Here is a 47,579-nt window from a genome sequence, read left to right on the forward strand (position 1 = left end):
GATACTTTTCATTTTTTAATCAGTTCGATTGTTTTTACTTGACAAAGGGCTTTACATATCAGTCATTTGAATTAACTTTGATACATCGTCACTTTCGGCTTGCCGTACTCAACGAAAGTGACTTACATCGCAAGTCTTATTTCCAACCTAGAACAGCCTATAGGCTGTTCTAGCAACCTGCACCTCAGTTCCCTGTCTGAAAGCTAATTCATTCGACTATAATATGAGATATAAAGACCGAGTAGGTCTCAGATTGAAGAAAAAGTCCATTTTGGACAATTTTCTTCAATCTTTTTTCTGTATGTTGAAAATAAAAAAACTCTCAGAAATACAAAAATATAAATGTTTCTAAGAGTTTAATGACTTGCTATCTTTCGCAAACTTCTTCAATTTTTTATATTGTTAGGAGTTTGTCTACGTTCTGAGACCGAGATCATCTATTTTGATGAGCCAACCTCGGCCTTGGTTCCTGAGTTAATCGGTGAGGTCTTGGCTGTCATGATGCAGTTGGCAAAAGAAGGTATGACCATGGTGGTTGTGACGCACGAGATGGGTTTCGCGCGTGCAGTGGCAGACCGAGTGATTTTTATGGGTGGCGGCCAGATTATTGAAGAAGGCCGACCAGAAGACATTTTTGACCGTCCACAAGAAGAACGTACTAAGCAATTCTTAGCTCGCATTCAAAAGGTAGATGTTGAGTAAGCTAAGCAAATTAATTTATCTCATTCATTTCCATAATCGTACAGAAAATGGACAGAATTTGACAAAGATACTTCAATTGTTAGACATTGATTGGTCTAGCGGTTGGAGTATTTTTTGTTTAGAGAGAATGGATATTCTTAGATAGTACTTTTAGCACGAGGCGATAGCCGCAGGCATAGATGAAGTTAGGCAAGGGAGCTAAGGAAGTAATAGGAGGAAAACTAAATGACGATAAATGTATTCGAAAGGTCTTTACTTTTTAGTAATAAATAGTATATAATAACCTAAAGAAAACGTTTGCACAATTTTGACTGTTTGCTTGCTAAAAGATAAGCAACAGAAATAGAATTAGGGAGGAGTTCTATGACGACATTAGCCGATGTGGCTAGGTTAGCCAATGTATCAAAGATGACTGTTTCGCGAGTCATCAACCATCCAGAACAAGTTACACAAGAGCTGCGGACGCTCGTAACAGCTGCGATGGAAGAATTAAACTATAAGCCAAATGTGGCGGCCAAGGCCTTGGCCCAGCAACGGACACTGATTGTTCAGGCTGTCATTCTCGAAAAGATGGATGTGGTAGAACCGTACTATATCGACCTTCTTGCAGGAATCGCTGATGAGCTCAATCATCGAAATTATACCTTGCAGTTGGTGACCAATCCAAGTCAGATCACTGATCAATGTGATGGTTACATCGTGACTGGCGCTCGCAAGGATGACTACCCTTGGTTGAAAGGGCTGCGGAAGCCATTAATTTTATTTGGGGAGAATCAAGAAGGTCTTCCTTTTGTAGATTCAGACAATCATTTGGCGACTAGGTCCGCAACCCAGTTTGCTTTATCAAAAGGTTATGAGAGGATTGTTTTTGTAGGGATTGACTTGCCAGAAGCCTTTGAAAAAGGGAGAGAAGAAGGCTACAAAGATGCTATGCAGGGCCGAGAAACTCATCTCTATCGATTGGAAAATCGTTCTCGTGTTGCGGAAGAATTTGTGAAAAATCTTGATTATTTACCAGAAAATACCTGCTTTATCTGCGCATCGGATCGTCTCGCTCTTGGGGTTACAAGAGGTTTACAAGCTCTAGGAAAGTCTATTCCGAATGACGTTGGGGTGATTGGTTTTGACGGCTTCTTTTTAGATCGGATGTCCAGACCAGCCTTGACGACGATGAAGCAGCCGATTCGTCAAATGGGGGCTCTTAGCGTCAAATATTTAATGACGATATTGGATGGCAAGCCTCTGGCTAGACAGGGGCATTACTGTCAGGCGACGTTAATTGAAAGGGAGACTACACCTCAGTAGTCTCTTTTTTGGGGTCAGTGGGCGGTCTAGGAGCAAAAGAAGGGGGAGCTATTTATTCTATTTTTGTTAGATAGTAGATTAAAACTTGTTACCGCTAACATTCAAGAAAACGTTTGCAAAAACTCCTTGGAATTGTATATACTGGTAGTGTACAATTCAAACTTATTTATACTCTTCGAAAATCAAAATCAGACGTTGTTGACTTGATTTGATGAACTTCAGTTCTATCTGCATCTGCGTCGCCTAGTCTGTTTTTGATTTTCATTGAGTATTATATGGAGGAGTCTATGAAAAAGAAATCCGTTCAGAATATGAAACGAACAGGGATGCTAGAGAAGAAACAGATTTTTGGCATTCGTAAACTAAATGTAGGTGTAGCCTCTGTTGGGATTGCGGCTGCTCTGTTTTTAAGTGGAGCAGGTCAACTAGTGCAGGCAGAGGAAGTTGTCCTCCCTGCGTCAACTAGTTCAACGATTCTTTCGGAACAGGATGGCGGCGCGGTAGAAGCGACCACAACTGCGATAGAAGCTACAGATTCTATGGTAGCTGAAGCGACAGCGGTAACAGAAACAGCCGATGCAGTTGCTCCAGAGGAAGCTCCTATCGAAGAAGGCAGTATTCGTCTGCACTTTGAAAATGTAGATGAAACAGTACCAGAAAGTCAAGGACTTTGGACTTGGGGAGGAGTGGCAGAGCCGTCCGATGGTAATCAATGGCCAACGGATACAGCGAATTTTTCAAGCAGTCAGGTAGATGACTACGGCCATTACGTTGATATTAAAAAATCTGAGACACCAGGAACGATTGGCTATCTGGTTCTCAAGAATGGGGAAAAAATAACAGAATCGGACCAAAAAGTGGAGCTTCTTGTTCCGGAACAAAATGAGGCTTGGATTGCTAGCGATTATACTGTTTCTAGCTATGAGCCACTCAAAGATGAAAATGTCCTCCGTATCAACTACACACGTGAAGACAACAATTATGAAGGTTGGGGCGTTTGGACTTGGGGCGATACGACTGAAGCGAGTGATGGCTGGCCAACAGGTGCCGTTGATTTTAAACTTGGCAAATACGGAGCTTATGTTGACATTCCCCTCTCGAATGGTTTAGATTCTAAGCTTGGATTTCTACTAATCAATCAGAATAATCCAGACTTAGCAGGCAATAAAACCATTGATTTAGCCTTTGCTGACCGTAAACGGCATAGCCAAATTTTCCTTCGAAACGGTGACGACAAAGTTTACACAAATCCATACTTTATCGAAGAGAAAGTAGAACTTGATACAAGCAAAGCTACTCCGGGAACAAAAAATGTAACCATTGAAGCAAGTATAAAAGCACCATTCAACTACAATGAAAGTGGCTTGGTATCTGTAACTGTCACCAACCCTGAAAATGCTGAGATTGTTAAAATGGAAGTCGATACAAGTGCCATCGGTGGAGGCCTTGTGCCAATCTCTACTGAGCTCAATCGTGTGACCATTAAAGCGACGTCTAGCACAGCGCCAGGTACATATAGTCTTCCTGTAAAGGTCTATGACAAGGACAACGGCTACTATGAAACTAGCCTAGATGTAACCATTACAGAGCGTATCAAGGCAGAAGGTGAAAAAGACTGGGACGAGCAAGTTATCTACTTCATGATGACAGACCGTTTCTATAATGGAGACACTAGCAATGACAAGCTAGTGGAAGGAACAGCCTCCAACCCACGCGGTCTTTACCAGGGCGGTGACTTCAAAGGAGTGACAGCCAAGCTGGACTACTTGAAAGAACTGGGTGTGGACTCTATCTGGTTGACTCCGATTGTGGAAAATATTCCACAGAATGTCGGTAGCGCAACAGATGGAGAGTACTATGCTTACCATGGTTATTGGGCATCCAATTTTGAGAAACTTAATCCGCATTTGGGAAGTTTAGCTGATTTCCATGAATTGATTGATGCCGCGGCGGAAAAAGGTATAAACATTGTTGTTGACGTGGTACTTAACCATGCTGGCTATGGTACAGAAGAAACCTTTGCAGGTATGGTACGGACTAAGGAAGAAGACAAGCAGGGAGATGACCAGCTCGGTTCGCTTGCAGGATTGCCTGACTTCAAGACAGAAGAAGCAGCTGTTCGAAATCAGTTGGTTGCTTGGCAGGCATCTTGGTTGGAACGTTCAACAACTGCCAAGGGCAATTCTATCTATGCTTTCCGTGTCGATACAGTCAAACACGTTGATGATACAACCTGGCAGCATTTCAGAAATGAATTGGTGGATAGAGATCCTGACTTCCACTTGATTGGGGAAACATGGGGAGCGAATTATAAGGATACCAAGGGTGACTTGGGTATCGGTACTATGGATAGCTTGTTGGACTTTGGCTTCAAGGATATTGCCAAATATCTAGTCAATGGTCAACTAAAAGCAGCTGGAAAAGAGCTGGAAGAACGTAGCAAGGTTCTGACTAGTGCAGCTTCTCTAGGTCAATTCTTGGGCAGTCATGACGAAGATGGTTTCCTCTACAGTCTCGGTGGTGCAGAAAAAGAAGGAAATCTGGATAAACTGAAATTGGCTGCCAGTCTCTTGATTACTGCAAAAGGCCAGCCAGTCATCTACTACGGTGAAGAATTGGGGCAATCTGGACAAAACAACTGGCCAGTTTATGACAACCGGTACGATTTCGATTGGAGCAAGGTAGAGACAAGTGACATAGAGGACCATTACCAAAAATTGTTGGCTTTCCGTAATGCCAATTCAACATTGCTCTCACGTGGTGATACAAGCACCCTTGCTGGAAATGATAGCCAAGGTTGGCTTATCAGCAAACGCAGTTACCAAGATCAAGCTGCCTATCTTGTCTTCTCAACCAATACCGAGAGCAAGGAAATGGCGCTTGAAGTATCTGGTAAGGATGTAGTGGTCACAGATGCCTACACAGGAAAATCTTACCAAGCTATCGAGAAAGATGGTAAATGGGTCGTTCAAGTAGAACTTCCAACTATCGGTCAAGGTGGCACCATGATCCTTCAGACAGAAGCAGGTGACATCGTCAATGCAAGTGTGCAAGGAGCAACTGAAGAACCAATTGAAGCAGGCTACTTCCGTGTTCACTTCAAAACCTTACCATCTGACAATCTATCTAGCCTAGGGTTATGGACATGGGATGATGTGGAAAAACCATCGTCAGATGTTGGTGCTTGGCCAACGGGTGCAACCAATTTCAGTACTGCTAAGCAGGATGACTATGGCTATTATCTGGACATCAAGATGAAAGATGAAACAGCTAGCAAGATTAGTCTGTTGATTAATAACACTTCTGGTGATAACATCACAGGTGACAAGACTATTGAGCGAATTAGCACCAAGATGAATGAAGCTTGGTTTGATGAGAATTATCAACTCAGCCTCTATCAACCACTTAAAGAAGGATATATTCGGATTAATTACTTCCGTACCGATGGCAATTATGACCAAAAAGGTCTCTGGATCTGGGGTGATGTGACTGACCTTACCTTGGGTGACTGGCCAAATGGTATTGATTTTGAAAACCAAGGCAAGTACGGTGCCTATATTGATGTCAAATTGACAGATTTACCAAGTTCCATTGGATTCTTGCTATTGGATGAAAGCAAGTCAGGAGATGATGTGAAGATTCAGCAGAAAGATTATAGCTTTAAAGATTTGAAAAATCAGACACAAATATTCCTCAAAGATGATGATGCGACTATTTACACCAACCCTTATTTTGTCAATAATGTCCGTGTGACAGGTGTTTCTCACGTTAGTTTAACAGCTTTAGAAGCAGCCTTTACAACATTGGAAGGTGCGGATAAGGATAGCATCTTGGAGAAATTGTCTGTAACAGATAAGAATGGTCAGACAGTTGCAGTGACGGACCTTGTCTTGGATGCCACCAGCAACAAGGTGCGAGTCCTCGGGGATTTCAACCAAGAAAATGCGGGCTATACCCTCAAATATGGCAATGATAGCTTCACAACAACTATGAGCTGGCAGTTGAAGGATGAGCTTTATGCTTATGATGGAGAACTTGGTGCGCGTGTGAGTCAAGCAGGCAGTGTCGTTGATATGACCCTTTGGTCTCCAAGTGCAGACAGTGTGGCAGTCGTTCTTTACGATAAGGATGACCAATCTAAGGTGGTCGGTAAATTGGCCATGACCAAGGGCGATAAGGGACAATGGGACCTCGAATTGAACAGTCAATCAGGTCTCGGTATTTCGGACTATCGTGGTTACTACTACCATTATGAAATCACTCGTGGGGATCAATCTGTTCTTGTTTTAGACCCATATGCTAAATCTTTAGCGGAGTGGAATAGTGATTTGGCAGATACAGATCCATCTTATCGGATTGCAAAAGCTGCGATTGTGGATCCATCAGAAGTTGGTCCAAGTGGCTTGGACTATGCCACAATTCCTAACTTCAATCAGCGTGAAGATGCCATTATCTATGAAGCACATGTTCGTGACTTCACATCAGATCCTGCTATTTCTGATGAATTGACAGCTCAGTTCGGTACCTTTGCGGCCTTTGCAGAGCGACTCAGCTACCTTAAAGACTTGGGTGTGACCCATATTCAGCTGCTCCCAGTTATGAGTTACTATTATGTCAATGAATTGAAAAATGCAGAGCGGATGAGCGAGTACGCTTCTAGCAACAGCAACTACAACTGGGGCTATGATCCACAGAGCTACTTTGCCTTTACAGGTATGTATTCTACAGACCCAACAGATCCGTTGAAACGCATCGAGGAATTCAAAAACCTGGTCAATGAAATTCACAAACAAGGCATGGGTGTGATTTTGGATGTGGTCTACAACCACACTTCTAAGACCTTCTTATTTGAAGACTTAGAGCCAAACTATTATCACTTCATGGAGGCAGATGGTACGGCTAAATCAAGCTTTGGTGGTGGTCGTCTGGGAACCACTCACTACATGAGCCGTCGTGTCTTAGTTGATTCCATCACCTATCTTGTGGATGAATTTAAGGTAGATGGTTTCCGCTTCGATATGATGGGGGACCATGATGCTGCAGCAATTGAGCTGGCCTTTACTGAGGCTCAAAAACTCAATCCAAACATCATTATGCTTGGTGAAGGATGGAGAACCTTTACAGGTGATGCCAATCAGCCTGTTCAGCCAGCGGACCAAGACTGGATGAGTTCAACAGATACGGTTGCAGTATTCTCAGATGACATTCGCAACACACTTAAATCTGGTTACCCAAACGAAGGTCAGCCAGCCTTTATCACAGGTGGTGCTAAGAGTGTAGAATCTGTCTTCAATAACATCAAGGCACAACCAGGCAACTTCTTGGCAGATGATCCAGGTGATGTGATCCAGTATATTGCTGCGCATGATAACTTGACCCTCTTTGATATTATCGCTCAGTCCATCAAGAAGGATCCATCAATCGCTGAAAACTATACTGAAATTCACCAACGTCAACGCTTGGGTAATTTGCTAGTCTTGACTGCTCAAGGGACACCGTTTATCCATTCTGGTCAGGAGTATGGACGGACCAAACAGTTCCGCCATCCTGATTACAAGGAGCCAGTTATAGAGGACAAGGTACCAAACAAGGCGCATTTGTTGACCAATGCAGATGGAACGCCATTTGACTATCCATACTACATTCATGATTCTTACGATTCATCGGATGCGGTCAACAAGTTTGACTGGACCAAAGCGACAGATGAGGCGCTCTATCCAGAGAATACCCGTACTCAGGCCTTTACAAAAGGATTGATTGCCTTGCGCAAATCTACAGATGCCTTCCGTTTGGGAACAAAAGACCAAGTCAATCAAATGGTTAGCTTGATTTCAGTTCCAGGTCAAAATGGTATTGCTACAAACGATGTGGTTATTGCCTATCAAACCATTGCAAGCAATGGTGATCGCTATGCAGTATTTGTCAATGCTGACAGTAAGGAACGTAGTTTTGTTCTTTCAGATATTTACAAAGACTTACTGCAGGGTCAAGTACTGGTTGATGGTGAGCGTGCAGGTGTAGAAGCATTGTCTGATTTAGTGGGTGTCGAATTGACTGATAGCGCAGTTGTTCTTGCACCTTTGACTGCAACGGTGATTCGCTTGCCTTACATCACTACGGCAGTTCCAGATATAGCGCCTACTGCTGAAGAAAAACCAAGTCTAGACTTTACTACCAAGGAACGTACAGAGGAAAAAATTCTTCCTATCGTAGAGGAAATTCGCTATGATACAACTCTTGCAAAAGGTCAATCTTATGTGCTTCAAGAAGGTAAGGCAGGCAAGAAAGTTGTGAATTATCAAGATGTCTTGGTTGATGGTAAGGTGGTCGCTACTAACTTGTTATCAGAAACAGTAGTAGATGGTGAAGCACGTATTCTGGTAAAAGGTAGCAAGGAAGTGATAAAAGAAGTAGCGAAATCAGACGCAGTTGAGAAGCAAGAGGTATTGAAACCAAGTCTTTCTACTCCAACGGCTCAAGTGTCTGAACAGGTTACCAGCACATCAACCAAAGAAAGTCTACCAGCTACAGGTGACCGACAAAGCGATTTGGCACTTCTAGGTCTCGGACTTGCTGGACTTGGTTTGACAGTTGCTGCACAAGGAAGAACTAAAAAATCAGAAGAATAGTATGCTTTCCTCCCAAGAGGTTAGGGACCCTATGGTTCTTGACCTCTTTTTTATTTTGTGGGCAGAAACCAAATCGTCTTTTAAATTTTACGATTTAGAAGTAGTCAATAGAAACTTTGGTAAATAGTCCAAGAGTGAACACAAGCCTGTGCTTTATTTGGTCTTTTTGTTTCCGCTTACATAACTTATAATAAAACCATAAAAATCATTTCAAAAAAGGAGAATGAAAAATGGATTTCCTTCAAACCCCATTAAACTGGTTCTCACAGAATATCCTGCAGAATCCAGCCTTCTTCGTAGGTCTTTTGGTATTGGTGGGCTATGCCCTCTTAAAGAAAAAGCCTCATGATGTTTTTGCAGGGTTTATCAAAGCGACGGTTGGCTACATGATTTTGAACGTAGCTGCTGGAGGCTTGGTAACAACCTTCCGTCCAATCTTGGCAGCCTTGAACCACAAATTCCAAATCGATGCGGCAGTTATTGACCCTTACTTCGGTCTTGCAGCAGCAAACGGAAAAATTGCTGAAGAGTTTCCTGATTTCGTATCGGCAGCTACAACAGCTCTCTTGATTGGTTTCGGTGTCAACATCCTCTTGGTGGCACTACGTAAGGTTACCAAAGTACGTACTCTGTTCATCACTGGACACATCATGGTACAACAAGCGGCAACAGTCTCATTGATGGTGCTCTTCCTTATCCCGGCTCTTCGCAATCAATTTGGTACAGCAGCGATTGGTATCATCTGTGGTATTTACTGGGCTGTCAGCTCAAACATGACAGTTGAGCCAACCCAACGATTGACAGGTGGCGGTGGATTTGCCATCGGTCACCAACAACAATTCGCAATCTGGTTTGTCGATAAGATTGCACCAAAACTTGGTAAAAAAGAAGAAAACTTGGATAACTTGAAGCTACCTAGCTTCCTCAACATCTTCCACGATACAGTTGTTGCTTCAGCGACATTGATGCTTGTGTTCTTCGGTGTGATTTTGTTCATCTTGGGTCCAGAAATCATGGCAAACCCAGAAGTGATCACTTCAGGTGCTCCATACAACCCAGCCAAACAAGATTTCTTCATGTATGTTTTACAAACAGCCTTCACCTTCTCAGTATATCTTTTCATTTTGATGCAAGGTGTCCGCATGTTCGTAGCAGAATTGACAAATGCCTTCCAAGGTATCTCAAGCAAATTGCTTCCTGGTTCATTCCCAGCGGTGGACGTTGCAGCTTCTTACGGCTTTGGTTCATCTAACGCAGTTCTTTCAGGTTTTGCTTTCGGTTTAATCGGTCAGTTGATTACAATCGTTCTCTTGATTGTCTTCAAGAGCCCAATCCTCATCATCACTGGTTTTGTACCTGTATTCTTCGATAACGCAGCTATCGCAGTTTACGCTGACAAACGTGGTGGTTGGAAAGCAGCAGCCATCCTTTCTTTCATCTCAGGTGTCCTTCAAGTTGCCCTTGGTGCAGTCTGCGTCGGCTTGCTTGAATTGAGCGGTGGTTACCACGGAAACATTGACTTTGAAGTGCCATGGTTACCATTTGGATTTGCATTTAAGTACCTAGGTATTGCTGGTTATGTTCTTGTCTGCCTCTTCTTATTGGCTATTCCGCAACTTCAATTTGCGAAAGCAAAAGATAAGGAAGCTTACTATCGCGGTGAGGCGCAAGCGGACTAACATCGTCATCCAGTTTATCTTTTATTACTTGGTTCATTAAGAAAAACAACAAAATATATTTTATAAAAAACAAGGAGAAAATAAGATGGTTAAAGTTTTAACAGCCTGTGGAAACGGCATGGGTTCATCTATGGTCATCAAGATGAAGGTAGAAAACGCCCTTCGTCAACTTGGCGTAACAGATTTTCAATCAGCTTCTTGCTCAGTCGGTGAAGCAAAAGGTTTAGCGGCAGGATATGATATCGTAGTTGCTTCAAATCACTTGATTTCTGAGTTGGAAGGTCGCACGAAAGGTCATTTGGTTGGTCTTGATAACCTCATGGACGACAACGAAATCAAAACAAAATTACAAGCAGTGCTATAAATAGTCGTTAGGGGTAGGGAGTCTCCCTCCCCCTTTCATATAGCGTGTAGAAGGGAAAAACTATGAATTTACAAAAATCATTTACGGAAAATAATTCCATTCGCTTGGGATTGACAGCGGAAACCTGGCAGGAAGCTGTTCACAAGGCTGTTGAGCCCTTGATTGAAAGTGGTGCTGCGACAGAAGAATACTATGATGCCATCATTGCATCGACAGAAGAATATGGTCCCTATTATGTGCTCATGCCAGGTATGGCTATGCCACATGCCCAGGCTGGTGTCGGTGTTTTGAAAGATTCCTTTGCCTTGATTACCTTGACAAAACCAGTAGCCTTTTCAGACGGTAAGGAAGTTTCCGTCCTCTTGACCTTGGCTGCGACAGATCCAAAAATCCATACTTCAGTAGCTATTCCGCAGATTATCGCCCTCTTCGAATTGGAAAATTCAATCGAGCGTTTGATTGCCTGCAAAACTCCAGAAGAAGTATTGGCAATGGTGGAAGAATCAAAAAATAGCCCATATTTAGAAGGTTTAGACTTGGATAGCTAGGAGGAAGAAAAGATGACAAAACATATCCCAAATTTACAGGTTGCATTGGATCACTCAGATTTGCAGGGAGCGATTAAGGCAGCTGTGTCTGTTGGTCATGAAGTTGACGTGATTGAAGCAGGTACGGTTTGCTTGCTCCAAGTTGGTAGCGAATTGGTGGAAGTTCTTCGCAGCCTTTTCCCAGACAAGATTATCGTTGCAGATACCAAGTGTGCGGATGCTGGTGGTACGGTGGCTAAAAACAATGCCGTTCGTGGTGCGGACTGGATGACTTGTATCTGCTCTGCGACCATTCCAACCATGGAAGCTGCTTTGAAGGCTATCAAGGAAGTGCGTGGCGACAAGGGTGAAATCCAAATCGAACTCTACGGTGATTGGACTTATGAACAGGCTCAACTCTGGTTGGACGCAGGTATTTCCCAAGCGATTTACCACCAATCTCGTGATGCCCTTCTTGCTGGCGAAACCTGGGGTGAAAAAGACCTCAATAAAGTGAAAAAATTGGTTGACATGGGCTTCCGTGTTTCTGTAACAGGTGGTTTGGATGTGGATACCCTCAAACTCTTCGAGGGTGTAGATGTCTTTACCTTTATCGCAGGTCGCGGTATTACAGAAGCAGCAGATCCAGCAGCTGCAGCGCGTGAATTCAAAGACGAAATCCGTCGTATCTGGGGGTAAGGCCTATGGCACGACCAATCGGAATATATGAAAAGGCAACGCCCAAGCACTTCACATGGAAGGAGCGTTTGGAGTTTGCTAAAGAATTAGGTTTCGACTTTGTGGAGATGTCGGTGGATGAGAGCGACGCTCGTTTGGCTCGTTTGGAATGGACCAAGGAAGAGCGTTTGGATTTGGTCAAGGCCATCTATGAAACAGGTGTCCGCATTCCGACCATTTGCTTCTCTGGTCACCGTCGTTATCCGCTTGGCTCTAATGACCCTGCTCTTGAAGCTAAGTCTTTAGAAACCATGAAACAGTGTATCGAACTGGCTCAGGACTTGGGTGTCCGTGTCATCCAGTTGGCTGGTTACGATGTTTACTATGAGGAAAAATCACCTGAAACTAGAGAGCGTTTCATCAAGAATCTCCGCAAGGCTTGCGACTGGGCAGAACAGGCTCAGGTCATGTTGGCTATCGAGATTATGGATGATCCATTTATCAACTCTATTGAAAAATACCTAGCCGTTGAAAAAGAAATCGACTCACCATATCTTTTTGTTTATCCAGATACTGGAAACGTGTCTGCTTGGCACAATGACATTTATAGCGAATTTTACCTGGGACACCGTTCCATCGCAGCCCTTCACCTCAAAGATACCTATGCGGTAACTGAAAGCTCCAAAGGTCAATTCCGCGATGTACCATTTGGTCAGGGCTGTGTGGACTGGGAAAATATGTTTGCAGTCTTGAAAAAGACCAACTACCAAGGTCCATTCTTGATTGAAATGTGGTCAGAGAATTGTGAAACGGTTGAGGAAACACGTGCAGCTATCAAGGAGGCACAGGATTTCCTCTATCCATTGATTGAGAAAGCGGGGTTGAACTAATGCCAAAAGATTTACAGGAAATGCGTCAACGGGTCTATGAAGCCAATATCGCTCTACCTGCCCACGGTCTTGTCAAATTCACCTGGGGTAACGTATCAGAAGTCTGCCGTGAACTTGGTCGCATCGTTATCAAGCCTTCTGGTGTGGATTATGAAAAATTGTCACCAGAAAACATGGTGGTGACGGACTTGGATGGAAATGTGGTAGAAGGTGACCTCAATCCTTCTTCTGACTTGGCGACTCACGTTGCCCTCTACAAGGCTTGGCCAAATGTACACGCCGTTGTCCATACACATTCGACAGAAGCAGTGGGCTGGGCTCAGGCTGGTCGCGACATTCCATTTTATGGAACAACGCACGCAGACTATTTCTACGGTCCGGTACCATGTGCCCGTTCTTTGACGGCTGAGGAAGTGAATTCTGCCTATGAAAAAGAAACAGGCTCAGTCATCATCGAGGAATTTAAACGTCGAGGCATTGACCCAGTTGCTGTTCCGGGTATTGTTGTCCGAAACCATGGGCCATTTACTTGGGGCAAGGATCCTGCTCAGGCAGTTTACCATAGCGTTGTCTTAGAGGAGGTGGCTAGGATGAACCGCTACACAGAGCAAATCAATCCACGGGTGGAACCAGCACCAAGCTACATCATGGATAAGCACTATCTCCGTAAGCACGGTCCAAATGCTTACTACGGACAAAAAGGTGATGAACACTAAGCTTTGTTTCTAGCCAAGAACGATTAGAAGAATGAGAAAAGAGCTCTCCTCATTCTTCTTTTTTTGAAAGGAGAGGACATGAGAAAGTTTTTACAAGATAGTCTGACAGAGGTTGCCTACTATCTAGAATTGATTTTATCAGCCATTTTAGGATTAGCCCTCCTAGCACTGTCAGGTTTGTTGTTGGCGGATTTAGTTGGTTCACTGACGGGTGGTATTCAAGCGGATAACTTTATCCAGAGTTTTTTAAGCAAGGCCATGACCTTGGCAGTCGGGGTCGAATTCATCAAAATGCTCTGCAAACAATCCCCTAGTACTGTCATCGAGGTGCTCTTGGTTGCTATTGCTCGTCAACTGATTGTGGAACATGGTTCCAGCATGGATTACCTGATTGGTATTGCGTCGGTTGCTATCTTATTTGCTGTGAGAAAGTACCTTTTTACCCAGTTTGATGACTCTAATAATATCATCATGCGGGCCAGTCAGAAGGTTAAGGTTGCCAACATCATTGCACGGGTAAAAATTCCTAGTGAAGGCAGTGAAACCCTGCGTGAATTTGTGACCCGCAAACTCAATGAAGAAGAAAAAACCATTGCCATCGGTGCCTGCGTCTATCTGAAAAATGTAGCACTACGGATTGACAATATGCATGGAGATTTGATTACACGGGTGGAGATTATCAAGAGCATCTATTGACAGATAAAAAACGCTACATATTTATATAATTGTTAGAATCTATATTATAAATATGTTAAGATAGAAAGAGAGGAGGGAAAAACGGTGTTACTAGATAAAAGCAGTTGTGCCTTATTGCGTCATTTGATTGGTATCCAAGAGCCAGAAACCATTATGGCTATTTCCAAGGAATTGCAACAATCGCGTAGAAAAATCTATTATCATTTAGAAAAAATCAATGCTGCCTTTCCAGACCATGTTGAGCCAATCGAAAGTCTACCTCGGATCGGAATCCGTTTGTCCGAAGAGCAAAAGCAAGCCTGTCGTCAACTCTTAGATTCCATTGATTCCTATAGCTATATTATGAATATGGATGAGCGGATGCAGTTGATGCTCCTTTATATATGTATTGCACACGAACGAATTACCTTGGAAAAATTGATGGATCTGACAGAGGTTTCACGAAATACCGTTCTCAATGATCTAAATGAAATCCGTAGTCGATTGAGTAAGGAACAGTATCAGATGACCCTCTATGTTTCTAAGTCACAAGGGTACGATCTGGCCTGTCATCCCTTGACAAAAATCCAGTATATCCACTCTCTACTCTATAGTTTGTTCACAGAAGCGAGCAAGAGTTTTGTCAGCATTTTGGAAGACAAGGTTAGTCTTTTCAGTGGTTGCCAGTCCCTTTTTTCAAAAGATTTGGCCCAGTTTTTGTCCCACCAGGTATATGGTATTGAAAAAGATCTTGGTAAGAAAATCAATCGTTCTGAAATTGAACTGATGCTCAAGATTCTACCCTATATGTTGCTAACTTATCGCAATATGAGTTTGGAGCAAGAGGAAAAGGATGCGATTGTCCGTGAATTCGCCTTGGTCTATGAACGGATTGAGTACGGTGTTGCTCAAAAAATTAGCCAGTCCCTAGAAGAGCAGTTTGGTCTTGATTTAGACGAGATAGAGGTGTCGCTAATCGCCGTCTTGCTCTTATCTTATCGAAAGGATCGGGATGCCCATGTTACTAGCCAGGATTTTGCGGATTTGAAGAAGGTGGTCGATGCCTTTATCCGTCATTTTGAGTTGCATTCAGATTTTGAATTGGAGAAAAAAGAGGAGCTAGCCCATGATTTGCTGGCTCACTGCAAGGCCATGCTATTTCGAAAAACCTATGGGATCTTATCGCGCAATCCTTTGGTTGATCAAATTCGCTACAAGTATGATACTCTTTTTCGATTGACAAAATCTTCTAGCCATATCTTGGAAGAGGCTTGGCAAATCCAGTTGACAGATGAGGATATTGCTTATCTCACGGTGCATTTGGGTGGAGCCCTTCGTCGAAGCAGTAGTCGAAAGCTGACCAGTCCGACTGTCTTTCTTATCTGTGATGAGGGAGTTTCTGTGCAGAAATTGTTGATGAAACAATGCCAGCACCACCTACCTGAAAAAACCATCTCTGCCGTCTTTACAACAGAGCAATTTAAGAGCGTGGAAGACCTGTTGGAGGTGGACTTCTTGATTTCGACCAATGAAGTGACGGATACGGATTTGCCTGTGATTCAGGTGCATCCGATTCTGGATTTTGATGATGTCCTGCGTTTGATTCATTTTGCCAAATACCGCAGTCTGACAGACAGTCAAAAAGGTTTTGCTATGGAATTGGACAAACTCCTAGCGTCATATGTTGAAAATGGCCAGGAAGCCTTGGAATTGAAGCAGCGTTTGCAAAATCTGATTGCCAATGAATTATTGGCAAGCTTAGCTAGTTCCGATCTGGAAACAGATTTGTATTAGCCATCTACGTGCAAAAGTCCAAATGTGAACACAAGCCTGTGTTTTATTTGGTCTTTTTTTTGTGACCTTTTGCGCATATACTAGAAGCATAGAAACACAATCAGCCTTATAGGAGGAATGAAAAATGGCTAAAGTTCAAGATATTACAAGAGAATCCTGGATTCTTTCAACCTTCCCAGAATGGGGAACTTGGCTCAATGAAGAAATTGAAGAAGAAGTAGTGCCAGAAGGCAACTTTGCTATGTGGTGGCTTGGAAACTGTGGTGTTTGGATTAAGACACCAGGTGGTGCGAACGTGGTCATGGACCTTTGGTCATCACGTGGGAAATCCACTAAAAAAGTGAAAGATATGGTTTGGGGACACCAAATGGCTAACATGGCCGGTGTGCGCAAATTGCAACCAAACTTGCGTGTGCAGCCAATGGTTATCGACCCATTTGCCATCAATGAATTGGACTACTACCTAGTATCGCACGTCCACAGTGACCACATGGATATCAGCACAGCCGCTGCCATCATCAACAATCCAAAGTTGGACCACGTCAAATTTGTCGGTCCAGTTGAAAGTGGCGACATCTGGGAAAAATGGGGCGTTCCAGCTGACCGTATCATCCGTATCGCACCAGGCGATAGCTTTGAGTTCAAAGACATCAAGGTCCACGCTGTAGAATCCTTCGACCGTACTTGTTTGGTAACTCTTCCAATCGAAGGCTACGAAGAAAACGGTGGCAAACTAGCAGGACTTCCTGTGACAGATGAACTCATGGCTCGCAAGGCAGTCAACTATGTCTTTGAAACACCAGGTGGAACCATCTACCACGGTGCAGACTCCCACTTCTCAAACTACTTTGCAAAACACGGTCGTGACTTCAACATCGACGTTGCTATCAACAACTACGGTGACAACCCAATCGGTATCCAAGACAAGATGACATCGATTGACCTTCTTCGTATGGCAGAAAACTTGCGTGCTAAGGTGATTATCCCTGTTCACTATGACATCTGGTCTAACTTCATGGCGTCAACAGATGAAATCTTGCAGCTCTGGAAAATGCGTAAGGAACGCTTGCAATACGATTTCCATCCATTCATCTGGGAAGTTGGTGGCAAGTACACTTATCCACTTGACAAAGACCGCATTGAGTACCATCATCCACGTGGCTTTGACGATTGCTTCTTAGAAGACTCAAATATTCAATTTAAGGCTTTGCTATAATAGATTACTCCGAGGGCGGGACGCAAGTCCTGCCTTTTCAAACAGACATAGAAAACGCTTTATGGTATAATAAATTCATGACTTTAAAAAAGGAGAAAAACATGTCAAATCTTTCAGTCAATGCGATTCGTTTCCTTGGTATTGATGCCATCGAAAAATCAAAATCAGGTCACCCGGGTGTCGTCATGGGTGCGGCTCCAATGGCCTACAGCCTTTTTACTAAAGAACTTCGTATCAACCCAGCTCAGCCAAACTGGATTAACCGCGACCGCTTTATCTTGTCAGCAGGACACGGCTCAATGTTGCTTTACGGACTTCTTCACCTTTCAGGTTTTGAAGAAGTGACTATGGACGAGATTAAAAACTTCCGTCAGTGGGGTTCAAAAACACCAGGTCACCCAGAATTTGGTCACACAGCAGGTGTAGATGCAACAACAGGTCCTCTTGGACAAGGTATCTCAACTGCGACAGGTTTTGCGCAAGCAGAGCGTTTCCTTGCAGCTAAGTACAACCGCGATGGTTTCCCAATCTTCGACCACTATACATATGTAATCTGTGGTGATGGCGACTTGATGGAGGGTGTTTCAGCAGAAGCGGCTTCTTACGCAGGTCTTCAAAAATTAGACAAACTGATTGTATTGTACGATTCAAATGACATCAACTTGGACGGTGAAACAAAAGATTCCTTCACAGAAGATGTGCGTGCTCGCTACAACGCTTATGGCTGGCATACAGATCTCGTAACAGACGGTACAGATGTGGATGCAATCTTTGCTGCTATTGAAAAAGCTAAGGCAGCCGGTAAGCCATCTCTTATCGAAATCAAGACGGTTATCGGTCACGGTTCACCAAACAAACAAGGTACAAATGCCGTTCACGGTGCTCCACTTGGTGCAGAAGAAACAGAAGCAACTCGTAAGGCGCTTGATTGGAACTATGGTCCATTTGAAATTCCAGCTGAAGTCTATGCGGACTTCAAAGCTAATGTAGCTGATCGCGGTGCCGCAGCCTACGATGCTTGGGTGAAATTAGTTGAAGACTACAAAGTAGCTCATCCAGAATTAGCAGCTGAAGTAACAGCTATCTTGGAAGGTCGTGACGTAGTTGAAATCAAGCCAGAAGATTTCCCGGTTTATGAAAATGGCTTCTCACAAGCAACTCGTAACTCATCACAAGATGCCCTCAACGCAGCGGCTAAAGTATTGCCAACTTTCTTAGGTGGTTCAGCTGACTTGGCTCACTCAAACATGACCTACATCAAGGAAGATGGTTTGCAAGATTCAGTAAATCCACTCAACCGCAATATTCAGTTCGGTGTGCGTGAATTTGCAATGGGTACAATCTTGAACGGTATGGCAGCCCACGGTGGACTCCGTGTCTATGGTGGTACCTTCTTCGTCTTCTCAGATTATGTGAAGGCAGCTGTTCGTTTGTCAGCCCTTCAAGGTCTTCCTGTGACTTATGTCTTCACACATGACTCAATTGCAGTCGGTGAAGATGGTCCAACTCACGAGCCAATTGAGCACTTGGCAGGACTTCGTGCTATGCCAAACCTCAATGTTTTCCGCCCAGCAGATGCGCGTGAAACACAGGCAGCTTGGTACTTGTCATTGACTAGCAAGTCTACACCATCAGCCCTTGTTCTCACTCGTCAAAACTTGACAGTTGAAGAAGGAACCGACTTTGACAAGGTTGCTAAAGGTGCTTATGTAGTTTATGAAGTAGCAGGTTTTGACACAATCCTTCTTGCATCAGGTTCAGAAGTGAACTTGGCTGTTAAAGCTGCCAAAGAACTAGAAGTAGCAGGCACTAAGGTTCGTGTGGTTTCTGTGCCATCAACTGAACTCTTCGATGCACAAGATGCTGCCTACAAGGAAGAAATCCTTCCAAATGCTATCCGTCGTCGCTTGGCAATTGAAATGGGTGCAACTCAAGGTTGGTACAAGTATGTCGGCCTTGACGGTAAAGTTCTCGGTATCGATACATTTGGTGCCTCAGCTCCAGCTCAAACAGTTATTGACAACTACGGCTTCACAGTAGAAAATGTTGTGAAATTAGTTGGCGAATTGTAATAGAAACTGTACAGACAGCCCCTCGGGGCTGTTTTGACATTTTTTTAAAAATTTTCTTGACAATATCGACAATATATGATATATTAATATCTGTAAATATCAATATTGCTCCCCCTACCTTCTCGACTGAGGAGGTATTTTTATATTTTTAAGTTAATAGAGGGGCAGAATTTTGAAAGAAATGTGTGGTAAGGAAGAAGCAGTGTTAGATTGATTTTGATAGCAGAGAATAAAGAAGTGATTTTGAACTGTTATCAGGGCTGTGCTATAATAGATTTATGAACTATACACATGAAGAAAAAGAGTATTTTATGAATCAAGCATTGCAGGAAGCTAGAAAGTCGCTAGAAAAGGATGAAATTCCAATTGGTTGTGTGATTGTCAAGGATGGCCAGATTATTGGCAGAGGGCATAATGCCCGCGAAGAGCTCAATCAGGCAATCATGCACGCCGAAGTCATGGCCATCCAAGAAGCCAATCGAGTGGAAGGGAATTGGCGCTTGCTTGATTCGACCCTTTTTGTGACGATTGAACCTTGTGTGATGTGTAGTGGGGCCATTGGACTTGCTCGTATTCCCCAGGTGGTGTACGGTGCTGCCAATCAGAAGTTTGGTGCTGCAGGTAGCCTCTATGATATTTTGACAGATCAGCGGCTCAATCACCGTGTGGAAGTTGAGACGGGCATTCTGGAAGAGGCTTGTGCTAAGATTATGCAAGACTTTTTCAGACAAAGAAGAGAGAAGCAAAAGGCTGAGAAAGAGGCCTTGAAAGCTCAGCAAGGGACAGTTTCGGATAGCTAGTTAATATTCCAAACTTGCACTTTAGTCAATTTGTGTTATAATAATAAACGGAGCAACATTCGTGCGTGAAGCGGGTCAGGGGAGGAATCCAGCAGCCCTAAGCGAAGTCGGGTGTGTGCTCTTTTTGCGTACAGTCTAAAAACCCTTTGAAATCAAGCTTTCAGAGGGTTTTCATTGGCATATTTTTAGAAATAGGGGCAACTGCCTTAGCAAGTACATTTCTCTCCGTCTAAGGACTGATTTTTGGGATTTTTTATTGATTTATAGGGAAAAAGGAGTAAAATAGATTTCCTCTTAAGAAAACTTTTTGTTAGCTCTGCTATTCTACAGGGGAAAAGGAGGAAAGCCTATGTTTGTATTTGCTTTTCCAGGTATGGGTAAAACGACACTTGCCAAGCAATCTTCACAAATTGTAGATTTAGAAATGTCGGATATCAAATATGATAATTCTAGTGTTCGTCATTTGAATAAAGAAGAAAGAAAATCAACTCCACGCCCGATTAAAGATAAGAATTATAAAAAGATCTATGTAGATAAAGCTTATGCCTTGCACGAGGAGGGGAAGACGGTCCTTGTCGCGATGAATTTTCTAGTAAGGATGCTGTTGGTTATGCTTGTACGTGGTGCTGTCCCGTTTCACATTTACATTCCTCATCCATCTTTAAAAGAAGAGTACAGACAACGCTATATTCAGAGAGGGAATAATAGCAAATTTATTTTTGAAGTGATGACAATCTGGTATGTGAGCCTGGTCCCGCTATATATTTTGTCAAAAATATTGCCAAATATGATAACAGTGACACAGTCGGGTCAAGTCTTAGCAGACTATAAAACTCCTCATTACGACACTATGTTTGTGAAAAATAAACAAGTTACGCAAACCATTTCATGAAAATAAATGAAAATTCACAAATCCCTTGAAAAAAAACTGATAAAGCGTTATCATATTATGGTACATAAATGGAGGAATGACATGACACATATTACATTTGATTATTCAAAAGTCTTGGGCCAATTTGTTGGTGCTCAAGAAGTAGACTATATGCAACCACAAGTTACCCTTGCAGACCAAATGCTCCGTCAAGGAACAGGTCCTGGTAGCGACTTTATCGGCTGGTTGGATTTGCCAGAAAACTATGACAAAGCAGAATTTGCTCGTATCAAGGAAGCGGCTGCTAAAATCCAAAATGAAAGTGAAGTTTTGGTAGTTATCGGTATCGGTGGTTCTTACCTTGGTGCTAAAGCAGCTATTGATTTCTTGAGCAATGCCTTTGTAAACTTGCAAACACGTGAAGAGCGCAAAGCTCCACAAATCCTTTACGCTGGAAACTCTATCTCATCAAGCTACCTTGCTGACTTGGTGGATTACGTTGCTGACAAGGACTTCTCAGTAAACGTGATTTCTAAATCAGGTACAACAACTGAGCCTGCGATTGCTTTCCGTGTCTTTAAAGAATTGCTTGTCAAGAAATACGGTCAAGAAGAAGCTAACAAGCGTATCTATGCAACAACTGATAAAGCAAAAGGTGCTGTTAAGGTTGAAGCGGATGCAAATGGTTGGGAAACCTTTGTTGTTCCAGATGATGTCGGCGGTCGTTTCTCTGTCTTGACTGCAGTTGGTCTTTTGCCAATCGCGGCAGCTGGTGCAGACATTGATGCCCTTATGGAAGGTGCAAACGCAGCTCGTAAGACTTATACTTCAGATAAGATTGCTGAGAATGAAGCATACCAATATGCAGCTGTTCGTAACATCCTTTACAGAAAAGGCTATGTAACAGAAATCTTGGCAAACTACGAGCCATCACTTCAATACTTCAGCGAGTGGTGGAAACAGTTGGCGGGTGAGTCAGAAGGTAAGGACCAAAAAGGTATCAACCCAACATCTGCTAACTTCTCAACAGACTTGCACTCACTTGGACAATTTATCCAAGAAGGAAACCGCAACATCTTTGAGACAGTAGTTCGTGTTGACAAACCAAGAAAAAATATCTTGATTCCTGAAATGGCAGAAGACCTTGACGGTCTTGGCTACTTGCAAGGTAAGGACGTTGACTTTGTAAACAAAAAAGCAACGGACGGCGTACTTCTTGCCCACACAGATGGTGGCGTACCAAACTTGTTTGTGACCCTTCCACAACAAGATGAGTTCACACTTGGTTACACCTTCTACTTCTTCGAGTTGGCGATTGCTATCTCTGGTTACCTCAATGCGATTAACCCATTTGACCAACCAGGTGTAGAAGCCTACAAGAAAAATATGTTCGCTCTTCTTGGTAAGCCAGGATTTGAAGAACTCGGTGCAGAATTGAACGCACGTTTGTAAGAAAATCTTTCCACTAGAGATAGTGGTGCGTCTAAAGAAAACGAGACGATTTGAACGATACTAGGGTATCGTTCTTTTTTTATCGTTCTAAATCGCTATTTGGAACTATTGGTAAAAAAATTGTTGGTATATTTTGCAGCTGTTTTATATAAGTAGCGTGTCTTGTACTAATTTGTTGAGGTATTTGTTGTAAGAATTCTATTGAAAATCTATGTTTTTTTAGTTTTTCTATTGACGAGACTACCTTGGACTAGATATAATAGTTACTAATATAGATTTAAAAAGAGGTATTTATGGTAAAGTATGCATTGTTCAGTTATTCGACAGAAAACATCGGCGATGAAATCCAATCTATTGCGGCGAGTCGTTTCTTGCCACAGATTGATTATTATATAAACAGGGATTATATGAATGATTTTAAACCAGACACCGATGAACAAATTAAACTGATCATGAACGGTTGGTACTCTCATAGACCTCAAAATTTTCCACTAAAAAATGAACAGATTACTCCGCTATTAATTTCAATGTTTGTTACTGGACGCGCTAAAGTACCATTTTCATCAGAGGAAAATGTTGCGTTCTTTAAAAAATATGGTCCAGTTGGTGCCAGAAGTGCGGACACAAAGGAATATATGGAATCTTTGGGAGTTGAGTCTTACTGGTCTGGCTGTATGACTCTTACCCTCCAACCAGAGAAATATATTAAGAAACAAGACTTTGTGCTGGCTATTGATCTTCCTGAGGAAGCTTGTCAAAAGTTAGAGAAAGAATCGAAATTACCAGTTATCCGACTAAGTGTTTATACAAATCATAAATATATGTCTGATACACGTAGAATGAAGTTAGCAAAATATTATCTTTATTTGTACCAATCAGCTCGTTTAGTTGTTACTACACGACTTCATGCGACTCTTCCGTGCCTTGCTCTAGGAACTTCTGTTTTAAATATCGAATTACCAAATTTTGAACCAGAACGTTTTGGTAGTTTACGGGAACTTGCTAATCATATGACCTTAGATGAATTCATGTCGGGTACAGGTGATTACGATATTAATAATCCTAAAGAAAATCCAACAGAATTTCTAGAAGCTAGAAAAAATCTTGAAGATAGATGTCAAGCTTTTACAGGATTTAAGAATAAAAAAGGTTTCTTAAATGGACAGCCTGTCGCAGAATTATTACGAGATCCAGAGTTAATCCAAACTTTTGCAACAGGAGTAGCGTCTGCCTACAGAGAGTATGGCACCGGTTTTTAGTCAATCGTTTTAGAAGAGGCTGGGAAAAGTCCAAAGTCACTTCTCAGAGTTCGTGTCAACATCTCAGCGTAGTGGTTAATTGGTTTAAACGATCCAGTGGAGTGAAACAGTTCGGGTAACTGTTTCAGCTGGTCACCTTAAAACTAGAAAGTGACCACAGAAGAACCTACATGTTTGGAAGTGAGGGGGACTCTTTTTGACTAGTCGAATTCTTTTCCGCTCCCTTATTTCGGTTCAATAAGGTGAAGGAGATAGAAAGTAAGCGGAGATGATATGAAAAAAGATTTTTTTGTAATCGGTGATGTCCATGGAAAGTTTGAACTTCTACTCGATATTTTAAAGAAATGGGATGAAAAGCGACAACAGCTGATTTTTCTTGGGGATTTGATTGACCGTGGAGAAAATTCAAAGGCTTGCCTAGAGTTGGTTTGGCAATTAGTCCGAGAAAAAGGTGCGATCTGTCTGACTGGGAATCATGAACGAATGTTTTTGGCTTGGCTACGTGACCCCTTGGACCGCTACGATCACTATCGGAGAAATGGTGGAGATACGACTATCAATTCCTTACTGGGGCGTCCCTTGGATGCACCGGTAGATGGTTTGGTGGATGCCAATGCAGTGATGGAACAATATGAGGACCTGATTGATTTTGTCAAATCCTGCCCCTATCATATAGAGACTGAGCGCTATATCTTCGTCCATGCAGGGGTTGATTTGACCTTACCAGATTGGCGTGAAACCAATAATCACGATAAGGTTTGGTTACGCACCCCTTTCCATGAGGCTGACAATACCACAGGGAAAATGATTGTCTTTGGACACACCCCTGTTTACAATCTCTATCAGACCAAGCTCCGCATCAGCCAAATCTGGACTAGTCCAGATGGGAAAATGGGAATTGACGGAGGAGCTGTTTACGGCGGAGTTCTACACGGGATTGTGCTAGATGATACAGGTCTGGTGCAGGACTACATCGTCGGAGCTGTCAATCCGAGAAAAGAAATTGAAGATTAAATAATGCTTGAAAATTAGGAGGTCAAACTTCTAATTTTTTTTAATTTTATACTTGACAACGCAGATATATATATATAATGGTTGTGTAAAACATTTTTTGGAGGTTTATATGAAAAAACTTACTTTCCTAACTTTGACTGCACTGTCAGTGTTTGCACTTGCTGCGTGTTCTACTACTGAACCAAGTAAAAAAGAAGCTACGGATACTTCTGGCAGTGTTGCGCAATCTAGTTCTGAACAAGCAACTAGTACAAGCTACAAGGTAGGAGATACAATTGTATTTAAAGATGTAGCAGAAATTACAATTACGAATATTGCATGGACTGACGAACGAAATGAAGTGAGCGATATTGTTGCGAATAAAGTGCTTTTGGTAACCTATAATGTCACTAACTTGACTGATAAAGATTATGTTGTCGGTGAAGATATGGATTTGTATGTAAACAATAAAGTGACTGAAAGCTACCCAGTTGGAACAATACTCGAAACAATCGCACCTGGTAGAAGTATAGAAGGCGCAACAACCGCCTTTGCAGTAAATGAAGAGGGAACTTCTGAGTTAGAGGTTAAACCAGGGTTCCAGTTTAGTACAGATATAAAACCAGCAATTGTAAAATTTGATTTACCACAATAACTTTAGGAGGCTAACTTAGCCTCTTTTTCATTTTTTTGCATTTCTTCCCAAATTTTCAGAAAATTTTGATATAATAGAAAAAATATTATTTTTAGATTGGAATCATTATGACTGCACAAAAAATGACTGCACAAGAAATCATTGCCTTTATTGGTAATGCTGTGAAGAAGACAACTGTTAAAGTAACTTTTGAAGGTGAATTGGCTGGGCCTGTTCCTGCTGAAGTGACAAAGCTTGGCAATGTCCTATTCGGTGACTGGAAGGATGTCGAGCCACTTTTGGCAAACTTGACTGAAAATGTAGACTACGTGGTTGAGCAAGACGGCCGAAATTCAGCTGTGCCATTGCTTGACAAGCGGAATGTCAATGCCCGTATCGAGCCAGGTGCGATTATCCGTGACCAAGTGACCATTGGCGATAATGCCGTTATCATGATGGGGGCGGTGATTAACATCGGTGCGGAAATCGGTTCAGGTACTATGATTGACATGGGTGCTATCCTTGGTGGTCGTGCGACGGTTGGTAAAAATAGCCACATCGGTGCAGGTGCGGTTCTTGCAGGTGTTATCGAGCCAGCTTCGGCTGAGCCAGTGCGTGTTGGCGACAATGTTTTGGTCGGTGCCAATGCCGTTGTCATCGAGGGAGTACAAATCGGTAGCGGCTCTGTTGTCGCGGCGGGTGCTATTGTGACTCAAGACGTCCCTGAAAATGTTGTGGTGGCAGGTGTGCCAGCCCGCATCATCAAGGAAATCGACGCTCAAACCCAACAAAAAACAGCCTTGGAAGAGGCTTTGCGGACACTCTAAGAGGTAGCTATGCTAGATTTAATCGCGACACGCCGAGCCCTCCACCAGATTCCAGAGCTGGGCATGGAGGAGTTCAAGACCCACGCCTTTCTCATGGAAACTATTGAGAACTTGCTGGAAGATTGCTCTTTTGCCCAAGTCCGTACATGGAAGACAGGTATCCTGGTCTATCTGACAGGTTCTGCTCCTGAAAAGACCATTGGCTGGCGGGCAGATATTGACGGCCTGCCTATCGTGGAAGAAACGGACCTGGACTTCAAGTCCCTCCACCCAGACCGGATGCACGCTTGCGGACATGATTTCCACATGACCATTGCCCTGGGGCTTTTGGAGAAAATGGCAGAGCAGCAACCGAGAAATAATCTTCTCTTCTTGTTTCAGCCTGCGGAGGAAAATCTAGCAGGTGGTATGCTTATGTATGAAGCGGGGGCTTTCGGGGATTGGTTGCCAGATGAATTTTATGGGCTCCATGTCCGACCTGACCTCAAAGTCGGTCAAATGGCCACCAACCGTGCGACCCTCTTTGCTGGAACCTGTGAAGTCAAGATACGGTTTACAGGAAAGGGTGGCCACGCAGCATTTCCCCATACCGCCAATGACGCCTTGGTGGCAGCCAGCTACTTTGTGACTCAGGTGCAGTCGGTGGTCAGCCGTAACGTTGACCCGATCGAGGGAGCGGTGGTGACCTTCGGCTCCATGCATGCTGGCACGACCAACAATGTCATTGCTGAAACGGCCTTTTTGCACGGGACCATTCGGGCCTTGACTCAGAACATGAGCCTCTTGGTGCAAAAACGGGTGCGGGAAGTGGCAGAAGGGATTGCCCTGTCCTTTGGAGTGGACTTGGAGATCGAGCTCAATCCAAGTGGTTATCTGCCTGTGGAGAACAATCCACAGTTGGCGGATGAACTGATGACTTATTTTGAACAGGTTGACGGTGTAGAGATGATTGACTGCCCACCTGCCATGACGGGAGAGGACTTCGGCTACCTGCTTAACAAGGTTCCGGGTGTTATGTTCTGGTTGGGTGTGGATACGCCTTATCCCCTTCACAATCCACGTCTCAGTCCCAAAGAGGAAGTGCTTCCCTTTGCTGTGGATAAGTTGAGCGATTTTTTGAAAATGAAAGCAAACTAGACTGGAATTTCCAGTCTTTTTCTGAAAGAAAAGGAGTTTCTGTGGATAAAAAAGAAATTCGGCAAGAGGTCTTGCAGAGTTTGAAAGACCTGACTAGTAGTCAGCGAGCAAGATGGAGTCAGCAACTAACAGAAAGGCTCCTTTCATCTGACACCTATAAGTGCTCAAAGTCGCTTGGGACCTACCTTTCCATGCCCCATGAGTTTGACACTTCTTATTTGATTGAACAGGCTCAAAAGGATGGAAAATGCATTTTCATCCCTAAGACCTATTCACAAGGGCGCATGGATTTTGTAGAATATAATCCTGATGATTTGGTAAAATCTAGGTTTGGGGTTTGGGAACCTGGGACTTATTCACAACCTGTGGATAAGTCTGTGGTTAAGTTGATCCATGTGCCTGGTTTAGCTTGGAATCAAGCGGGTTTTCGAGTGGGATATGGTGGTGGTTTTTATGATCGCTACCTAGCAGATTATCAGGGAGAGACGGTATCGACCTTGGCAGGCTTTCAAGTCTATGATTTCGAACCAGATATTTTTGATATTCCAGTAAAGGAGTTGTTGATTTTTGAAGAACTTTTTTGATAAGCGCTACCCTGTAACCAATGGCTTGTTGGCAGTCACGGCTCTTGTTTTTCTTTTGATACAAGTATTTCGATTTGGGCAGACCACTACAGCCTATACGATTTTTGAATTCGGTGGTATGTTTGGTGAGGTAGTGAGGTATGATCCGACTCAGTTGTGGCGCTTGATTTCCCCCATCTTTGTCCACATTGGTTGGGAACATTTTATCTTTAACAGCATTACCTTGCTTGGTTTGGGTTATCAATTAGAAGGCCTGTTTGGCTCAAGGCGCTTCTTTCTCCTCTATCTCTTGTCTGGGATCATGGGCAACCTTTTTGTTCTCTTTTTTACGCCAGACGTAGTTGGGGCAGGAGCATCGACCTCGCTCTTTGGTCTTTTTGCGGCTATGGCACTCTTGAGGAAATTTAGTCGCAGCCCTTATCTACAGGTTCTTGGTCAACGCTACATGGTCCTTTTGGGATTGAACTTGGTCTTAGGACTTTTTAATCCAACCATCAGCATGGCAGGGCATATTGGAGGAGCTGTTGGAGGTTGCTTGGTCGTGATGTTCCTTCCGCCTCTTGTTGAAAAGGATCTCTTTACAGGAAAACAGATTTTTTTCAGTTTCATTGGCTATTTGGGCTTGTTCGTTTTTCTACTAGGGATATTCTATTTGATGTAATAAAAAAACTAGCGCTTGCTAGTTTTTCTTTGTATCTAATTTTTTACCAAGATCGATCAAGTATTGTTTCAAATCATCTTTTACTTGAGGGTGTTGGAGAGCGTAGTCGATAGAAGTTTTCATGAAACCGAACTTATCCCCAACATCGTAACGGTTGCCTTTGAATTCACGAGCAAACACGCGTTGCGTTTTGTTCAGAGTATCAATGGCATCTGTCAATTGAATCTCGTTCCCGGCACCTGGTTTTTGATTTTCTAAAATCCCAAAGATTTCAGGAGTGAGTAAGTAGCGTCCGATAATAGCAAGGTCTGAAGGAGCATCTTCTGGTTTTGGTTTTTCCACAAAGGTTTCCACACTATAGAGACCGTTGACACCTTCACCTTGTGGAGCGATAACACCGTATGCAGAAACTTCTTCATGAGGAACTGGCATAACAGCAATGGTTGAAGCATGTGTTTTTTCATAGTCGTTCATGAGTTGCTTGGTCAATGGGACAGCTTTTGTATCTGTGATGTCCATGAGGTCATCGCCGAGCATGACAACAAATGGCTCGTTCCCGACAAAGGCTTTAGCTTGAAGAACGGCATCACCAAGTCCACGTGGGTGGCTTTGACGGATGAAGTGTAGTCGAATGCCTGTTGTCTCATCAACAAGTTTCAACAAATCATTTTTTCCTTTTTCTTTGAGGTTGTATTCCAATTCAAAATTTGAATCAAAGTGGTCTTCGATAGAACGTTTGGATTTACCAGTGACCACCAAAATATCTTCGATACCAGAGCGAAGAGCTTCTTCAACGATAAATTGGATGGTTGGCTTGTCAACGATTGGCAACATTTCTTTGGCAAGAGCCTTAGTAGCAGGTAGGAAACGAGTTCCTAATCCAGCAGCTGGGATAACGGCTTTTCTAACTTTTTTTGTCATGGTACAATCTCCTTGTTATTTTGTTAATGACTATTTTTTAAACCCACTCGTTTTCATGGCGGAATTCACCAGACATGATTTCCTTAATCGCGTCTTGGATGCTTGCGCCTTGATAAATCACGCTATAGATGGCTTGAGTGATTGGCATATAGACATTCAATTCTTGTGCCAACTCGTAAGCTGCTTTGGTAGTAGAAATTCCTTCGATGACCATGCCCATATTGGCTTCGATGTCCTCCAATTTTTCACCCTTGCCAAGCAAATCACCAGCCCGCCAGTTCCGTGAGTGAACGGATGTACCTGTAACAATCAAGTCGCCGACGCCAGATAGACCGCTGTAAGTCAAGGGATTGGCACCCATGGCTACACCGAGTCGGGTAATTTCTGTCAATCCACGGGCGATAATAGCTGCCTTGGCATTATCACCAAATCCAAGACCGTGAAGAGCACCTGCACCAACGGCGATGATGTTCTTAAGAGCACCAGCAGTTTCTACCCCAATGACATCGTTGTTGGTGTAAAGGCGGAAGTAATGGTTGCTGAAGAGGTTTTGGACGTAGCTAGCTGTTTCCAAGTCTTTCGATGCGGCAGAAATCAAGGTCAAATCGCGGACAATGGTTTCTTCTGCGTGGCTTGGTCCTGAAACTACAACGATTTCCGAGCGAAGTTCAGCAGGAATCTCTTCTTCCAAGACCTCTGACAGGCGTTTGTGGCTATCTGGTTCCAAGCCTTTGGAAGCATGCATGACAACAACCTTGTGCTTGAGAGCTTGGGCCACTTGCTTGGCAACCAGACGGGTTACCTTGGTCGGCACAACGAATAGAACTGCATCCACACCGTTTAAGGTTTCTGCTAAATCCTTGTAGCCTGTGATTTTATCATCTAGGACAATATCCTTGAAGTAGCGAGTATTGGTATGGTGTTCATTGATTTCGTCAATTTGTTCAGGGATATTTCCCCAAATACGGACAGTATGACCGTTATCGTTGAGAACTTGGGCAAGGGCAGTTCCCCATGAGCCTGGTCCCAAGACAGCAATGGTTTGTTTGGTCATAGAAAATCCTTTCTAGGTTGAGTTGATTTGTCTATATTATATCATAATCCATAGATAAAATCTTGCAAGTCATGTCAAATATTGCTGTTTAGGAAGAAAAATGTTAGCAGGGTGAGCTTTGAAAATAGAAGTTAAAATGATTGACAATAGTTCCTAAGAGAACTATAATAGTTCTCATGCTAATTAATTGATTGGAAAGGAGTCATTGTGGGACATACCATTGCAGATTTTCGGAACCTGCTCAATCAGATTGAACAAATCAGTGAAACCATTGCTAAAGAATACGATGTGGAGCACTTGGCTGGTCCACAGGGCTGGGCCTTGCGTTTCATTGCGGAACGGTCAGACCTTGAAACCTTTGTCAAAGATATAGAAGCAGAATTGAAGATTTCCAAATCTGTTGCTAGCAATCTGGTCAAGCGAATGGAGAAAAATGGCTTTATCCAAGTCCTGCCTTCTCAGGTTGACAAACGCTACAAACGGTTGGTTTTGACGGAAAAAGGACAGAGTAAGATCTGTCACCTGAAAGCCTTCCATGAAGAAATGCACCATTCTCTATTTTGGGGTATTCAAAAAGAAGACTTTGATTTGGTTAGGCAAGTAGCCGATCAATTAAAAGAAAATATTCAACACTATAAGGAGAAGAAACATGTTTAAAGAAGCCATTTTACGCTATAAATGGTACGCCTTAGCATCGGTCTTGCTGACGTCAATTGTCGTAGCAACGACCTTGATGCAGCCTAGCTATTTGCAGGATGTCTTGACAGCAGTCTTGGTCAATGACAAGGATGAAATTGTTCGTGTAGGCAAATTACTGCTGATTATTGCTGGAATTGGTCTTTTGGCAGGGCTTGTCAATACCATTTCAGCAGCTAAGATTTCTCAGGGAGTATCTGCGGATATTCGCGAGAAGACCTTTCGGAAGATCCAAAGTTTCTCTTATGCTAATATTGAAGAGTTTAACGCGGGGAACCTGGTTGTTCGGATGACTAACGATGTCAATCAAATCCAGAACCTTGTCATGATGCTCTTTACAGTGTTGATGCGGGTTCCATTGCTGTTTGTTGGAGCCTTCATTATGGCAGTGCGGACCATGCCAGAACTCTGGTGGATGATTATTCTCATGGTGGTCTTGATTATGGCCATTATGGCGGTTGTCATGGGGCAGATGGGACCACGTTTTGGGAAATTCCAGAACCTCATGGACAGGATGAACAGTATTGCTAAGGAAAACCTACGTGGAATCCGTGTGGTCAAGTCTTTTGTACAAGAAAAAAATCAGTATGCGAAGTTCAAGAAAGTATCTAATGAACTCTTGGACCTCAATCTTTTTATCGGCTATGGTTTTGCTATCTTGCAACCCTTGATGATGTTTATCTCTTACATGGCGATTTTTGCATCGCTCTACTTGGTGTCTGGGATGTTGGAAACCAATATGGAAGCAGTTGGTGGCTTTACTTCCTTTATGAGCTACCTCATGCAAATCATGTTTGCCATTATCATGACTAGTTTCATGGGGATGCAGGCTTCACGTGCTGCCATTTCTATTAAGCGGATCAGCGAGGTCTTGGATACAGAACCTGCTATGACCTTCAAGGATGTGGCGGATGAAGAATTGACTGGTAAGATTGTCTTTGACAATGTTAGCTTTACCTATCCACACGATACAGAGCCGACGTTGAAAAATATCTCATTTGAGATTGAGCCAGGTCAAATGGTCGGTGTGGTTGGTGCAACAGGTGCGGGTAAATCCACTCTTGCTCAACTGATTCCGCGTTTGTTTGACCCGCAAGAAGGAACGGTATCCATCGGTGGTCGGGACTTGAAAGAAGTCAGCCAGAACACCCTGCGTGATACGGTATCGATTGTCTTGCAAAAGGCTATTCTCTTCTCGGGAACCATTGCGGACAACCTGCGTCAAGGCTCTCCTGGTGCTGATTTGCAACGCTTGGAGCGGGCCGCAGGTATTGCCCAAGCCAAAGAATTTATCGACCGTTTGGATGACACTTACGAAAGTCAGGTGGAGGAGCGTGGAAATAACTTCTCTGGTGGTCAGAAACAGCGGATGTCCATTGCACGTGGTGTGATTGGCGAGCCTAAGGTTTTGGTCTTGGATGACTCAACTTCTGCCTTGGATGCCAAGTCTGAGAAACTAGTCCAAGAGGCTCTCAACCATGATTTGAAGGGGACAACCACTGTCATCGTTGCCCAGAAGATTTCTTCTGTTGTCAAAGCTGATAAGATTTTGGTTCTTGACGAAGGTCGTCTGATCGGCCAAGGTACCCACGCTGAGTTGGTAGCTACGAACGATGTCTACCGTGAAATCTACGAAACACAGAAAGGGAGGGAAGAATAGATGAAAACACTTAGATTTTTCTGGTTTTATTTTAAACGCTATAAACTGTCCTTTGCTGTGATTTTTCTAGCCATTGTGACGGCGACTTATTTGCAGGTTAAGACACCTGTTTTCCTTGGAGATGCGATTGCAGAGATGGGGAAAATTGGTCAGGCTTATTTTGCTTCGGTGCAAATGGGTCAGTCAGATTTCAAGCCTGACCTAGCTGATTTTAATGGGGTTATGCTCAATCTCTTGTTGGCCTATGTGGCGACGGTGGTGTCGACCCTGATTTATACCCTGCTCTTTACACGCATCGTTGCTCATTCAACCAACCGGATGCGAAAAGGTTTGTTTGGCAAGTTGGAACGCTTGACAGTTGCCTTCTTTGACAGCCACAAGGATGGGGATATTCTTTCTCGTTTTACCAGTGATTTGGATAATATCCAAAATGCTTTTAACCAGTCCTTGACTCAGGTAGTGACCAATATCGCTCTTTACATCGGTATGGTTATCATGATGTTCCGTCAGGATACTCGCTTGGCTTTGGTAACTATCGCATCTACGCCAGTTGCCTTGATTGCCCTAGTGATTATCATTCGCCTGTCACGGAAATATACTGACAAGCAACAGGCTGCGGTGTCTAAACTCAATGCCTACATGGATGAGAAGATTTCAGGGCAAAAAGCGATTATTGTACAGGGTGTGCAGGAAGAGACGATTGATGGTTTCTTGGAGCTCAATGAAGAAGTTCGTCGTACAACTTTCAAGGGACGTTTGTTTGGTGGGATTCTCTTTCCATTTATGAACGGAATGAGCTTGGTTAATACTGCCATTGTTATCTTTGCAGGATCCAGCATTGTCCTAAATGATAACTCGCTGGAAACAGCAGCCGCACTTGGTCTGGTCGTGACCTTTGTTCAATATTCGCAACAGTATTACCAGCCAATCATGCAGATTGCATCTAGCTGGGCAGAATTGCAGTTGGCTTTCACTGGTGCTCATCGTATTCAGGAAATGTTTGATGAGCCTGAGGAAGTCCGCCCTCAAAACGCTCCGCTATTTACCGAATTAAAAGAAGGTGTTGAAATCAAGGACATCGACTTTGGCTACCTGCCAGGTCAGAAGGTCTTGGACAAGGTATCCATTTCAGCTCCTAAGGGCAAAATGGTGGCGGTCGTTGGGCCGACGGGGTCTGGTAAGACTACCATTATGAACTTGATCAACCGCTTCTACGATGTCAATGGTGGTAGTGTAGCCTTTGACGGTCGCGATATTCGGGAATATGATTTGGATAGTTTGCGGGATAAGGTCGGTATTGTCTTGCAGGAGTCGGTGCTTTTCTCTGGTACCATTGCGGACAATATCCGATTTGGTGATGAGAGTATTTCGCAGGAAATGGTGGAAACCGCAGCCCGTGCTACTCATATCCACGACTTTATCATGAGCTTGCCAGAGGGCTATGAAACCTTTGTGACCGATGATGAGAATGTCTTCTCGACAGGTCAGAAACAGCTGATTTCCATTGCCCGTACGCTCTTGACAGATCCGCAGGTCTTGATTTTGGACGAAGCAACGTCTAACGTTGATACCGTGACGGAAGCCAAAATCCAAAAGGCCATGGAGGCTATTATCGCAGGACGGACCAGCTTCGTCATTGCCCACCGCCTCAAAACCATTCTCAATGCGGATGAAATCATCGTCCTCAAAGACGGAAAAGTCATCGAGCAGGGCAACCACAGCCAACTCCTAAAACTCAATGGCTTCTACGCCGAACTCTACCACAACCAGTTTGTGTTTGAATAGTAAAAAATAACAGCCAAGCAGGCCACAATCCTTAAACTTTTAGGATGTGGTTTATCTTGGCTGTTTTTGTAGTATCGTTACTGTTCAAGATGGTTGGTTTTGGTCTGATTGAGCCAAGCATAAGCAATTCCAATAAAGAGGCCGGCTCCAAGCCAATTTCCAAAGAAAACAACAATCCACTGACGAAGAATATTCACGATGGTAAAGGTATCTACATTAGTACGAGCAGCATTAAAGGCTAGGAGCATGAATGATGCGAAATTAGCAACTAAGTGTTCGTTGATAAGGAAAACAAACATAAAAATAGCAGATACAATAACAAAGAATTTGGCGGATTGTTCCTTGAGTAGCATATACCCAAGGATAGCCATATTCACAAACATATTGGCAGTAATTCCCTCAAAGAAGTTACTCCAGTCGGATTTTCCTAGTTTGATGGTGACAGCGTTGACAACAAAACTTTCGTCAGATAAGTTAAGGTAGGAGAAGGACTGATTGAAAAGCCAAGCCAGAATGGTAGCACCTACAAAGTTGAAGAAGGTGCAGTAAAGTAACATCAGCGTTACTTTTTTCCAAGTAATTTGCTTATAATAGGCACCAGTCGTTAGATACATCATATTAGATGTAGCCAATTCGCCACCAAAAATAAGAACAAAAATCAGTCCGATAGCAAAGATAAAGGTAAAAACAAAACGCGATAGACTTGGGAATTGACTGGAGATGACATCAGCTCCAATAATACCAACAGCTGTTGACATGGTCAAATAAGCTCCTGCATACATGGAGCGTAAGGCGTAACGGCTTAGACTTTCATCAAAAAGGGATTCTTTTTTTGAAACTGCAACCGAAATTTTTTCTTGAAATGGGGACATGGGGCCTCCTTGTGACATAATCATCAAAAATTTATTGAAAAAATATAGTGGAAAGGGAGCCCCTTCCCACTAGTTTTTATTTGTTAGTGAGCAGATGCACCAGAATTGGCATCTGTCGGTGTGGAAGATGTATGGGTACTACCTGTATCTGAAGCGCCAGAGGTTGCATCAACATGGGCAGGAGATGCGGTGTTTCCTGCACCCCCCACCAAGCGTTGTCCAGTGGTTTCAAGATACCAATCTAACCATGGCTTAAAATTAAAGATAATTTCATTGATACCAGCGTAGGACCCGTCAGGATAGTACATAGCTTGGTAGTTATGAGTATTGATAATTTCAGGTGGTGTGCCTGGGACGATTGTTCGAACGTACTCTTGGTTACCATTACGTAAGGTTCCAACAACCCATTCGACATTCTTCATACGAGCAGGTGGTAAAGTGCCGTGAACGGTTGACAAGCGGTTTCCTACTTGTTCTAGGACCCGCTTACCTAACATAGTATCAGGCTCTTGGTGACTATTGTTGTAGTAGAGGAACTGGTTATTATCATCGGCATAGGTCAATTCAAATGGCATCGCATTGAGGAACATATTGAGTTGGTTAACGGTCAACAGACCATTGTCCAGTTTAACATAGGTGTCTCCCTCAACTGCGTTGACCAATTTAGAAGCCTTATCCAGCCAGTCTGGGTCATCTGGGTCCACACCGGTGATGGTCGTTGCGATTGGATGGGTACAGTCTAAATCTTCGGGTGCAATTGGCTTGGGTTGTTTCAATTTAGATACAACGCCGACATACTTGATAAAGTTGTCTAGACAGCTTTCCAAGAATTTCACAGTCCCTTCATTGATAATGTTCCCTTTATCATCAAAAGCTTCTTTCGCTTTACCAAGGAGGAATTCATTACCTGGTAACGTGTAGGCATTGACACCTGGAGCGTCCAAAATTTTTCTCAAGTGGACTTGAGCACGAGACGTTCCTTGGTCGTAGTAAGAAGCCCCGATAATCATAACTGGTTTATTTTCAAATGGATGTAAATTGAAACTGAGCCACTCTAGAGTACTCTTAAGAGCAGGTGTGATGGTGTGGTTGTGCTCAGGGGTAGCAATAATGACCCCGTCAGCACGGGTGATTTTGTTGTAAAGGTATTGAATTGCAAAACAATCAGACTGGTCTTCGTCCTGATTGAACATTGGAACATCTTTGATTTCCAAAAGTTCTAGTTCAAACTTCACTTTAAAGTGGCGTTGAATGAATTGCAATAGCATGCGGTTATAAGATTGATCTGCATTTGATCCAACAATTCCGACAAATTTCATAGTATATTCCTCTCTTACAGGTTTTCCCAATCGAAGTTTTCAGCTTCTTTTTGGAGTAATTTTTTTGCGTTAGACAGCTTGCCAGTCATGGTGACAAAGAGGCGGAAGTCATCAAAGATGGCATCCAGTTTTTGACTAGTTTCTAAATCAATGAGCTCTCCATTGGTATCAAAGGCTTGCAAGGAATGTGACAATAAAAATTCATCTGGCAAGACAGTGGCCTTGAGTTCAGGAGCGTTGAGAATTTGACGTAGCTGTAGTTGGGCACGAGAGGAACCAAGTGTTCCATAAGAAGCACCAGTAATCATAACTGGTTTGTTTAATAGTGGATAGACACCGTATGATACCCAAGCAAGGGCATTCATAAGGACAGCTGGAATAGAGTGGTCATATTCGGGAGTTCCGATGATGACTCCGTCAGCAGCCTCAATTTTTGCGACCAATTCTTTGACAATTTCTGGTAATTCTCGATTGGCTGGTTTATTGAAGATTGGGAGTTCCTTGATTTCAACCAGTTCGATATCTGCCTTATCAGCGAAGTGCTGTTCAATGTACTGCAAGAGTTTGCGGTTGGTTGAGCGAGCGGAGTTTGTTCCGATCAGTCCTAGAAGTTTCATAGCGTCTTCTCTCTTTCCTAAATTTGCTACCTTTATCATACCCGTTTATCCGATAAAATGCAAGCGTTTTCTGAAAATGTGATAAAATTGTTCAAAAATTCACGAGTTTTTTGGTATAATACTAGTATGCAAAGAATATTCTATCTAGTATTTGGTTTTGTTAGTTTGATGGTTGGTGTCATCGGGATTGTTTTGCCGATAGTTCCGACAACTCCTTTGTTACTTTTAGCTGGTTTTTGCTTTGCGAGAAGTTCAAAAAGGTTTGAAAAATGGCTACGCAATACAAAAATTTATCAATTTTACGTAGCTGATTACGTTGAGACCAAATCCATTTCCCGTAAACGAAAAAAGCAAATTATCTGGCAAATTTACTTACTCATGGCCATTTCTATCTGGCTGGCTCCTATTTTATTGGTCAAAATAGGACTGGGACTATTAACAATCTTCATCACTTACTATTTGTTTTGGGTCATACCGGAGAAATAAAGTCAGATTTAAGGGTTGATCATCGTCCTCAAAGACGGAAAGGTGATCGAGCAAGGCAACCACAGCCAGCTCCTCAAACTCAATGGCTTCTACGCCGAACTCTACCACAACCAGTTTGTGTTTGAATTGCACACTTCAAAAATCACAGCCTATTTCATTGAATAATAGGAGGGACAGAGTTCCATCTGTATCGTTTAGTCTGATTTTGAATGTTATTTGGTATAAGAATGTGAACAGCAAAAACCAGTCAATCTCTATTTCTGTGATTGACTGGTTTTTAATACTCTTCGAAAATCAAAATCAGACGTTGTTGGCTTGATTTGATGAACTTCAGTTCTATCTGCATCTGCGTCGCCTAGTCTGTTTTTGATTTTCATTGAGTATAAGTATTTGTTCTATACGACTTCAAGATTAAGCTAGATAACTTGATACATTCAGTCTTGTATAGATTTTCTCGGAATGTTTTCATATTCATCTGATGTAGTTTATTAGCAATTTTCTAGTTAGTGAGTCGTTGATGGCTAGGGGTCATTTTTTGTTACTAAGAGATAAGCAACTGAAAAACCGACACTAATCCCTAGGGTAATCCACCATTTGAAGGGTTGGTGCAATATCCAAGAGCGAAGTCCACTAAGTAGGAAAATAACTAGGTGGAGGCCAATCAGAGTGAAAACGGTCGATGTTTTATGAAAAAGATTGGTTGGTTTCATAACCGTCCTCCCTTCCAAAATACTCTATGTGGGATTAAAATAGAAAAGAAAGTGAACTTGCCAGAGCAATAAGTAGGAAAATCCCTTTCCAAATTGGGAAATCTTTCTGAATGAACTTGTCCCCGTACAATGCAAGGCCTAGAGAAATCCAGAGAATGATTATTTTCAAGTAAACTATGGTGAAAACCACCTAAGAAAATGGTTGGATTTATCCCTGAGATTAGTAGATTATCAAGATGTTTATGTTGGTTATGTCCTGCCCATTTATTTGATTTTTGGAACAAGAAAATTCCAAATCGCGGCAGCTCGTGTTGCTGGATGCTGTCTGTTTATTTCAAGAAATAACTCTGAAACTTCTGGAGTCAATGAGTTGCTTATTGCAAGAGGCGAAAGTTCTTGTTTTAAGTAAGCGATGACCTTTAAAAGGTATTCGTCATGTTGAAGGGCAGTTTGTGCATGTTTTAATATCGCAAGTTCTTGGACCGATAAGAGCTGTGTGTTAAGGATAGTCTCAATTTGCCCTAATAAGGTTTTGTTCGTTTTGATATCTATTATTGTCTCTCCTTACATATATATCACAAAATTCGAAGCCTAAGTATTGATTCCCAGTACGACAACAAATGTTGCAAGATAGGCTACGAAAAGCAGAAACAGGCTATAGAGACCAATGATTCCCCATTTTTTTGCAGGAGATACTTGCTTTTTATTTAATGTTTTAACTAGTTTATAACCTAGAAATAAACAAGCAAGGAATAGAATGAGTGCTAATAGTTTTATGATTAAAAAAATGATGAATGCAGCAGTCATGGTTGCACCTCCTAGCTATGTTTTATGAAAGAGGGAGGAATAAGGCATAGGCAGCACGAGCATAAACTCCTTTATAAGTAGAAGTGTTAGTGCTTGCAATAATTGGTTTTAAACGATTAATGAATTCGCGATTACATTGTCTGTTATCTGCTCCAAAGCCTTTAAAACAAGCGTCGTGCCATAAGCAGGCAGAGTCTAAGTTATCAATTGGTTTAGTAAGCCAGCCATTATTTCCCATTCCACAGAAGTTACCGTAGGAACCGATTGGAAAAATAGCTCTATCCATATTTTTTATAGCTATCTTTTCTCCGTTCTGTTCTACCTCAGCAACAATGTCATTGATTGCTGTACCAACAGAGACTGCTTCATCACTAAGTTCTAATGAATAAGCTTTATCAATATCAATGACAGGTAGACCATTTTGATTGTAAGTTGTTACTTGTTGTAATTCATTAATAAAGCGGTAATCACTAACCTCTTCAGCAGAAACTGGTATAGTAAAAGCGATGATACCGATAATGAGAGCTATTATTCTTGTGAGATATATGATACATATTTTTGATAATTTACTTTTAAGCATGATTTTTCTCCTCGTAAAACGTGACAAGTAATGATATTAATAAAGAAGTATTGTAATTTGTCATCTACTCCCATCCTCTCCACCCAACATATAGTTTCCAGTTATTATCCTCCTTTCCAGAGTGGTGAGATGGTAGTAGCTTATTTATTTGTTGATAATTGGTAACGGCCAGTCCCACCAGCCACCGCCTAGGAGGTGTGGAACCATGAGGATTGCTAGGTAAGTTAAAAGCAAGAGATAGTTTTTCCAAGTTTTCATAAGAGTGCCTCCTATTATTTTGTTTGTTTTTCTTTACTATTATGATATCATAGAATACATGCAAAAGATGAAAACGTAAACATTTCTCACATTTTTTGGAGGTCTTGCATGAAATGGGATTTTGGAACAGTCTTAAAAGAAATTCGTAAGTCCAAAGGGCTTAGCCAGCAGGATGTTTGTGGAGATGCCTTGTCACGGACAACCCTATCAAAAATTGAAAACAACAAAGAATACCCTACCATTGCTCACTTTTCCCATATTCTTCGTCAGTTGGATATGACCTTTGCAGAGTTTGACTATATCTGCCATGCCTATCAGCCTTCGGAGCGATCTTCTATCATCCATCGCTTTGAAAATCTGAGAGGACAATTTTTTTCTGAATCAAACTGTCAAGATTTTTTATATCAAGTAGAGCAGTATTTGAAGAGGCAGGAAGATATACGGGTTCAACGAATTGAGCAACAATTACGCTTAATCTTATCCATTTATCAAACAGGAGATGGGGAGCGGACCAGACAGTTGGGGCAAGCACTTTGGAAGGAATTGGAGAAGTCAGATACTTGGTATTTAGCTGATTTTCGTAAGTTAGGCCTGGTGCTTCCTATCATTCCTATATCCCATTTGAAAGGCTTTGTAGATAAAATCTTGCTTTCCTTGGACAAGTATAAGGACTTCAGAGATGTACAGGTTAGCCAGTTTGCTTTTCTCTATAATCTATCGACCGTTTTACTGAAAAATGGGGAGTATCAACTTTGTGTTTCAGTAACGGAGAGAGTTTCTTCCATAGCTCAGGAAAGTATGCGGATTGATTGCATAGGAAGAGCCAATGTTCGTATGGGTATCTTTCAGCAGGATAGAGAGATGGTAGATAAGGGGCTTGCCATTCTCCGAGCTGCAGACTTGCTAGAGATGGTTGAACATTTGGAGAAAGAAGTTGAGGAGTATTGGGAGATTTTTGGAACGGAAAAGGATTGAATCACTTGAGCTAGTTTATAGTAGTAACACCTGTCCGTCAGGTGTTTTTTGTTGAAAATCGCAGGCTTTGATGAATTAGTGTATAATAGACCTATGAAAAGACAGAGTGTTCGAATTAAATTATTTCCCCTGAAAAAAGAAGAAATCCTTGTCTACCTAGCTGATAAAGGAATTTTAGTAAATGACTATTTCAAGACCTACCTAGCTCATCCTGCTTATCAAGAAGTGGGGGAGAGACAGAGGTGTTTAGCTGAGATTGTCAGCCTAGCTGATATGGGATTTGATCGGGAAGCAACTGCTCCTCAGATAGAGGAGAGAGCCGTGGAGATGGGGTATCAATTACCACCAGCTCATCTGGGAGTTTATCTTCGATTGGCCTTGTTGGAACAGGCAGTTAGTCAAGATGCCATACTCTCCCAAGGGAAATCACCAGACGGAGCTATTTGCCTGCTGTCGCCTCAGTTGGAAGACGAATTCACTTTCCCTCGCAGTGTCTATCTTCGTAAGGTTAACCAAGACTTGTGGCTACGTGCAGCTCGCTTTGATGACGAGTATGCCTTTCCCTTAACAACACTTTTTGCATTTGTGACGAAAAATGCGAATGAATTTGTAGAGGGGAGTGAGCCCTAAATAACCAAAGAGGCAAATATGAAGGAATTACAATTTTTAATTTACCGAGCAGAAAATGATCAAGAAAAGGCTAGTGTCATTGTCAGCGATGAGACGATTTGGGCCAGTCAAAAAGAAATGGCAAGATTGTTTGATGTTGGTGTACCAGCTATCAGCAAACATTTGAAAAATATTTTTGAAGAAGGCGAGTTGGATGAGGGAGCAACTATTTCCAAAATGGAAACAGTTCAAACAGAGGGGACTCGCGAGGTCATCAGGCAGGTTGATTATTACAATCTCGATGCCATCATTTCCGTCGGTTACCGTGTCAATTCTCAAAAGGCTACTAAGTTTAGGCAGTGGGCAACGACTGTACTTCGAGAATACATGATTAAAGGTTTTGCCATGGATGATGAGCGTTTGAAGCAAGGCGAAAACTTGTTGGAAAAAGACTATTTCCGTGAGCTTTTAGAACGAGTTCGTTCTATCCGTGCTAGTGAACGACGAATCTGGTTACAAATCACAGATATTTTTGCGGAGATTGCGATTGATTACGATGTTAATAGCTTGGTGACCAAACAATTCTATGATCATGTGCAAAATAAATTTCATTATGCGATTACAGGTAAAACAGCTGCAGAAATTATTTATGAAAAGGCGGACCACACCAAAGTAAACATGGGGTTGGTAACCTGGAAGCACTCTCCTGATGGACGTATTTTGCAATCGGATGCTCTTGTGGCTAAAAATTATCTGAACGAAAAGGAAATTCGTTCGCTGGAACGTAGTATTTCGGGCTACTTTGACTATCTGGAGCGACAAATTGAGCAAGGAAAGACCCAGACCATGCAAGATTTGGCAGATAGCATTGACCGATTTTTAGCCTTTCAAGACTATGAGCTTTTAGAGGGGCAGGGTCAGATTACTAGTCAGACTGCCAAAGACAAAGCTAAATCAGAATATGCAATTTTTAATAAGACCCAAAAGATAAATTCTGATTTTGAAAAATTACTAGAAGATTTATCTTCAAAATAAGCACTCGAAAGGAAAAATATGAAAATCCGTGGATTCGAACTGGTCAGCCAGTTTACAGATGAAAACTTATTGCCAAGACGTGAGACAGCCCACGCAGCAGGTTACGACCTGAAAGCTGCGGAGACCGTCAGCTTGGAGCCAGGCGAGATTAAGCTAGTGCCGACAGGAGTTAAGGCCTATATGCAGGCCAACGAGGTCCTCTATCTCTACGACCGTTCGTCCAACCCTCGCAAGAAAGGCTTGGTTCTGATTAACTCGGTTGGAGTTATCGATGGCGACTATTACGGCAATCCAGCCAACGAAGGTCATATCTTTGCCCAGATGCGAAATATCACCGAGGAAACCGTCGTGGTGGAAGCTGGCGAGCGAATTGTGCAGGCTGTTTTTGCCCCGTTCCTCTTGGCTGACGGTGATCAGGCCGACGGCGTTCGGACAGGTGGATTTGGCTCGACGGGGAAATAGGCTACTATGCAGATTCTCTTTGTACGACATTCCGAGCCTGACTACAGTATGTTTGACCAGCATGATAATCCTCGGCTGTATGCAGGTTTTGGACGGGATCTGGCTCCTTTAACTGAAAAGGGGCGGACTTTAGCTCAGGAAATTGCTAGTGATCCTATCTTTTCCCAAGCTCAAGTAGTCATCGCTTCAAGCGTCACACGGGCCTTGGAAACTGCGACCTACATTGCTCATACCCAGCAACTACCTCTTCTGGTCGAACCCTTTTTTCATGAGTGGCGACCAGACCTGACGGGGCAAAATGCCAGTCAAGATGAGGCTGTCTTAGCTCATCGATTATTTTTGGAAAATGGCGGAGCGGTGCCTGAGTCTTTTCCTGTTCGTTATGAGACTGCTGCGGAGATGAAAGAGCGATTTTTACAGGCCCTTGAAAAATACCAAGCCTATGACCGAATCGTTATCGTCTGTCATGGTATGCTGATACGCCAGTTTGTTCCCAAAGAAACCATAGCCTACTGCGAAATCCTAGAATATAATCTATAGGAGGAAATGACCATCGCTAAGAAAAAAACAACTTTTGTCTGTCAATCCTGCGAATACCACTCGCCCAAGTATCTGGGCCGTTGCCCCAACTGTGGCTCCTGGTCTAGCTTTGTCGAGGAAGTGGAAGTCGCTGAAGTCAAGAACGAGAGGGTCAGCCTGACAGGTGAGAAGACCCGTCCCATGAAGCTCAATGAAGTGTCGTCCATTCAAGTGGCTCGCACCAAGACCAATATGGAGGAGTTTAACCGCGTCCTCGGTGGTGGCGTGGTGCCGGGAAGTCTGGTCCTGATTGGAGGCGATCCAGGGATTGGCAAGTCCACCCTGCTCTTGCAAGTATCCACCCAGCTGTCCACCATCGGTACCGTCCTCTACGTGTCGGGGGAGGAGTCTGCCCAGCAGATTAAGCTCCGTGCCGAGCGTTTGGGCGACATTGACAGCGAGTTCTATCTCTATGCGGAGACCAATATGCAGAGCATTCGGACCGAGATTGAGAAAATCAAGCCAGATTTCCTGATTATCGACTCTATCCAGACCATTATGAGTCCTGACATCTCTAGCGTGCAAGGCTCTGTCAGTCAGGTCCGTGAAGTGACCAATGAACTCATGCAGATTGCCAAGACCAACAACATCGCAACCTTTATCGTCGGCCACATGACCAAGGAAGGCACCTTGGCTGGACCGCGGACCTTGGAGCACATGGTAGATACCGTTCTTTATTTTGAGGGCGAGCGGCAGCACACCTTCCGTATCTTGCGGGCGGTCAAAAACCGCTTCGGATCCACCAACGAAATCGGCATTTTTGAAATGCAGTCACAGGGTTTGGTCGAAGTTCTCAATCCAAGTGAGGTCTTTCTGGAAGAGCGTCTGGACGGGGCGACAGGCTCTGCGATTGTCGTGACCATGGAGGGTACCCGCCCAATCCTTGCGGAAGTGCAGGCTCTGGTGACGCCGACCATGTTTGGCAATGCCAAGCGGACCACGACAGGCTTGGATTTCAACCGTGCCAGCTTGATTATGGCGGTTTTGGAAAAACGGGCAGGCCTGCTCCTCCAAAACCAAGATGCCTACCTCAAGTCAGCAGGCGGTGTCAAACTAGATGAGCCAGCTATTGACCTGGCAGTCGCAGTTGCCCTTGCCTCCAGTTACAAGGATAAGCCGACCAACCCACAAGAGTGCTTTATAGGCGAAATCGGTCTGACAGGGGAAATCCGCCGCGTCAATCGGATTGAACAACGGATTAACGAAGTCGCCAAATTGGGCTTTACTAAGGTCTATGCCCCTAAAAATTCCCTGACAGGAATCAAGGTACCAAAGGAAATCACTGTTATCGGCGTGACAACCATTGGCGAAGTCTTACAGAAAGTATTCAACTGATAAAATCATTCGGGAGTGACAGCTAGTCGCTCCTCTTTTTGCGACAAATAGTCGGGAATATGATAAGCTAGGTCTAACCTATTTCTGAAAAATTCAGAAATTCTTATCAGACAAGGAGGTCCTATGTCTTATTTTCAAAACTTTATGAAGGCCAACAAGGCCTATGTTGACCTACATGGTGATTACCATTTGCCTCTTCGTCCAAAGACCAAGGTGGCTATCGTGACCTGTATGGACTCACGGCTTCATGTGGCGCAGGCCTTGGGTTTGGCTCTGGGGGATGCTCACATTCTGCGGAATGCGGGTGGGCGCGTGACAGAAGACATGATTCGCTCGCTTGTCATTTCCCAGCAGCAGCTCGGCACAAGGGAAATCGTTGTCCTCCACCATACAGACTGCGGTGCCCAGACCTTTACCAATGAGGACTTTGCGGCCCAACTCAAGCGGGATTTGGGAGTGGATGTGGCCGGTCAGGACTTTCTTCCTTTTACAGACATTGAAGAAAGCGTGCGGGCAGATATTGCCCTTTTGAAACAATCTCCGCTCATACCTGACGACGTTGAAATTTCTGGTGCGGTTTATGATGTGGATACGGGTCGGATGACAGAGGTTATATAGTCTTTCAGTTTATCTTTTATTACGTCGACGTATGAGGAAACTCTGTTTCCTTATTTCCAATTTCAAATAATTTGTGATTATTTGAACTCGCTTTGCTGTACTCTACGAACGTTACTTACTGTCGTAAGTATGATTTCCAACCTTCAACAGTCCGATGGACTATTGAAGCAACCTGCAGCTCACTTCCTAGTGCTGAAAGACTATGTAATATAGTGGTTTGAATTAGGAAAAGGACAGTTTTAAGTTATAGTGTTAATAACCCACTCCTAAAATAACTTTAGATTTCTCAAATTGACAAACTTAGATGTGTCCTGTTTCTAATTCACTCGACTATAAAAATGGGGGAACAGATGGTGCGGTTTCCCGTATTTTTTATAAAAATACTTGACAGGGTTTTGTTTTAGTTGTAGAATTGTGTTATACAAATAACACAAAACAAGGAGACCTTCTCATGTCAGATAACCGTATGAAATACACGATTGATAGCAATATGCAATTTCCTTTGGTGGAAATCGCTTTGGAGGCTGGGGAGTCAGCTTATATTCAACAGGGGAGTATGGTTTACCATACGCCCAGCGTGACTTTGAATACCAAGCTCAATGCGCGTGGTGGTTCAGGTTTTGGTAAATTGATGGGGGCCATCGGTCGGTCAATGGTATCAGGAGAATCTATGTTTATCACGCAAGCCATTTCCAATAGTGACGATGGAAAAATTGCGCTTGCGCCTTCAACGCCAGGTCAGGTTATTGCCTTGGAACTTGGTGCAGAGCAATATCGACTAAATGATGGTGCTTTCCTTGCCCTTGACGGTTCTGCCCAGTATAAAATGGAACGCCAGAGTGTTGGGAAAGCTTTCTTTGGCGGTCAGGGTGGACTCTTTGTGATGACGACAGAGGGGCATGGCACACTTTTGGCGAATGCGTTTGGTTCTATTAAGAAGCTAACTTTGGATGGTGGAAGTATCACCATTGACAATGCTCATGTGGTTGCTTGGAGTCGTGATTTGGACTACAATATCCATATGGAAAATGGTTTCCTCCAATCTATCGGTACTGGGGAAGGAATCGTTAATACCTTTACTGGTTATGGAGAAATCTATGTACAGAGTTTGAACATTGAGACTTTTGCTCAGGTCATTGGCAATCATATTGTCGGTGCAGGTGGTGACGGCGGTGGTGGAAGCACATCATTGCTGGATGCGATTTTTTAATAGTGGAGAAATAGAAGCTGAGTGCTACAACCTTAGCTTCTTTTTAGTTATATTTTAAATCGTACAAATAGAATCTTAAAAAATTCTCTAATATTTTTGGGGACCTCTAAAAACTAATTTTCTATAGTCGAATGAATTAGCTTTCAGACAAGGAACTGAGGTGCAGGTTGCTAGCACAGCCTAGTGGCTGTGCTAGGTTGGAGATATAACTTGAAAGCAAGTCACTTCTGCAGAGTACGGCAAGCCGGAAGTGACGATGTATCAAAGTTAATTCAAATGACTATAAAATTTAAAATGTTGATTTAACAAGGCTTTCGTAACTCCAAATTTGCAATTAAGGCTTTCGTAACTCCAAATTTGCAATTTTGGGAGTTTATAGAGGTGCCCCTTATTTAGTTACCAACTTGTCCCATAGTAAGTTATACCTTATTTTTTGTCTCAGTCTAATTTCCAGTTCTAGTTCCCGTCCTTCCAGAAGTTACTTTGAGAAAACTGCACAACATCAACAGAATTTAGTCTCAGACTA

Annotated in this window: 44 protein-coding genes, 1 other RNA gene and 1 pseudogene; 36 read left to right on the forward strand and 10 right to left on the reverse strand. The window is 42.9% G+C overall.

From position 1 onward, the window contains the following. Positions 1 to 432: 432 nt before the first annotated feature. The 24 genes and pseudogenes from SST111_RS11480 to SST111_RS11600 all read left to right on the forward strand — a co-directional run. A pseudogene (locus tag SST111_RS11480) lies at positions 433 to 702 on the forward strand (amino acid ABC transporter ATP-binding protein); the annotation flags it as partial. A gap of 363 nt (positions 703 to 1,065) precedes the next feature. Next, positions 1,066 to 2,007 carry a LacI family DNA-binding transcriptional regulator gene (locus SST111_RS11485; protein WP_099811508.1) on the forward strand — a complete coding sequence of 314 codons (942 nt, stop codon included), beginning with the start codon at positions 1,066 to 1,068 and terminating at the stop codon, positions 2,005 to 2,007. Positions 2,008 to 2,294: 287 nt separating this feature from the next. Further along, on the forward strand, positions 2,295 to 8,636 hold the full coding sequence (locus SST111_RS11495; protein ID WP_180274074.1) for a pullulanase: 6,342 nt from the start codon (positions 2,295 to 2,297) through the stop codon (positions 8,634 to 8,636). A 230-nt stretch (positions 8,637 to 8,866) separates the two neighbouring features. Beyond that, positions 8,867 to 10,315: a PTS sugar transporter subunit IIC gene (locus SST111_RS11500; protein WP_099811511.1), complete on the forward strand. Its 1,449-nt coding sequence runs from the start codon at positions 8,867 to 8,869 to the stop codon at positions 10,313 to 10,315. An 85-nt stretch (positions 10,316 to 10,400) separates the two neighbouring features. Then, positions 10,401 to 10,679 carry a PTS sugar transporter subunit IIB gene (locus SST111_RS11505; RefSeq protein WP_009910950.1) on the forward strand — a complete coding sequence of 93 codons (279 nt, stop codon included), beginning with the start codon at positions 10,401 to 10,403 and terminating at the stop codon, positions 10,677 to 10,679. Between the two features lie 62 nt (positions 10,680 to 10,741). Next, positions 10,742 to 11,227, forward strand: a complete 486-nt coding sequence (locus SST111_RS11510; RefSeq protein WP_024377629.1) for a PTS sugar transporter subunit IIA — start codon at positions 10,742 to 10,744, stop codon at positions 11,225 to 11,227. A 12-nt stretch (positions 11,228 to 11,239) separates the two neighbouring features. Continuing rightward, a complete protein-coding gene (locus tag SST111_RS11515; protein WP_024376144.1) occupies positions 11,240 to 11,905 on the forward strand; it encodes a 3-keto-L-gulonate-6-phosphate decarboxylase UlaD in 666 nt (221 codons plus the stop codon). Between the two features lie 5 nt (positions 11,906 to 11,910). Next, on the forward strand, positions 11,911 to 12,774 hold the full coding sequence (locus SST111_RS11520) for an L-ribulose-5-phosphate 3-epimerase (RefSeq protein ID WP_029184855.1): 864 nt from the start codon (positions 11,911 to 11,913) through the stop codon (positions 12,772 to 12,774). Beyond that, positions 12,774 to 13,490 (forward strand): L-ribulose-5-phosphate 4-epimerase, encoded by a 717-nt coding sequence (locus SST111_RS11525; RefSeq protein WP_024376142.1) that lies wholly within the window; start codon positions 12,774 to 12,776, stop codon positions 13,488 to 13,490. Before SST111_RS11520 ends, SST111_RS11525 begins: the two co-directional genes overlap by 1 nt. 78 nt (positions 13,491 to 13,568) lie before the next feature. Beyond that, a complete protein-coding gene (locus tag SST111_RS11530; protein ID WP_024377632.1) occupies positions 13,569 to 14,186 on the forward strand; it encodes a phosphate-starvation-inducible PsiE family protein in 618 nt (205 codons plus the stop codon). A gap of 84 nt (positions 14,187 to 14,270) precedes the next feature. Further along, the gene (locus SST111_RS11535) at positions 14,271 to 15,959 is read left to right on the forward strand and encodes a BglG family transcription antiterminator (RefSeq protein WP_099811513.1); all 1,689 of its coding nucleotides are present in this window, start codon (positions 14,271 to 14,273) and stop codon (positions 15,957 to 15,959) included. 124 nt (positions 15,960 to 16,083) lie between these two features. Next, entirely contained in the window at positions 16,084 to 17,175 is a 1,092-nt protein-coding gene (ulaG, locus tag SST111_RS11540) for an L-ascorbate 6-phosphate lactonase (RefSeq protein WP_024376139.1), read from the forward strand. A gap of 101 nt (positions 17,176 to 17,276) precedes the next feature. Then, complete coding sequence (gene tkt / locus SST111_RS11545; RefSeq protein ID WP_099811515.1) at positions 17,277 to 19,247, forward strand: transketolase; 1,971 nt, start codon at positions 17,277 to 17,279, stop codon at positions 19,245 to 19,247. Positions 19,248 to 19,525: 278 nt separating this feature from the next. Further along, positions 19,526 to 20,047, forward strand: coding sequence for a tRNA adenosine(34) deaminase TadA (gene tadA, locus SST111_RS11550; RefSeq protein WP_099811517.1), 522 nt, complete (start codon positions 19,526 to 19,528; stop codon positions 20,045 to 20,047). Positions 20,048 to 20,089: 42 nt separating this feature from the next. Next, an RNA gene (gene ffs / locus SST111_RS11555) (signal recognition particle sRNA small type) lies at positions 20,090 to 20,179 on the forward strand. Between the two features lie 217 nt (positions 20,180 to 20,396). Continuing rightward, positions 20,397 to 20,939 carry a hypothetical protein gene (locus SST111_RS11560; RefSeq protein ID WP_099811519.1) on the forward strand — a complete coding sequence of 181 codons (543 nt, stop codon included), beginning with the start codon at positions 20,397 to 20,399 and terminating at the stop codon, positions 20,937 to 20,939. An 81-nt stretch (positions 20,940 to 21,020) separates the two neighbouring features. Beyond that, the gene (locus tag SST111_RS11565) at positions 21,021 to 22,370 is read left to right on the forward strand and encodes a glucose-6-phosphate isomerase (RefSeq protein ID WP_099811521.1); all 1,350 of its coding nucleotides are present in this window, start codon (positions 21,021 to 21,023) and stop codon (positions 22,368 to 22,370) included. Between the two features lie 293 nt (positions 22,371 to 22,663). Next, positions 22,664 to 23,629: a polysaccharide pyruvyl transferase family protein gene (locus SST111_RS11570; protein ID WP_024401365.1), complete on the forward strand. Its 966-nt coding sequence runs from the start codon at positions 22,664 to 22,666 to the stop codon at positions 23,627 to 23,629. A 273-nt stretch (positions 23,630 to 23,902) separates the two neighbouring features. Continuing rightward, on the forward strand, positions 23,903 to 24,643 hold the full coding sequence (locus SST111_RS11575) for a metallophosphoesterase family protein (RefSeq protein WP_099811523.1): 741 nt from the start codon (positions 23,903 to 23,905) through the stop codon (positions 24,641 to 24,643). Between the two features lie 109 nt (positions 24,644 to 24,752). Further along, complete coding sequence (locus SST111_RS11580; protein WP_099811525.1) at positions 24,753 to 25,277, forward strand: hypothetical protein; 525 nt, start codon at positions 24,753 to 24,755, stop codon at positions 25,275 to 25,277. 107 nt (positions 25,278 to 25,384) lie between these two features. After that, on the forward strand, positions 25,385 to 26,083 hold the full coding sequence (gene dapD / locus SST111_RS11585; protein ID WP_099811527.1) for a 2,3,4,5-tetrahydropyridine-2,6-dicarboxylate N-acetyltransferase: 699 nt from the start codon (positions 25,385 to 25,387) through the stop codon (positions 26,081 to 26,083). A gap of 9 nt (positions 26,084 to 26,092) precedes the next feature. Continuing rightward, the gene (locus tag SST111_RS11590; protein ID WP_099811529.1) at positions 26,093 to 27,220 is read left to right on the forward strand and encodes an N-acetyldiaminopimelate deacetylase; all 1,128 of its coding nucleotides are present in this window, start codon (positions 26,093 to 26,095) and stop codon (positions 27,218 to 27,220) included. A gap of 41 nt (positions 27,221 to 27,261) precedes the next feature. After that, the gene (locus tag SST111_RS11595) at positions 27,262 to 27,804 is read left to right on the forward strand and encodes a 5-formyltetrahydrofolate cyclo-ligase (RefSeq protein ID WP_099811531.1); all 543 of its coding nucleotides are present in this window, start codon (positions 27,262 to 27,264) and stop codon (positions 27,802 to 27,804) included. Further along, on the forward strand, positions 27,788 to 28,465 hold the full coding sequence (locus SST111_RS11600) for a rhomboid family intramembrane serine protease (RefSeq protein WP_099811533.1): 678 nt from the start codon (positions 27,788 to 27,790) through the stop codon (positions 28,463 to 28,465). Before SST111_RS11595 ends, SST111_RS11600 begins: the two co-directional genes overlap by 17 nt. Positions 28,466 to 28,483: 18 nt before the next feature. Here the strand turns inward: SST111_RS11600 and galU are convergent, their stop codons facing one another. Together galU and SST111_RS11610 are read right to left on the reverse strand one after the other, a co-directional pair. Continuing rightward, entirely contained in the window at positions 28,484 to 29,386 is a 903-nt protein-coding gene (gene galU, locus SST111_RS11605) for a UTP--glucose-1-phosphate uridylyltransferase GalU (protein ID WP_024377764.1), read from the reverse strand. 37 nt (positions 29,387 to 29,423) lie between these two features. After that, entirely contained in the window at positions 29,424 to 30,440 is a 1,017-nt protein-coding gene (locus SST111_RS11610; RefSeq protein ID WP_099811535.1) for an NAD(P)H-dependent glycerol-3-phosphate dehydrogenase, read from the reverse strand. Positions 30,441 to 30,647: 207 nt separating this feature from the next. Here SST111_RS11610 and SST111_RS11615 point away from each other — a divergent pair, with 207 nt between their 5' ends. Genes SST111_RS11615 through SST111_RS11625 form a run of 3 tightly spaced genes read left to right on the forward strand, consistent with a single transcriptional unit; the run spans position 30,648 to position 34,581 of the window. After that, complete coding sequence (locus SST111_RS11615) at positions 30,648 to 31,097, forward strand: MarR family winged helix-turn-helix transcriptional regulator (RefSeq protein ID WP_099811537.1); 450 nt, start codon at positions 30,648 to 30,650, stop codon at positions 31,095 to 31,097. Next, entirely contained in the window at positions 31,090 to 32,796 is a 1,707-nt protein-coding gene (locus tag SST111_RS11620; protein ID WP_099811540.1) for an ABC transporter ATP-binding protein, read from the forward strand. Before SST111_RS11615 ends, SST111_RS11620 begins: the two co-directional genes overlap by 8 nt. Beyond that, the gene (locus SST111_RS11625; protein WP_099811543.1) at positions 32,797 to 34,581 is read left to right on the forward strand and encodes an ABC transporter ATP-binding protein; all 1,785 of its coding nucleotides are present in this window, start codon (positions 32,797 to 32,799) and stop codon (positions 34,579 to 34,581) included. It begins immediately after the preceding gene. 77 nt (positions 34,582 to 34,658) lie between these two features. Here the strand turns inward: SST111_RS11625 and SST111_RS11630 are convergent, their stop codons facing one another. The 3 genes from SST111_RS11630 to SST111_RS11640 form a co-directional block, all read right to left on the reverse strand. Further along, positions 34,659 to 35,453 carry a formate/nitrite transporter family protein gene (locus SST111_RS11630; protein ID WP_099808912.1) on the reverse strand — a complete coding sequence of 265 codons (795 nt, stop codon included), beginning with the start codon at positions 35,451 to 35,453 and terminating at the stop codon, positions 34,659 to 34,661. 83 nt (positions 35,454 to 35,536) lie between these two features. Further along, positions 35,537 to 36,772 carry an NAD(P)H-dependent oxidoreductase gene (locus SST111_RS11635; RefSeq protein ID WP_099811545.1) on the reverse strand — a complete coding sequence of 412 codons (1,236 nt, stop codon included), beginning with the start codon at positions 36,770 to 36,772 and terminating at the stop codon, positions 35,537 to 35,539. Positions 36,773 to 36,786: 14 nt separating this feature from the next. Continuing rightward, positions 36,787 to 37,389: an NADPH-dependent FMN reductase gene (locus SST111_RS11640; protein ID WP_044755352.1), complete on the reverse strand. Its 603-nt coding sequence runs from the start codon at positions 37,387 to 37,389 to the stop codon at positions 36,787 to 36,789. Between the two features lie 126 nt (positions 37,390 to 37,515). Here SST111_RS11640 and SST111_RS11645 point away from each other — a divergent pair, with 126 nt between their 5' ends. Further along, positions 37,516 to 37,875 (forward strand): YbaN family protein, encoded by a 360-nt coding sequence (locus tag SST111_RS11645; protein ID WP_029175487.1) that lies wholly within the window; start codon positions 37,516 to 37,518, stop codon positions 37,873 to 37,875. A gap of 254 nt (positions 37,876 to 38,129) precedes the next feature. Here SST111_RS11645 and SST111_RS12510 read toward each other — a convergent pair whose 3' ends face one another. The 5 genes from SST111_RS12510 to SST111_RS12515 form a co-directional block, all read right to left on the reverse strand. Further along, positions 38,130 to 38,252, reverse strand: coding sequence for a hypothetical protein (locus SST111_RS12510; protein ID WP_002939945.1), 123 nt, complete (start codon positions 38,250 to 38,252; stop codon positions 38,130 to 38,132). 144 nt (positions 38,253 to 38,396) lie between these two features. Then, the gene (locus SST111_RS11655) at positions 38,397 to 38,585 is read right to left on the reverse strand and encodes a hypothetical protein (protein ID WP_099811547.1); all 189 of its coding nucleotides are present in this window, start codon (positions 38,583 to 38,585) and stop codon (positions 38,397 to 38,399) included. Between the two features lie 264 nt (positions 38,586 to 38,849). Next, entirely contained in the window at positions 38,850 to 39,140 is a 291-nt protein-coding gene (locus SST111_RS12660; protein WP_079396030.1) for a bacteriocin immunity protein, read from the reverse strand. 36 nt (positions 39,141 to 39,176) lie between these two features. Continuing rightward, positions 39,177 to 39,392, reverse strand: coding sequence for a hypothetical protein (locus SST111_RS11665; RefSeq protein WP_099811549.1), 216 nt, complete (start codon positions 39,390 to 39,392; stop codon positions 39,177 to 39,179). Positions 39,393 to 39,414: 22 nt separating this feature from the next. Continuing rightward, positions 39,415 to 39,972, reverse strand: a complete 558-nt coding sequence (locus SST111_RS12515; RefSeq protein ID WP_142350767.1) for a phospholipase A2 family protein — start codon at positions 39,970 to 39,972, stop codon at positions 39,415 to 39,417. Between the two features lie 366 nt (positions 39,973 to 40,338). Here SST111_RS12515 and SST111_RS11675 point away from each other — a divergent pair, with 366 nt between their 5' ends. The 8 genes from SST111_RS11675 (at position 40,339) to SST111_RS11710 (ending at position 47,053) form a co-directional block, all read left to right on the forward strand. Continuing rightward, positions 40,339 to 41,205, forward strand: a complete 867-nt coding sequence (locus SST111_RS11675) for a helix-turn-helix domain-containing protein (protein ID WP_099811551.1) — start codon at positions 40,339 to 40,341, stop codon at positions 41,203 to 41,205. A 93-nt stretch (positions 41,206 to 41,298) separates the two neighbouring features. Beyond that, positions 41,299 to 41,835 (forward strand): hypothetical protein, encoded by a 537-nt coding sequence (locus SST111_RS11680; RefSeq protein WP_142350768.1) that lies wholly within the window; start codon positions 41,299 to 41,301, stop codon positions 41,833 to 41,835. An 18-nt stretch (positions 41,836 to 41,853) separates the two neighbouring features. Continuing rightward, positions 41,854 to 42,849, forward strand: coding sequence for a virulence RhuM family protein (locus SST111_RS11685; RefSeq protein WP_099811555.1), 996 nt, complete (start codon positions 41,854 to 41,856; stop codon positions 42,847 to 42,849). Between the two features lie 18 nt (positions 42,850 to 42,867). Then, positions 42,868 to 43,311, forward strand: a complete 444-nt coding sequence (locus SST111_RS11690) for a dUTP diphosphatase (protein WP_029943939.1) — start codon at positions 42,868 to 42,870, stop codon at positions 43,309 to 43,311. A gap of 6 nt (positions 43,312 to 43,317) precedes the next feature. Next, positions 43,318 to 43,851 carry a histidine phosphatase family protein gene (locus SST111_RS11695; protein WP_099811558.1) on the forward strand — a complete coding sequence of 178 codons (534 nt, stop codon included), beginning with the start codon at positions 43,318 to 43,320 and terminating at the stop codon, positions 43,849 to 43,851. A gap of 6 nt (positions 43,852 to 43,857) precedes the next feature. After that, positions 43,858 to 45,225, forward strand: coding sequence for a DNA repair protein RadA (gene radA / locus SST111_RS11700; RefSeq protein WP_099811560.1), 1,368 nt, complete (start codon positions 43,858 to 43,860; stop codon positions 45,223 to 45,225). A gap of 123 nt (positions 45,226 to 45,348) precedes the next feature. Next, positions 45,349 to 45,843, forward strand: a complete 495-nt coding sequence (locus SST111_RS11705; protein ID WP_024376115.1) for a beta-class carbonic anhydrase — start codon at positions 45,349 to 45,351, stop codon at positions 45,841 to 45,843. Between the two features lie 451 nt (positions 45,844 to 46,294). Next, positions 46,295 to 47,053, forward strand: coding sequence for a TIGR00266 family protein (locus SST111_RS11710; protein WP_002939965.1), 759 nt, complete (start codon positions 46,295 to 46,297; stop codon positions 47,051 to 47,053). Positions 47,054 to 47,579 lie beyond the last annotated feature (526 nt).

Origin of the sequence: Streptococcus suis YS161 (genome assembly GCF_002760245.1) — a bacterium.
GTDB lineage: Bacteria > Bacillota > Bacilli > Lactobacillales > Streptococcaceae > Streptococcus > Streptococcus suis_I.

Coding starts and splice junctions, on each gene's coding strand:
- SST111_RS11485 (WP_099811508.1), top strand. CDS start 1,066: ATGACGACATTAGCCGATGTGGCTAGGTTAGCCAATGTATCAAAGATG.
- SST111_RS11495 (WP_180274074.1), top strand. CDS start 2,295: ATGAAAAAGAAATCCGTTCAGAATATGAAACGAACAGGGATGCTAGAG.
- SST111_RS11500 (WP_099811511.1), top strand. CDS start 8,867: ATGGATTTCCTTCAAACCCCATTAAACTGGTTCTCACAGAATATCCTG.
- SST111_RS11505 (WP_009910950.1), top strand. CDS start 10,401: ATGGTTAAAGTTTTAACAGCCTGTGGAAACGGCATGGGTTCATCTATG.
- SST111_RS11510 (WP_024377629.1), top strand. CDS start 10,742: ATGAATTTACAAAAATCATTTACGGAAAATAATTCCATTCGCTTGGGA.
- SST111_RS11515 (WP_024376144.1), top strand. CDS start 11,240: ATGACAAAACATATCCCAAATTTACAGGTTGCATTGGATCACTCAGAT.
- SST111_RS11520 (WP_029184855.1), top strand. CDS start 11,911: ATGGCACGACCAATCGGAATATATGAAAAGGCAACGCCCAAGCACTTC.
- SST111_RS11525 (WP_024376142.1), top strand. CDS start 12,774: ATGCCAAAAGATTTACAGGAAATGCGTCAACGGGTCTATGAAGCCAAT.
- SST111_RS11530 (WP_024377632.1), top strand. CDS start 13,569: ATGAGAAAGTTTTTACAAGATAGTCTGACAGAGGTTGCCTACTATCTA.
- ulaG (WP_024376139.1), top strand. CDS start 16,084: ATGGCTAAAGTTCAAGATATTACAAGAGAATCCTGGATTCTTTCAACC.
- tkt (WP_099811515.1), top strand. CDS start 17,277: ATGTCAAATCTTTCAGTCAATGCGATTCGTTTCCTTGGTATTGATGCC.
- tadA (WP_099811517.1), top strand. CDS start 19,526: ATGAACTATACACATGAAGAAAAAGAGTATTTTATGAATCAAGCATTG.
- SST111_RS11560 (WP_099811519.1), top strand. CDS start 20,397: ATGTTTGTATTTGCTTTTCCAGGTATGGGTAAAACGACACTTGCCAAG.
- SST111_RS11565 (WP_099811521.1), top strand. CDS start 21,021: ATGACACATATTACATTTGATTATTCAAAAGTCTTGGGCCAATTTGTT.
- SST111_RS11570 (WP_024401365.1), top strand. CDS start 22,664: ATGGTAAAGTATGCATTGTTCAGTTATTCGACAGAAAACATCGGCGAT.
- SST111_RS11575 (WP_099811523.1), top strand. CDS start 23,903: ATGAAAAAAGATTTTTTTGTAATCGGTGATGTCCATGGAAAGTTTGAA.
- SST111_RS11580 (WP_099811525.1), top strand. CDS start 24,753: ATGAAAAAACTTACTTTCCTAACTTTGACTGCACTGTCAGTGTTTGCA.
- dapD (WP_099811527.1), top strand. CDS start 25,385: ATGACTGCACAAAAAATGACTGCACAAGAAATCATTGCCTTTATTGGT.
- SST111_RS11590 (WP_099811529.1), top strand. CDS start 26,093: ATGCTAGATTTAATCGCGACACGCCGAGCCCTCCACCAGATTCCAGAG.
- galU (WP_024377764.1), bottom strand. CDS start 29,386: ATGACAAAAAAAGTTAGAAAAGCCGTTATCCCAGCTGCTGGATTAGGA.
- SST111_RS11610 (WP_099811535.1), bottom strand. CDS start 30,440: ATGACCAAACAAACCATTGCTGTCTTGGGACCAGGCTCATGGGGAACT.
- SST111_RS11620 (WP_099811540.1), top strand. CDS start 31,090: ATGTTTAAAGAAGCCATTTTACGCTATAAATGGTACGCCTTAGCATCG.
- SST111_RS11625 (WP_099811543.1), top strand. CDS start 32,797: ATGAAAACACTTAGATTTTTCTGGTTTTATTTTAAACGCTATAAACTG.
- SST111_RS11630 (WP_099808912.1), bottom strand. CDS start 35,453: ATGTCCCCATTTCAAGAAAAAATTTCGGTTGCAGTTTCAAAAAAAGAA.
- SST111_RS11635 (WP_099811545.1), bottom strand. CDS start 36,772: ATGAAATTTGTCGGAATTGTTGGATCAAATGCAGATCAATCTTATAAC.
- SST111_RS11640 (WP_044755352.1), bottom strand. CDS start 37,389: ATGAAACTTCTAGGACTGATCGGAACAAACTCCGCTCGCTCAACCAAC.
- SST111_RS11645 (WP_029175487.1), top strand. CDS start 37,516: ATGCAAAGAATATTCTATCTAGTATTTGGTTTTGTTAGTTTGATGGTT.
- SST111_RS12510 (WP_002939945.1), bottom strand. CDS start 38,252: ATGAAAATCAAAAACAGACTAGGCGACGCAGATGCAGATAGAACTGAA.
- SST111_RS11655 (WP_099811547.1), bottom strand. CDS start 38,585: ATGAAACCAACCAATCTTTTTCATAAAACATCGACCGTTTTCACTCTG.
- SST111_RS11665 (WP_099811549.1), bottom strand. CDS start 39,392: ATGACTGCTGCATTCATCATTTTTTTAATCATAAAACTATTAGCACTC.
- SST111_RS12515 (WP_142350767.1), bottom strand. CDS start 39,972: ATGCTTAAAAGTAAATTATCAAAAATATGTATCATATATCTCACAAGA.
- SST111_RS11675 (WP_099811551.1), top strand. CDS start 40,339: ATGAAATGGGATTTTGGAACAGTCTTAAAAGAAATTCGTAAGTCCAAA.
- SST111_RS11680 (WP_142350768.1), top strand. CDS start 41,299: ATGAAAAGACAGAGTGTTCGAATTAAATTATTTCCCCTGAAAAAAGAA.
- SST111_RS11685 (WP_099811555.1), top strand. CDS start 41,854: ATGAAGGAATTACAATTTTTAATTTACCGAGCAGAAAATGATCAAGAA.
- SST111_RS11690 (WP_029943939.1), top strand. CDS start 42,868: ATGAAAATCCGTGGATTCGAACTGGTCAGCCAGTTTACAGATGAAAAC.
- SST111_RS11695 (WP_099811558.1), top strand. CDS start 43,318: ATGCAGATTCTCTTTGTACGACATTCCGAGCCTGACTACAGTATGTTT.
- radA (WP_099811560.1), top strand. CDS start 43,858: ATGACCATCGCTAAGAAAAAAACAACTTTTGTCTGTCAATCCTGCGAA.
- SST111_RS11705 (WP_024376115.1), top strand. CDS start 45,349: ATGTCTTATTTTCAAAACTTTATGAAGGCCAACAAGGCCTATGTTGAC.
- SST111_RS11710 (WP_002939965.1), top strand. CDS start 46,295: ATGTCAGATAACCGTATGAAATACACGATTGATAGCAATATGCAATTT.